A 55,265-nucleotide genomic window follows, 5' to 3' on the forward strand; every position below is an offset into this window, starting at 1 on the left:
TTCGAGCTCCTCTTCGAGCTCCTCACCAACGCGCAACCGCTGCACCTGCGCGCCCTCGCGCTCGTGCAAAACATCAAGCCGTAGACAGAAAACTCCCTCTCCAACTCAAGCAAGTGCTTGAGTCACAAGGGAATCTCGTTATTCGCTTCAGGGAACTTCAGGCTAGCGCCTGGCGCCGTCGGTCCGGATGCCCTGGCCCGCGAGCGCCTGTGCAAGCGTCGTCACGGCATCGTCGACGCTTCCGGACTCCAGCAGCGTTCGCTTCTCGTCGCCCAGGGATGACTGCAGCAGAGCGAGCACCGGGTCCTTCAGCCGCGCGAGAACCAGGACCACGCCCTTGCGCGATTGCTCGATGCCGAATTCGGTCAGTGCCTCGATCGACGTGCCGTCCAGGTCCGGTGTCTCTTCCAGGCTGAGCACCACGCCTCGTGGCATCGTCGCGGCAATGCGCCTGCGGATGTCGATCAGCATGCGTTCCACGTTCGCGAAGAAGAGGGGCGCCTCGGGGCGCAGCACGAGCAGGCCGTCGATGCGGTGCGTATTCGAGTGCGAGTCGCAGCTGAGGAAATCGTGCCCTTCTCCCAGTCGGCCCAGTTCGCTGACTCGCGGCTCCGAAAGGCCCCGCAGCGTCATCGCCAGGCTGATGGCGATGCCCGCCAGGAGACCGTCGAGCACGCCCAGCAGGATGACCGCCAGCGTGGCGGCCACGACCACCACGCGATCGCGCCGCCATTGGAAATAGGGACGAAAGGCGTCGAGCGTCAGCGTGTGCCACACGGCGTGAATGACGACCGCGGCGAGCACCGGCTCGGGCGTCAGTTCGATGAGAGGCAGGAAGATCGCCACCAGCAGCAGGACCACGGCGGCGGCGACCCATGCCGACTTCCTGCTCATCGCGCCAGCCGCTTCGTTGGCGGACGTGGCGGAATACCCCGCCCCCACGGGCGTGCCATGGAACAGTCCCGACAGCAAGTTCGCACCTCCGAACGCAAGAAGGTCGCGGTTGGGAGAGACATCGTCGCCGTGCTTGAGCGCCATGCTGCGAATGGCGCCGTAGCTCTCGGCGAAAAGCAGCAGAAGCACCGCCAACGACAGCTCGCCCACGCTCAGCCATTGGCCGCGCGACAACGCAGGCAGCGTGGGTGCGGTCAGCGACAGGGTGATGGGTCCGACCAGGTTGACGCCATGTGTCCTGATGTCGAGCCATTGGCCGATCGCGATGCCCGTACCGATCACCAGCAGTGCCCCGGGGAGCTTGTGCCAGCGCGCCGATGCCTTCAGCGCGACGAGCGCGCCGAGTCCGAATGCGATGCCGATCCAGTTCCACTGCGGGAGCGCGGAGAAGAGTTGATAGCCGAACGCGAGCAACGCGTCGGCCGATGGATGCGTACCCGTCATCTTCGGCAGTTGCTTGATGATGATGGCAATGGCCAGTCCGAAGGAGAACCCGCGCAGGACCGGCTTGGAAATGAAGCTGCAGATCGACCCCAGGCGGGCCGCGCCCGCCATCAGGAATGCGATGCCCGTGGCGATGACCAGTCCGGCGGCCAGGGCCGCCCGCAGAGCCGCGTCGGGGCCCGCGATCGACAGCGTGGTCGCTCCCAGCACCGCGGCCGAAGACGAGGTGGCGGACACAATGGCGAAACGCGACTTGCCGATCAGTCCATAGACGAGCAGCCCGGCGAACAGGCCGAGCACGCCCGCCTGCGGCGGCATGCCGGCGATCCCCGAATAGGCGACGGCCTCGGGCAGCAGCAGGCCGGCCATCGAGATGCCGGCCACCAGATCGGCCAGCCAGACCGTCGCGCCGCTCCCGGTGCTGTCGACGACACCCATCAGCGGGCAGCGGCTGGCGACACCCCGGACCAGCCGGGCAGATAGCGCGCGAGCGGGCTCTTGGCGAGACCCAGCGCCTCACGCACGGCGATGTCCATGGAATTCCTGATCTGCGCCGGGGTGATGTGCTGGCGCAGGTAGTCTGCCCACAGGAACTCCGCGAACGGCGACGTGTCCTTGGCGTACCCGCCGGCGGTGCGCAGGAAGCCCGCCAGGCTGCGATAGGGGTCGTCGACGAGTTGTGGAATCTTCTCGGGGATGGCGTCGTAGTCTCGACGCTTGCCCGATCGGTCGAACGGATGGGCCCAATTTCGCTGTTCCATGACGCGCCAGAAGATGGCGATTTCCAGGTAGGAAAGGTCGGCCAGCACCATCACCTTCACGTGCTCGACGCCTTCCTCGTGGAGCGCCAGGCCCAGGTGGTGATGGTCGACGATGTGGTATCTGCCGCGAGGCCCGAGGACGGCAGGGAACCAGTGCGAATCGAGCAGCTGGCGCCGGGCCTTCTTGGCCAGGCGCGCCCATTCGACGCGCTTGCGGGCGACTTCCGCGAAGCCCGCCGTGATCTGCGTGGGCCTCAGTTTGTCGAGGTCGACTGTGATGAGCTGGTGATGCTCGGCCGTGGTCATGCACTTCTCCTGCTGGGAAATCAACCGGATGCCCGCCAGTGGCAAGGTCTTGCGCGAGTGTAGGGTCCTCGCACTGGCGCACCTGTAGTGCCTTTACCCGCAGGGATAGTCCGGATGCCGCGGCCCGAGCGCGCCTGACATAGTGGGTCCGCCGCCCGATCCGCATCGGGTCGACGATCCAGATCAGGAAACCTGAATCCCCGGAGACACGCCATGAAGTTCGCCCGAACACTGACCTCCTTCGCCCTCGGCCTGAGCGCCATCGGCGCCTGCGCCCAGACCGTGGTGGGCGTGAGCTGGTCGAACTTCCAGGAGGAGCGCTGGAAGACGGACGAGGCCGCGATCAAGCAGCAGCTGGAAAAGCTCGGGGCCAAGTACATCAGCGCCGATGCCGGCGGCTCGCCCGAGAAGCAGCTCGGCGATATCGAAGGCTTGATGTCCAAGGGCGCCAAGGCGCTGATCGTGCTGGCCATGGACAAGGACGCCATCCTCCCGGCCGTCACCAAGGCGGCCCGGCAGAAGGTGCCCGTCGTGGCCTACGACCGCCTCATCGAGACGCCCGGCGTCTTCTACATCACCTTCGACAACACCGAGGTGGGCCGCCTGCAGGCGCGCGCCGTCTACAAGGTCCAGCCCAAGGGCAACTACGTGATGATCAAGGGCTCGCCCACCGACCCCAACGCCAACTTCCTGCGCGCCGGCCAGCAGGAGGTGATCGCCGACGCGGTGAAGAAGGGCGACATCAAGATCGTCGGCGACGAATACACCGACGGCTGGAAGCCCGAGGTCGCCCAGAAGAACATGGAGCAGATCCTCACCAAAGTCGGCAACAAGGTGGATGCGGTGGTCGCCTCCAACGACGGCACCGCCGGCGGCGCGGTGGCCGCGCTCAGCGCCAAGGGCATCCGCGGCATTCCCGTGTCGGGCCAGGACGCCGACTTCGCGGCGCTCAACCGCATCGCGCTCGGCACGCAGACCGTCTCGGTCTGGAAGGACTCGCGCGAGCTCGGCCGGGAGGCCGCCTCCGCCGCGGTCGCACTGGCGCAGGGCAAGCCCGCCGACAAGGCCGCGCCATGGAGCGGCGGCGAAAAGAAGCTGACGATCTCGTCGCGTTTCCTGACGCCTGTCGCCATCACGCGCGACAACCTCGACGTCGTGGTCAAGGCCGGCTGGATCAAGAAGGAAGAACTCTGCAAGGGCGTCTCCGGCGACAAGGCTCCGCCCGCCTGCAAGTAACTCCATGAGTTCCGCCCCCGGCATTTGGCGCCGCAGCGGCGTCGACCTCCGGCTGCTGCTGATGTGCCTGCTGCTGGTGGTCATGGCCATCGTCTTCCACCTGATGTCGGGCGGCGTGTTCCTTTCGCCCGAGAACCTCTACAACATCGCGCAGCAGACGGCGGTGGTCGGCATCGTGTCGACCGTGATGGTGCTGATCATCGTGGCGCGCCACATCGACCTGTCGGTCGGCTCGGTGATGGGCTTCGTCGGCGTGCTGATCGCCTACCTGCAGTACACGTCGGGCTGGTCGTGGCCGACAGCATGCCTGGCGGGACTGGCCGTCGCGATCCTTGTGTCGCTCTACCAGGGCGGCCTCACGGCGGTGCTGGGCGTTCCGTCCTTCGTCGTCACGCTCGGCGGCCTCATGTCTTTCCGCGGCGCGGCCTTTCTCGTCGCCGATGGAAAGACCCAGCCGGTCAACGATGAATTCTTCCAGCGCCTGGGCGGCGGCTACGACGGCGGCATCGGCACCACGGCGACATGGGTGCTCGCGGTGCTGGTGGGTATCGTGCTCTTTGCCCGCATGCTGCAGAAGCGTCGCGCGCGGCAGCGGCACGGGATGCCGGTCGAGCCGCTCTGGATGGACCTGCTCCTCACGGCCGTCCCCGCCGCGGCGGTGTTCGCCTTCGCCGCGACCATGAACAGCTACAAGATCTCGTCGAAGACCGAGGCACAGGGCATCCCGATCCCGGTGCTGATCTGGGCGGTGGTCGCGGTCGTCCTGTCCTTCATCGTGCACCGCACGCGCTTCGGCCGCTACGTGTTCGCGATGGGCGGCAACCCCGACGCCGCCGCGCTGGTCGGCATCCCGGTCAAGCGCGTGACGATGATGCTCTTCGCGTTGCTCGCCGTGCTGGTCACGGTGGCGGCCATCGTCTCCATCGCGCGGCTCAACGCCGGCACCAACTCCCTCGGCACCGGCATGGAACTCTATGTCATCGCGGCCGCGGTGATCGGCGGCACGGCGCTCGCCGGCGGCAGCGGTTCGATCTTCGGCTCGGTGCTGGGCGCGCTGATCATGCAGTCCCTCGACAGCGGCATGCTGCTGCTCGATGTGCCGATCGGCAAGCGCATGGTCATCATCGGACAGGTGTTGATCGTCGCCGTGGTGTTCGACGTTCTCTACCGGAAGTACGTCGGAGAGCAAGGATGAGCACTCCCAGGCTTGCCCACTGCGTGTGGCCGCCCACCCCCTTGCAGGGGGCTGGAATGGCTTGCGAAACGGAAAGCGATGGATGAGCAGCACCCGCAACAACGACATGTCCGTGCCGCTCGTCGAACTGCGTGACATCCACAAGGCCTTCGGCGGCGTGAAGGCCGTCGATGGCGTCAGCGTCAACCTCTATCCGGGCGAAGTGGTCGCGCTGCTGGGCCACAACGGCGCCGGCAAGTCGACATTGATGAAGATGCTCGCCGGCGCCTACCCGATCGACGCGGGCGAGACGCTGATCGCCGGCGAGAAGGTCAGCATCCGAACCCCCTCGGAGGCCCAGGCTCAAGGCATCGAGACCATCTACCAGACCCTGGCGCTGGCCGACAACCTCGACTCGGTGGCCAACCTCTTTCTCGGGCGGGAGAAGCTCACGCCCTGGCGCACGCTGGACGACCACTTCATGGAGAACCAGGCGCGCAAAGTCTTCGAGCGGCTCAACAGGAACTTCACCAATATCCGCGTGCCCGTGCGGCGCCTGTCGGGCGGACAGCGCCAGGTGGTGGCGATCTCTCGGGCGCTGTACTTCAACGCCCGCATCCTCATCATGGACGAGCCCTGCGCCGCGCTCGGCCCGGAGGAAACCGCGATGGTCGGCGCCCTCGTCAAGCAACTCAAGGCCGATGGCGTCGGCATCTTCCTCATCACGCACGACATGCCCGACGTGTTCGGCCTGAGCGACCGGCTCGCCGTGATGAAGAACGGCCGCCTGGTCGGCACCTACCGCACGGCGGACCTGACCGAAGACGAGGTGCTCGGAATGATCATCGCGGGCAAGCGGCCCGTGGACAAGGCCCAGGCCGAGCGCGCGGCTGCCGCCGAATCGCCGGCCTGGAGCCCGCTTCAGTCCGCATAGACCCCGGCGGCCCTGATGATCGGGCTCCACCTGGCGATCTCGGCGGCGACGAACTTCTTGTGGCCCTCGGGTTCGACGCGGCCATCGCTCGCCACCACGGCGCCCAGGCCTTCCTGCTTCCTGATGAAGTCCGGATCCTTCAGCGCGACCTTCAGTGCGTCGTTGAGCTTCTTCGTGACGGCCGACGGCGTGCCCTTGGGCGCATAGAGGCCGTGCCAGATCGTGACCTGGAAGTCCTTCAGCCCGGCCTCGTCGAGCGTGGGCAGGTCCTTGAGCGCCGGCGTCGTCAGCCGCTTGCCCGTGGTGACCGCGAAGGCCTTCACCTTCCTGGCCTCGATCTGCTGCGTGGTATTGGTCGTCTGGTCGCACAGCAGGTCGATCTGGCCGCCGATCAGGTCGGTGATTGCGGGGGCCGTGCCCTTGTACGGCACAGCCGTCATCTCGGTCTTCGTCGCGGACTGGAAGAGCAGGCCGCACAGGTGGGAAGCGGAGCCGACGCCGGCGTTGCCGAGATTGATCTTGCCCTTGTTGGCCGCGATCCACGCGCCCAGTTCCTTGTAGTCCTTCGCGGGCATGCTGGGCCTGGAGATCAGCGTCATCGGCACGTCGTTGACGATGCCGAGGTACTCGAAATCAGTCTCGACCTTGAAGGGTACGTTGCGCACCAGGGTCGGGATGGTCGACATCCCGATGTGATTCAGCAGCAGCGTGTAGCCGTCCGGGTTGGCGCGCGCCACCTTGGCCGCACCGATCGAACTGCCGGCGCCGGGCACGTTGTCAATCACGATGCTGCCGCCGCCCAGCGGCTTGCGCAGGGCCTCGGCGAGGTCGCGCGCCACGCGATCGGTCGGGCCGCCCGCCGTGAACGGCACCACGATGCTGATGGGCTTGCTGCCCGGGAACTCCTGGGCGTGAACGCCGGCGACAGCGGCGGCGACCGCCGTGAAAGCGAGCAGTTTCTTCATGGTCTCTCCAGCGTGAAAAGGCCGCGATCTTAAAGGCTGACTGCTGGCTGACCAATCCCGGGTTGCCCCTTAGGGGATAGCGCGATCCATCGACGCGGCGGCGCGCTCAGGCCGCTGCCGCCGGCAGCGTGCGCAGGGTGTGAAGTCGCGAACCGAAGATCACGCACGCCTGCAGGACGAAGCCCGCCAGCGCCACCCACAGGCAAGCCGGCTCGCCCCACGACGCGCCGATCAACCCGCCCAGCGCCGCGCCGATCGGGCGAGACCCTGCGTTGACGGTCAGGAACACCGCGGACACCCGGCCCAGCATCGCACTGGGCGTCACGCTCTGCCGCAGCGTGGTCGAGGTGATCGTCCAGACGATCGGCCCGGCGCCAAACAGGAAGAAGGAGAGGGCCGCCAGTGCACCGCTCGGCACGAAGAGCGTGGCCGTCATGGCGATCGCGGCCATCACCGAGACCGCCGGCCCGAGCTGAATGGCTCGGCCGAAGGCCATCGCCCCGACGACTCGCGGCGCCAGCAGCGCGCCGACCACCATGCCGGCGCCGAAGCTCGCGAGCGTGAAGCCCACGATTCCCGCGCCAAGACCGAGAACGCGGACCGCATAGGGCACGTACGCAGCCTGCAGGACGAACCAGGAGATGTTCCACGCAACGCCGGTCAGAAGGATCGGCCGCAGCATCGCATGGCGCCAGACGAAGCGCGCGCCGTCCTGGATCTCGAGCAGCGGATGGCGGGAAGCCGGTTGCGGGCGCACTGGCTCGACGAGCCGCAGCAGCAGGGCGACGGCCGAGCCCGAGAGGACGGCGGCGAGCACGAAGGCCGCCGGCGCTCCTGCCCACGAGACCAGCGCACCGGCGAGCGCCGGCCCCGCCGCGAACGCCGCGCTGCGGGCCAGTTCGAGCCGGCCGTTCGCCGCCGCGAGGGCTTCGCGCGGGACCAGGGCCGGCACCAGCGCCGGCGCGGCCACGCTGAAGCCGACAGTGCCCACGGCGCCGGCGAAGCCCAGCACGGCCAGCCATTCGATCGACAGCCGGCCCGTCAGCACCGCCGCCAGAAGCGCCAGCAAGGACAGCGCGCGCAGCCCCTCCGCCCAGACCATCAGCCGGCGCCGCGACGTCCGATCGGCCAGCAGCCCCAGCGGGATCGACATCAGCAGGAAGGGCAGCGTCTGCACCGCCGCGAGCAGCCCGATCTTGCCGGGGCCCGCACCCAGCAGCAGCACCGCCACCAGCGGCACCGCCGCAAGGCTCAGCTGCTCGGCCGATTGCGCCGCGAGATTGGCCCAGGCCAGGTGGGTGAACGAAGAGGGAAGGGTCGATCGCATGAAGGAGAACCGCCGTGCCGGTGAAAGCTCCGATCTTGAGGGCTGCGCCGAATCGGCGCTGGCCGTTTGCGGACCCGCGACGGTGAGCTTCGCCGCGCCGCCGCCGATGATTCATCGTCGGCCGTGAAATTGGTCCTTTGCGGCGGATGGGCGCGAGCGCCAAATGCAGTACTTCGTGATTACTCCACTGACCTTCAAATCGCACGCAATGATGATGAAGAACGACCTCGAACTGATCGTCGACGAGCCCATCGCCGGCCACTTCTACTGGACCATCCTCTGGCGCGGCCAGCCCGGAGAACTCCCGCGCGTGGTCGACTACGCGCGCGGCCCACTGCCCACGAACAGCACGGCCACGAGGATCGGCGCCGCCGCGCTGCGCCTGCAGCAGACGATCGATGCCGGCTCCGGCCGCGAGAGGGCGAAATCACCTTCCGCCATGCGGCTCGAATGGGCCGTGGAAACGATGCCGGCGAGCCTCGTGTGAGCATGGTGCGCAATCGATAGCACTACACCTGCCACAGAATGCGAACTAAGGAGCTTCACTCGAATGCGGCACCCCTGAAACTGCTCGCGTTTTCTGCCAACTATTTCACACCATCTGTGCCTCGTTCAGGATCACACTGGAGGCTCAGTTTCTCTTAGGGGATTGCTCAAGCGCAATCATTAAGGCCCGCTTCTCGCGGGCCTTTTTTTGTGCCGGGCTCGTCAATCGACCATGAGATCGTCGAGCAGCCGGTAGTCCGGCAGACGCGTGTCGATGGCGCGGCCGGCGCGCAGCACGCTGCGGTCGAACTGCGTGCGCGAGAGCATTTCCGAGTAGTTGCGTGCCTTGAGCACCAGCAGGTCGGCCGGTGCACCGGCCTTCAGCACGCCGCGGTCGATGCCCATGATCGCCGCCGGCGTCTCGGTGGCGGCGCGGATCCAGTCGCCCAGCGGATGGTCCAGGTGCAGGATCTTCACGGCCTGCGTGAAGGTGTCGAGCATGTCGTGATCCCCATAGGCGTAGAAGGGATCGCGGCAGTTGTCGCCCGCCACGGCCACGCGCAGGCCGCGCGCCTTCATTTCATGCAGCACTGTCACGCCGCGCCAGCGCGGGGTCCGTGCCTCCGGGCTGCGATCCTGGAGGTACATGTTGACGGTGGGCAGGCTCACGATGTCGATGCCGGCGTCCTTGCACGCGGCGATCGTCTCCTCGATGAACTCGTCGCTCTGCAGGGCCAGCGCGGTGCAATGGCCGCACAGGATGCGGCCGGAGAAATCCTGCGCCGCGGCGATGCGCGCGACATGGATCAGCGCGCGGGAGCGCGGATCGGTCGACTCGTCGACATGGAGGTCGACGTCCAGTCCGCGCTCGGCGGCGAGGGTGAAGACGCGCGAGAGCGCGGCGTCGAGGTCCGGCGGCATCGGCTCCGCGGGGTGGAGCGCCGAGCGCGTCACGCAGCCCAATTGCCCTGCGCTTTCGGCCACGATGTCGGCCAGTTGCCGGCCTTCGTCGCCCAGGAAGACATCGAGCGGCGCGATCGACGACACCTGCAGGTCGACGCGGCCAGCCCAGCGCTCGCGCAATTCGCGAAACACGGGAAAGGAGATCGCGGCCTGCGGCGCCAGCGAATCGAGGTGCGTGCGGATGGCGACCACGCCCTTGGCGTAGGCGGTGGCAAGCCCGAACTCCATGCGGCGACGCACGTCCTCGGCGCTCCAGCGCGCCCGGCGGTCGCGCTGCGTGGCCATCGATGCGCCCGCGCCGTCGCCGGTCGGATTGGCCTGGCGCGGCCAGATGTGGCCCTTGTCCAGGTGCGTGTGGCAGTCGATCATGCCGGGCAACACCATCGACGCGTCGAGGTCGGGCCCGAGTTCGGCCGGCATCGTGCCCGCGGCCTCGATGGCGCCGATGCGGCCCCCGTCCACGAGCAGGTCGATGGCGATCAATTCGTCGTCGGCTCGTGCGGCCAGCGCGGCGGGAACAAGGCTGCGGGGCGCGCGAAGGTTGCGCAGCGCGAAGCGCGGCGTGGTGGGTGGCTGAAAGAAGGAGTGGGTCATTGCAGGAAACCAGACGGGATCATCGGGAACGCAAGGAGCATGCCGAGCAGGACCCGCGCGAAGCGCCAGCCTTCACCGATAGCTGCGCGCGTCCTCGATGACCTTGCCGTCGTTCGGCAGGCTGCCCGGCGCGACGAATTCGACCGCGCCCCGCAGCTTGGTGACATCGCGGACCGCGTCGGCGATGCGTTCGGCCAGGCCTTCCATCGGTGCGGCGCATTCCAGGCGGAAGCTCATGCGGTCGTCGCCCATCTCGCCTTCGACCACCAGCCGCGCACGCCCCACTTCCGGAAAGCGCCGCGCGATCTCCGCCACCTGGCCCGGGTGCACGAACATCCCGCGCACCTTGGTGGTCTGGTCGGCGCGCCCGAGCCAGCCCCTGATGCGCGTGTTGGTGCGGCCCGTCGGGCACGGGTCGGGCAGCACGGCCGACAGGTCGCCGGTGCCGAAGCGGATCAGCGGGTAGTCGGGGTTCAAGGTGGTGACGACGATCTCGCCCACCTCGCCCTCGGGGACCGGGTCGCCGGTGCCGGGGCGCACGATTTCCACGATCACGCCTTCGTCGAGCACCAAGCCTTCGCGCGCGCGGGTCTCATACGCAATCAAGCCCAGGTCCGCCGTCGCATAGCACTGCGTGCCCGCGACCCCGCGCTCGGCAATCCAGTCGCGCAAGCTCGGCGGGAAGGCTTCGCCCGATACCAGCGCCTTGCTGAGCGAGGGCAGGGCGATGTTCCGTTCGGCGGCCTTCTCGATGATGATCTTCAGGAAGCTCGGCGTGCCCGTGTAGCCGGCGGGCTTGAGATCGACGATCGCCTCCACCTGCTGCTCCGTCTGGCCCGTGCCGCCCGCGAACACCGTGCAGCCGAGGGCGCGCGCGCCGCTTTCCATGATCGCGCCCGCCGGTGTCATGTGGTAGCTGAAGCAGTTGTGCACCAGTTCACCGCCGCGAAAGCCCGCGGCATGCAGCGCGCGCGCGGTGCGCCAGTAGTCGCGTGCCTCGCCTTCGGGCTCGTAGATGGGGCCGGGACTGGCGAACACGCGCGGCATGCGCGAGCCGAACCGAATCGCCGCAAAGCCGCCGAAGGGATCGCTCGCCCGCCGCGCGCCCTGCAGCGCCAGCAGCTCCGACTTGCGCGTGACCGGCAGCTTCGCCAGCGCTTCGCGGCTCGTGATGTCACCGGGCCTGACGCCGTCCAGGATCTTCGCGAAGGCCGGCGTCGCCGTCTGCGCCTGCGCAATCTGCCTGGGCAATGCCGCCAGCAGGTCGCGCTCGCGCTGCGCCGGCTCCCGCACTTCCAGGTCGTCGTAGAAGTCCGTCATGCCAGCCACCGTTTCCTGCGCTTGTAGCTCTTCACGTCGCGAAAGCTCTTGCGGTCCGCGCCCCCGACGCCCAGGTAGAACTCCTTGACGTCCTCGTTCTCGCGCAGGCTGCCGGCCGCCCCGTCCATCACGATGCGGCCGTTCTCCAGGATGTAGCCGTAGTCGGCGAATCGCAGCGCCATGTTGGTGTTCTGCTCGGCGAGCAGGAAGGTCACGCGCTCCTTCTCGTTCAAGTCCTTCACGATCTCGAACACCTCCTCCACGATCTGCGGCGCCAGGCCCATCGAGGGCTCGTCGAGCAGCACCATGTTCGGGTTCGCCATCAGCGCGCGGCCGATGGCGCACATCTGCTGTTCGCCGCCCGAGGTGTAGGCCGCCTGCGAGCCGCGCCGCACCTTCAGGCGCGGGAAGTAGGCATAGACCTTCTCCAGCGTGGCCGCCACCGCGGCCTTGCCGTCCGTGCGCGTGTAGGCGCCCGTCATCAGGTTGTCCTCGATCGTCAGGTGGGCGAAGCAATGGCGCCCCTCCATCACCTGGATCAGGCCGCGCTTGACCAGCTCGGAGGGCGTCAACGCCTCGATGCGCTCGCCGCGCAGCTCGATGCTGCCCTTGGTCACCGCGCCGCGCTCGCCGGCGAGCAGGTTCGAGACCGCGCGCAACGTGGTCGTCTTGCCCGCCCCGTTGCCGCCGAGCAGCGCCACGATGCCGCCCTCGGGCACCTTGAGCGACACGCCCTTGAGCACGAGGATCACGTGGTTGTAGATGACCTCGATGCCATTCACATCGAGAAGAACGGGAGCGTCGCTCATGGTGACCTGGAAGATTGGCGCGGCGTCGTGGCGCGTTCAGGACTGGCAATCGGCGCCGTCGCGGCGGTTGAGCTTCTTCTCGCTGGCGTACTTCTCCCCGGCGGCCTTGACCATCGGCTTGATGATCTGCTCGTCGGCTTCATACCAGTCGGACATGCCGCCCCACTTCGTGCCGTCCCAGGTCTGCACGCGCGCCCAGGTCGAACCCATGTGGTCCTGGCACGAGGTGCTGATGGGCCGCATGACGCCGGAGAAGCCGAGCGCGTCCAGCTTCTTCTGGTCGAGCGCCAGGTTCTCCAGGCCCCAGCGCACCTGCTCGCCCGTCATGACCTTGCCCTTGCCGAAGCGCTCCTGCGCGCGCTTGACCGCCTCGACCCCCAGCATCTGGATGATCACGCCGCGCGTGTAGAGCACCGAGCCCACTTCCTCTCGCGGTCCCGTGCCCTCGCCCTTGTCATGCACGTTCTTCAGGATGTCCTGGATCACCTTCGGCTGCGTGCCCGCGGGATTGAGCGCCAGCGCGTTGTAGCCCTTGGCGCTGGCGCCCACGTCCTTCACGTCGGGTTCGGCGCCGGCCCACCACACGCCGTACATCTTCTCGCGCGGGTAGCCCGTGGCCACGGCCTCCTTGAGCGCGGTGGAGTTCATCACGCCCCAGCCCCAGAGCAGCACGTAGTCGGGCTTCGACTGGCGCACCTGCAGCCAGGCGGATTTCTGCTCGATGCCGGGCGCGGCCACGGGGATCAGCGAGAGCTCGAAGCCGTTCATCTTCGCGCGCTCCTGCAGCAGCGGAATCGGCTCCTTGCCGAAGGGAGAGTCGTGATAGACCAGCGTGATCTTCTTGCCCTTGAGCTTGTCCATCCCGCCTTCCTTCTTGCCGATGTGCTGGATCAGGATGTCCGCCGCCGTCCAGTAGGAGCCCATCAGCGGGAAGTTCCACTTGAACACGTTGCCGTCCTGCGAGGCCGACAGGCCGTAGCCCAGGGTGATCAGCGGAATCTTGTCGGTGGGCACCTTGTCCGTGAGCGCGAAGGTGATGCCGGTGGCCTGCGGGTCGAACAGCGCGACGCCGGGCCGGCCCTTCAGGCGCTCGTAGCACTCGACGCCCTTGTCGGTCGCGTAGCCGGTCTCGCATTCCTCATAGGCGATCTTCACGCCGTTGATGCCGCCGGTGGCGTTGATGAGCTTGATGTAGTCCTGCTTGCCGTTGGCCCACGGCGTGCCGTTGGGCGCATACGGGCCGGTGCGATAGACCAGCAGCGGAAAGAACTGCTCCTTGGCCTGCGCCTGCGCGAGCGAGGGCGCGAGCGCGGCACCGAAAGTGCCGGCCAGCAGGGCGGCGGTCAAAGCCAGTGACTTCAATTTCATGCCTGTCTCCTTGTGGGGCACCGCGGTGCCGGGTTGCCGATCAAAAACCGAGTTGCGCGATCAATGGGGGAAGGGCCAGAGCCGCAGCTTTTCCTTCGCCGTCGACCACAGCCGCGCAAGACCATGCGGCTCGACGACGAGAAAGAAGACGATGAGCGCGCCGAAGATCATGAATTCGAGGTGCGAGGCCAGCGCCGTCGAGATCGAGAAGCCGAGCCACCCCGGCAGCTGGTTCAGGAACAGCGGCAGCAGGACGATGAACGCCGCGCCGAAGAAGCTGCCCATGATCGAGCCGAGCCCGCCGATGATCACCATGAAGAGCAACTGGAACGACCGGTCGATGCTGAAGGCGGCCGGCTCCCACGCGCCGAGGTGGACGAAGCCCCACAGTGCCCCCGCCACGCCCACGATGAAGCTGCTGACGGCGAAGGCGGTGAGCTTCGCGTACACCGGGCGGATGCCGATGACCGCCGCCGCCACGTCCATGTCGCGCATCGCCATCCATTCGCGCCCGATCGCGCTGCGCACCAGGTTCTTGGCCAGCAGGGAGAACACCACGAGGAAGAAGAGGCACAGCAGGTACTTCTGCACCGGGCTCTCGATCGGCAGCCCGAACACGTTCAGCCCCGCCACGCTCACCGAGCCCGAGGACGAGTTGTTCGTGAACCAGTTGATGCGAAGGAAGGCCCAGTCCATGAAGAACTGCGCGGCCAGCGTCGCCACCGCGAGGTAGAGGCCCTTGATGCGCAGGCTCGGCACGCCGAAGAGCACGCCGACCAGCGTGGCGCAGAGTCCGCCCAGCACCAGCGACAGGATGAGCGGCATGCCTTCGATGCGCACATGGAAGTTGTAGGCCGCATAGGCCCCCACCGCCATGAAGGCGCCGGTGCCCAGGGAGATCTGCCCGCAATATCCCACCAGGATGTTCAGGCCCAGCGCCGCGAGGGAGAGGATCAGGAACGGAATCAGGATCGCGCGGAACCAGTATTCGGGCGCCGTCAGAGGCACCACGACGAAGGCGAAGGCCAGCAGCGCCAGCATCACCAGGCGGTCCTGGAGGATCGGAAAGATCTGCTGGTCGGCGCGGTAGCTCGACTTGAACTGGCCGTTTTCCCTGTAGAACATGCTCAGACCCGATCGATGATCTTCTCGCCGAACAGCCCCTGGGGCCGCACGAGAAGGAAGACGAGCGCCAGTACATAGGCGAACCAGATCTCGATGCCGCCGCCCAGCATCGGGCCGAGATAGATCTCCGACAGCTTCTCGCCGACGCCGATCAGCAGGCCGCCGATGATCGCGCCCGGAATCGAGGTCAGCCCGCCGAGGATCACCACCGGCAGTGCCTTCAGGGCCACCAGCGAGAGCGAGAACTGCACGCCGAGCTTGGAGCCCCAGATGACCCCGGCCACCAGCGCCGAGAACCCCGCCACCGACCACACGATGACCCAGATGCGGTTGAGCGGAATGCCGATCGACTGGGCCGCCTGATGGTCGTCGGCCACCGCGCGCAGGGCCCGTCCCGTGGCCGTCTTCTGGAAGAAGATCGCCAGAACCAACACCAGGGCGGCCGCCACCAGCGCGGCCACCAGGTCTTCGCCGCTCAGCAGCAGCCCGCCCTCGAAGATCCCCTCCAGCACCATCGTCGGCTCCTTGGGCATGCCGACATCGATCTTGTAGATGTCGTTGCCGAACAGCGTCTGCCCCAGTCCGTCGAGAAAGTACGCAATGCCCAGCGTCGCCATCAGCAGCGTGATGCCTTCCTGGTTGACCAGCCGGCTCAGCGCCAGGCGCTCGATCAGCCAGGCCACCACCACCATCACGGCCATCGCCGCGATGAAGGCCAGGATGTTGGCGAGCACCAGGCTCTGGAAGCCGAACCACAGCGGAAACCATTCGGCGAAGCGCGCCATGGCGAGCGCGGCGAACAGCACCATCGCGCCCTGCGCGAAGTTGAAGACGCCCGAGGCCTTGTAGATCAGCACGAAGCCGATCGCGATCAGCGAATAGAGCATGCCGACCATCAGGCCGCCGAAGAGAGTTTCGAGAAAAAAGCCCATCAGTGTTCCGTCCCCAGGTAAGCGCGAATGACGTCTTCGTTGTTGCGGACCTCGTCGGGCGTGCCGTCGCCGATCTTCTTGCCGTAGTCCAGCACCACCACGCGGTCGGAGATATCCATCACCACGCCCATGTCGTGCTCGATCAGCACGATGGTGGTGCCGAACTCGTCGTTCACGTCGAGGATGAAGCGGCTCATGTCCTGCTTCTCTTCCACATTCATGCCCGCCATCGGCTCGTCCAGCAGCAGGACCTGCGGCTCCATCGCGAGCGCGCGGCCAAGGTCGACGCGTTTCTGCAGGCCGTAGGGCAGGCGCCCCACCGGTGTCTTGCGGTGCAGCTGGATCTCGAGGAAGTCGATGATGCGTTCCACGAACTCGCGATGCCGCAGCTCCTCGCGTTCCGCCGGGCCCCAGCGCAGGGCCTGGGCCAGCAGTCCGCTCTTCATCTTGAGATTGCGTCCCGTCATGATGTTGTCGAGCACGCTCATGCCCTTGAAAAGCGCGAGGTTCTGGAAGGTGCGCGCCACCCCCATCTCGGCCACCTGGCGCGAGTTCATGTGCCTGAACTGGTGGCCGCGGAAGGTGATGGAGCCGTGCTGCGGCTGGTAGACGCCGTTGATGCAGTTGAGCATCGAGCTCTTGCCCGCGCCGTTCGGGCCGATGATCGCGCGCACCTCGTGCTCGCGCACGTCGAAGCTGATGTCGGTCAACGCCCTCACGCCGCCGAAGCTCAACGAGATGTTCCGCACGTCGAGGATGAGCTCGCCGATCTCTCTGCCGCTCATGCCGCCGCCTTCACGAGCGGATAGTTCCGCGCCTCGACGATCGCCAGCGTGGCGCTCACCACGCCCGTGCGGCCGTCCTCGAACTTGACCTGGGTCTCGATGTACTGGCCGGTCTTTCCGCCGTAGAGCGCCTCCAGGAGCACCGCGTACTTCTGGGCGATGAAGCGGCGCCGCACCTTGCGCGTGCGCGTGAGCTCGTCGTCGTCCGGGTCCAGTTCCTTGTGCAGCACCAGGAAGCGGGCGATCTGCGTCTCGCCCATGCCATCCTCGGTCGCCAGGTCGGCGTTCACCTTGGCGACGCATTCGCCCACCAGCGCCAGCACTTCGGGCTTGCCGGCCAGGTCGACATAGCCGGCGTAGGCCAGTCCGCGCCGCTCGGCCCAGTTGCCCACGGCCTCGTAGTCGATGTTGATGAAGGCGCACACCTCGCCGCACCCGTCGCCGAAGCACACGGCTTCCTTGATCTGCGGAAAGAACTTGAGCTTGTTCTCGATGTAGTTGGGCGCGAAGATCGCGCCGCCGGAGAGCCGGCCCACGTCCTTGGCGCGGTCGATGATGCGCAGGTGGCCCTCGGCGTCGAGCACGCCGGCGTCGCCGGTGTGGAAGTAGCCGTCGGCGTCCAGCACCTCCGCCGTCGCGTCCGGGCGCTTGTAGTATTCCTTGAGCACCGACACGCCGCGCACCAGCACCTCGCCGTCGTCCGCGATGCGCAGCTCGATCCCGGGCGCGGCGCTGCCCACCGTCTGCAGCTTGACCTTGCCGTCCCTCTGCAGGCAGACATACGCGCAGGTCTCGGTCTGGCCGTAGAACTGCTTGAGGTTGACGCCGATCGAGCGGTAGAAGCGGAACAGGTCGGGGCCGATGGCCGCGCCGGCGGTGTAGGCGACGCGGATGCGGCTCATGCCCAGCACGTTGCGCAGCGGCCCATAGATCACGACATTGCCCAGCGAATACATCGCCCGGTCGAGCAGGCTCACCGGCGCGCCGTTGAGGATGTCGGCGCCCACCCGCCGCGCCAGCGCCATGAACTTTGCGTACAGCCAGCGCTTGGGCGCGGACGCATCTTCCATGCGAATCGACACGGAGGTCAGCAGGCCCTCGAAGGTGCGCGGTGGCCCGAAGTAGTAGCTCGGCCCGATCTCGCGCATGTCGTTCATCACCGTCTCGGCCGACTCGGGGCAGTTCAGCGTGAAGCCGCCGACCAGCCATTGCGCCACCGAGAACAGGTGGTCGCCGACCCAGGCCATCGGCAGGTAGCTCATGATGTTGTCGCCGGGCCCGAGCCGATCCGTCTCCACGCCGCCGCGCCCGGCCGCGATGAAGCTCGCATGCGTCTGGCACACGCCCTTGGGCCGCCCGGTGGTGCCGGAGGTGTAGAGGATCACCGCCACGTCGCCCGGCTCGCCGCTGGCCACGCACTGATCGAAGACGCCGGCATGCGCCTGGTCCCATGCGCGCCCGCGTTCGCGCAGTTGCTCGTAGCCCATCAGGCCCGGCTGGTCGTAGTGGCGCAGGCCGCGCGGGTCGTCGTAGACGATATGGCGAAGGCGCTGCCCCTTCGGCATCAGTTCGCGGCACTCCAGCAGCTTGTCGACCTGTTCCTGGTCTTCCGCGATCACGAAATCGATGGCGGCGTCTTCCAGCATGAAGACCATCTCGCCGGCCACTGCATCCTGGTAGAGCGGCACCGGCACGCCGCACAGGCCCTGCGCCGCCACCACCGCCATGTAGAGATGCGGCCGATTGGCGCCCACGATCGCCAGGTTGTCGCCGGCCTTGAATCCGAGGCTCGCGAGCCCGCAGGCGATCTCGCGCACCTCGTCGGCGACCTCGGCCCAGCTCCAGGTCTGCCAGATGCCGAGATCCTTCTCGCGCACGGCCGGCGCGTCGGGCTGCTGCCGCGCATGGGCCAGCAGCAGGCGGGGAAAGGTGGTGGCTTGGGTCTGCACGATGGGTCGGACTGTAGGACCGACTTTGACGCCAGCTTGTCGTTACGACGACAATCCTAGGGACACCCCTCCCCGGAGTTTCCCGATGACCATTGGCGGTGCCCCCGGCGCTTCAACCATTCGCGACCGCGTGCGGCCGGCCAGCGCCGAAGAGCTGGGCAACATCCCCTGGCTGCAAACGCTGACGCCCGCCGAGCGCCTTCGCGCCGAAGCTGCCGTGGTCGTGGGCGAGGCCGAGCCTGGCGATCTGGTCTGCCGCATCGGCCGACCGCCGACCTACTGGTTCGGTGTCGTGGAGGGCCTGCTCAAGATGAGCAACGACAACGCCGACGGCACCTCGATGACCTACAGCGGCCTGCCGCCCGGCGGCTGGTTCGGCGAGGGCACGGCCCTCAAGCGCGAGCCCTACCGCTACAACATCCAGGCGCTGCGGCGCAGCCTGGTGGCGGGGCTGCCGACCGACGATTTTCATTGGCTGCTCGACCATTCCATCGGCTTCAACCGCTTCGTGATGAACCAGCTCAATGAGCGGCTCGGCCAGTTCATCGCCGCACGCGAGGCCGATCGGCTCAACAACCCCGATGCGCGGGTGGCGCGCAACCTTGCGGCGCTGTTCAACCCCGTGCTGTTTCCGGGCGTGGGCGAGCTGCTGCGCATCACCCAGCAGGAGCTGGCCTACCTGATCGGTCTCTCGCGCCAGCGCGTCAACGAGGCGCTGCGCATGCTGGAGCGGCAGGGCGCGATCCGCGTGGAGTACGGTGGGCTGCGCGTGATCGACCTCGACGCGCTGCGCGGCAACGCGGTGGCTGGCAAGAGCGCGGGCGACTAGCCGCTCAGGCGTTGGGCTCGGCGGTGAGCAGCGGCATCGACGCATCGCGTGCCACGACCTGGCGGACCAGTCTCTCGATGGCGTAAGGACGCAGGTAAGCCGCGGTTTCCTCCACCGGGCAGTGCAGCCAGTCGTCGATCCATGCTTCCCGAAGGAAGACCGCCCGGCGCTGGGAAGGGTGGTCCTGGGCGGGCAGTGTCAGCAGGGCGAAGCTCTCGACGCATTCGCCCGTGGGCGAGCGCCATCCGTTCCACAGGCCGGCCAGCGCCAGCGGCTCGCCGTCTTCGCGCGACACGCGGACCACCGACTGGTCGTCCTCGCCCCTGCGGAACAGCGCGTCCGCCAGAATGACGCAGCGATGGCCGCGCTTCCAGGGCTGGTAGAAATTGCGCTCGCTGGCTGCCGTTTCGCCGCGCGCCGCATGGGTGAGGGGATAGTCCCGTTCCTTGGCGAAGAGCGGGATCAAACCCCAGCGGCCGGTGGCGGCCTCGCAGCGCGCCGCCAGTTCGCTGCCTTCGCGGTCCCCCCGTGGCCGGCGCACGAAGAGGCCCTGCTCGCCCGGCCGAACCATCGCCGTCTGCGGCTGGCACGCCAAGCCAAAGCGCTTGACGAAGTGGCGCGGCTCTCGGGTCGGCTGGAATTGAATCGGCATGAGGGCACTTTAAGAAGCACGGTCGAGTTTCGTCAACACGCCGTTAGCATTGGCGGGCCACGGCGCTGCACCGGCGCTGCACCATTTCACGAGATCCCGCTATGACTTCATCCCATCTGACCATCATCACCGGTGCTTCCCGCGGTCTGGGCCGCGCCATGGCCTTGCAATTGTCGCAGCCCGGCCGGCGCCTGCTGTGCATTTCGCGCCGCAGCGACGAGCAGCTCGCTGTCCACGCGCGCGAGGCCGGCGCCGAGCTGGAGCAGTGGCAGCAGGACCTGTCCGACCCGGTGGCGGCCGCCGCGCGCCTCGGGGCCTGGCTTCGAGGCCTCGACGGGCGTGCCTTCGACAGTGCGACGTTGATCAACAACGCCGGCACCATCGGGCGCGCGGCCCCTTTGTCCGAGGCCGTGGCCGTCGACCTGTCGCTGGCGCTGCGCGTGGGGCTGGAGGCGCCGCTGCTGCTGACCGCCGCCTTCCTGGGCGCGACCAAGGCCTGGCGTGCCGAGCGCAAGGTGCTCAACATCTCCTCGGGCTTGGGCCGCAGCGCGATGGGTAGCCAGGCCTCCTATTGCGCGGCCAAGGCCGGCATGGACCACTTCACGCGCGCCGTCGCGCTGGAAGAGCAGGGCTTGCCTCACGGTGCGAAGATCGTCTCGCTCGCGCCCGGCGTGATCGACACCGACATGCAGGTGGAGCTGCGCGGCAGCGAGGCGGACATGTTCCCGGATCGCGCGCGCTTCGAGCGGCTGAAGGCCGAAGGCAAGCTCGACTCGCCCGCCGCCGCCGCCGCGAAAGTCCTGAACTACCTGGCCCGCCCCGACTTCGGCGGTAACCCCGTGGCGGATGTCAGGGATTGACCCCCGGGCTTCGCGTGTTCATGGGCTCACCCCCAGGCTTCGCGCACTTCGTGTCGCTTCGCCTACCCCCTTGCAGGGGGCGCCGCCGGCGGCCCGGCGAAGCCGGTTCCGTGGCGGCTCACGAGTAAGACCGCCCCATTCCGCGCAGGCGGCCCTTGGGGGTTATTCGATTCTTGCTCCGGAGGCTTCGACGATCGTCTTCCACTTGAGGTAGTCGGTCTTCAGCAGCGTCGAGAACTGCTCGGGCGTCATGGCCTGCGGCTCGGCGCCCTGGGCAATGATGGCGGCCTTCATCTCGGGCGTGGCGAGCAGCTTGTTGACCTCGGCGTTCACCGTCGTGACGATCTCCTTGGGCGTGCCCGCCGGCATGAAGAGACCGTACCAGGTGGCGACGTCGAAATCCTTGTAGCCCAGCTCCGCCACCGTCGGCACCTCCGGCAGCGAGCTGCTGCGCTTGGCCGAGGTCACGGCCAGCGCGCGCAGCTTGCCGGACTTGATCTGGCCCATCGCCGAAGGCAGCGAGGACACCATCAGGTCCACGTTGCCCGCCAGCACGTCCATCATGGCGGGGTTCGAACCCTTGTAAGGCACATGCCGCATCTTGATGTGGGCCGCCGTGTTGAAGATCTCCCCGGCCAAGTGGATGGTCGTGCCGTTGCCGGGGGAGCCGAAGGTGATCGTGTCGGGCGCCGCGCGCGCCGCGTTCACCACATCGGCCAGCGTCTTGAACCTCGATTCGCTGCGCGTGACGATCACCACCGGCGTGTAGGCCACATGCGCCACGGCCACCAGGTCCTTGGTCGGGTCATAGCTCAGGTTCTTGTACAGCCAGGGCGCGACGACCAGGTTGTCCTTCTGCCCCATCACCATCTCGTAGCCGGAGGGCGCCGAGCGCACCGCTTCCGTGATGCCGATGGTGCCGCCCGCGCCCGCCCGGTTGTCCGCCACCACCGTCCACTTGCTGACTTCGGTGAGCTTGGTCGCCACCAGGCGCGAGAGGATGTCCGTGCCCCCGCCCGGCGGGAAGGGAACGATCAGGTGCAGCGGCTTGGCGGGATAGGGTTGGGCCTGCGCGAGCGTGAAGGCCAGCGCGAGCGCGATGAAGGAAAGCAGTTTGCGGATCATGGTTTGTCTCTTCGTTTCAGGCGCAGCCTGAATGGTGCGCGTGATGGGTCGGCGAGTATGCCGCAACGAGAGAAGCCAAGGGCTCGCGATTCGAGGTGGCCGCCGTATCGAATCGAGATTTCCCGCCGCGGTGGCCGCCGGCGGGCAAGCGGGTCAGTGAATGGTGGGCGGCCCGAGATCGTCGTTGCGGTGAATGAAGGCCGTCACCACGGGCACGCCGCGCGCGCAGGGCCCGCGCGATTCGGTGCGCCGCTGCAGCGCTGCAATGCCGGCCATCATCGCCGCGCCGTAGGTCGGCATCGGCCCTTCGGCGGCATCGACCGGCCGGCAGTCGTGGCCGTCCTGCTTCTGCAGCACCCAATAGAAATGGCCGGCGATGGGTTCGTCGACCACCAGTGCAATTGCTTCCGTGTCCATGAGCTTTCCTCTCGTCGCTTGTTGAGGGGGGTTGTACGCAGTGCATGGACGAACCGGTATCAACGAATTCACGGGAAGTCGGCCGGCGATCAGAAAGAAAAGCCTTGTGTGGAAATACGCACGCCGCGCTGGCGGCCGTGGCGTGCACGGCACGGACCCGCGGGAGCTAATCCCTTCGGCTCGGAGGCGTTTGGATGGAGTGGCCGCCCTATTGTAGAAACGCGGGCGCGGATCGAGCTGTCACGGTCCGCGACTGCATGCTCCAACGAGCATGGCAATCCTCAACATCAACACGCAAGAGATTGGTATGACCCCTGAACAAAAACTTGAACTCTGGATGGCCGAAGAAAGCGCCACCCTCGAGCGGCTCGAGCGCGGACCCGGGCCCGGCGTCGCGCATCCCCACCAGCTCGCGGGCAAGTCCGGTCTGGAAATCATGCAGGAGATGATGCGAGGTGAACTCCCCTACGCGGAGTGCGCGAAGTCCTTGAGCTTCTGCGCGATCAAGGCCGACGCCGGTTATGCGCTCTTCCAGGGGACGACGAGCCGCAGCCAGCTCAACCCGATGGGAATCGTCCATGGAGGATGGATCAGCTCGGTCCTCGACTCGGCATCGGGCTGCGCGGTCCTCTCCACCTTGCCGCCCGGCGCGATCTATTCGACGATCGGGCTGGACGTGAAGTATCGCAAGTTCCTCACGTTGAAGACCGTGCGGGTGCGCGCCGAAGCCAGGGTGACGCGGGTCGAAGGTCGTGACGCATTCGCCGAGGCCACATTGTTCGGACCCGACGACACCGTGTTCGCCGAGGCCTCTAGCAGGTGCCGTCTCGCTGAGATCCCTTCGAGGCCACAGGCTCAATGATGCGCTGGGCCGGTATCAGTACCCTGAAGAGCGTGCCCCGGCCGAGCGTCGATCGGACTTCCACCGTGTAACCCATCCGATTGGCGAATCGCTTGACAATCGCCAATCCCAGGCCGACACCCTTTCGCTTCGAAGCGTCGCCATCCGCCGCTTCGCGGTGGAAGGCGTCGAAGATGCGGTCATGGGCCTCGCGCTTGATGCCCGGCCCCTGGTCCCACACTTCCAGCGAGAGGAACGCGCCCCGGCGGCGCGCGCACACCAGGACACTCTTCCGGGTGTACTTGAGCGCATTCGAGACCAGGTTCTCCAGCACCCGCAGAAGCATCGAGGCATCGGTGGCAACGACGGCCCGGGCCCGTCGGATGCGCAAGCTGATGTCGTCATGCTCGGACACGTTCTCGAAATTGAGGGCGAGTTCCTGAAACAAGGACTGGATGTTCGTCGGCGTCAGTTGCACGCCGCCGTCCATCGATTCGATGCGCGCGAACTCGAGCACGTCGTTGACGTAGAGCTGCAACGAATCGATTTCCTGGCTGAGCCTTGCGAGCGGCCATTGGGCCGCATGGACGTGCGCCGTCTCGTGCATGACCGACGCCACCCACAGCTTCGTCGCGTGAAGTCGTTGTCGAAAGTCGTGGCTGGCTTCCGCGAAGAACTCGGACCTCGTCTCGAGCGTCTTGTATGCGGCGCGCCTCAGGGCTTCGAGCTGTTCGTTGGTCTCGATCTGCTTGTGCAGGGTCCTGTCGAGTTCGTTGGCCCTTGCGATCTGCGACCGGACCTCGAGGATCGAGACGAAGATGTTGAGCCACAGAATGACGGCGATGATCACGTTGAAGGCCAGCAGGGTGGCCAGCGTGGCGGCCTGGTGCCGCCAGAGGCTGTACGAGAACGCGGCCCACAAGGCGAGGTAGTAGATCATCGAGGTCAGCGGCGTCGCCGGCCACATTCCCGTCATCGAGATCGATATCGACAGGAATCCGATGCACATGACGAGTTCGCGCATCGTCAGCGTCGGGCCCGTGAAGAGCTCGATGGTCCAGATCCAGAAGGCACCTCCGACGACCCCGCTCAGGAAGGGCAGGCTCGTGAGCATCGGCGAGGGCGCGACCTTCGACGGCGGCAGCCTGTAGAGCGGCGCGAACATCAGCATCCGCAGCACCCACGACACCAGGAAGGTCGAGGCCCAGGCCCAGACCATCCGCGGCGGCAGAAGCGGTTCGGACGCATGCGCGACCAGCAATCCGATCACCGTGACCCATGTCGCCACCTGCTGCATGGCGAACTGCCGCATCGCCAGATGCTTGTGGGCCGGACTCACCCTGAGCATCAGATGGGCGGCGGCCTGCCTGCTGAGAAGGGCCGCCGCGCTCATGGGCCGCTCCCCACGCCGACGCTCAGGAGGCCGTGTCGGATCGCCTGCTGCACCGCATGGGCACGCGAATGGGCGCTCAGGGCATCCATCGCGAAATCGATGTGGGAGTTCACGGTGCCCGGATGCAGCGCGAGCAGCCGGGCGATCTGCTTGGTGGTCTTGCCCTCGCTCACGAGCTGGAGACATTCCCGCTGCCGCGAGGTCAGGCGCGGCGCGGGTTCCGATGCGCCCAGCGGATTGTCCGGTGGGAAGACGATTTCGCCCGCGATGGCGCGATTGAGATCCTTCACCAGATCCTCGGTCTCCACCGCCTTCAGGATGTAGCCGCGAAAGCCGCCGGCGGCGATCTGGGCGATGTAGTCGCGCCGGCGCTCCCCGGTCAGCACGCAGGTGATCGGTGCCTTGCCGAGCCGCTGGATCTCCATCGCGAGCGAAAGCCCGACGGCGCCGGGCACGTCCAGGTCTAGGAGTATCAATCCCCATCGGTCGCGTTCGCGGTGCAGTGCTTCCAGCGCCTTCTCTGCCGTATTTCGGACCTGGATCGAAGCGACCCGGGGGTTCAAGGAAATCTTGTACGAGGCCGCTTCCGACACGAGCGGCTGATCCTCCACGAGGAGAACGTCGATCATCTAAACCTCACCTTCCTTAGCTTGGGCTTCACGGATCTGTGTCCGTTGTCCAGCGGATGCTAAACAAGTTTCGAGCGGTGCCGGCGTGCACGCCGTTGCAGTCTTGCCGCAGCGGTCAACCACTGAAACTTCACGATTGATGCGTCGTGCGGCCGCAACTAGATTTCCGGAGTCATCCACACATCAGCCAGAAAACATGAATCTCCGCCTCGGAACCGAATCGATCGTCTTCTGCATCGTCATGACGGTGCTTGCCGCCATGGAGTACAAGTCCTGGCCGTATCTCAGGCCGCGCGACCTTCGAGTCGTCGAGGAGGCTGTCGAAGCGCAAGCGTTGGCGACCCGGTTCGAGGAACCTCGCGTCGAATGTGATTGAGCGCCCGCAGCGGCGCCATCTTTTTTTTACGCTTTCTTTACGCCCGTCGCGCGACTCTGTTCCCTGTTTTTACGCCCCCCTGCCGAGACTGAGGGCCTTGAAATGTCTCGAATGCAGGAGTGACAGATGGACATCGTTTGGATCGTCGTGATGGCGGTTTTCTGGATCGCGATGTGCGAAGCCGTGGTCGGCTTGCACAAGCTCGAATCCCCCAGGGAGGAGCGCTCGTGATCAGCCTTGAAGTTCTCTACGGCTTCGCCGGACTGATCGCCGTGATCCTCTTCGCCTACCTCGTGTTCGCGCTCATCTGCGCCGAGGAGTTCTGAAGTGACCAGTTCCGCCTGGGGCCTGCTGGCCCTCTATCTCGTCGTGCTGGGCGTGCTCGCCTGGCCGCTCGGACGCTTCCTTGCCGCGATCTGCGACGAGCGCCTTCCGCGCTGGATGCAGCGCGTCGAAGCGCCGCTCTACAAGCTGGCGGGCACCTCGCCCGGCAGCTCGATGCACTGGCGCGCCTATGCGCTGGCGCTGCTGGCCTTCAATGCGCTCGGCGCCCTGACGGTCTACGGCCTGCAGCGGCTGCAGGGCCTGCTGCCGCTCAATCCCGCGGGCATGGCGGCGGTCTCGCCGGATTCGTCCTTCGACACCGCCGTGTCCTTCGTCACCAACACCAACTGGCAGGGCTACACCGGCGAGGCGACGATGAGCTATCTCACGCAGATGCTCGGCCTCACGGTGCAGAACTTCTTCTCGGCCGCGACCGGCATCGCGGTCGCGTTCGCGCTGGCCCGCGGCTTCGCCGCCCGCCGCACGGACGGCAAGGGCTTCGTCGGGAACTTCTGGGCCGACGTCACGCGCATCACCCTCTGGGTGCTGCTGCCGATCGCCTTCGTGCTGGCCCTGTTCTTCGTAGGCCAGGGCGTGATCCAGAACTTCGACGCCTACAAGACCGTGACCACGCTCGAGACCACCGCCTACCAGCAGCCCAAGCTGGACGCCGGCGGCCAACCCGTGCTGGACAAGGCCGGCGCGCCGGTGATGGAAGACGCGACGACTCCTACGCAGACGATCGCGATGGGCCCGGTCGCTTCGCAGGAGGCCATCAAGATGCTCGGCACCAATGGTGGCGGCTTCTTCAACGCCAACTCGGCGCACCCCTACGAGAACCCGACCGCGCTGGCAAATTTCATCCAGATGCTCGTGATCTTCCTGATCCCCGCCGCGCTGTGCTTCACCTTCGGGCGCGTGGTGGGCGACCAGCGCCAGGGCTGGGCGATCCTGGCGGCGATGACGGTGATGTTCGTCGTGGCCGTCGTCGTCCTCACGCCGGCCGAGCAGGGCGGCAATCCGCTGCTGTCACCGCTGGGCGTCGACCAGGTGTCCACCGCGCTGCAGTCCGGCGGCAACATGGAAGGCAAGGAGGTGCGCTTCGGCATCAACGCGTCGGCGCTGTTCGCCGCCATCACGACCGCCGCCTCCTGCGGCGCGGTGAACGCGATGCACGACTCGCTCACGCCCCTGGGCGGCATGGTGCCGATGGTGCTGATGCAGCTGGGCGAGGTGGTGTTCGGCGGCGTCGGCACCGGGCTCTACAGCATGCTCATCTTCGCGATCCTGGCCGTGTTCATCGCGGGCCTGATGATCGGCCGCACGCCCGAGTACCTCGGCAAGAAGATCGAGGTGTACGAAATGAAGCTGACCTCCATCGCCATCCTGGTCACACCGATCCTGGTGCTGATGGGAACCGCCATCGCGGTGGCCACGACCGCCGGCAAGGCGGGTATCGCCAATCCCGGAGCGCACGGCTTCTCCGAGATCCTCTACGCGTTCAGTTCGGCGGGCAACAACAACGGCAGCGCCTTCGCCGGCCTCTCCGCCAACACGCCCTTCTACAACGCGCTGCTCGCCGTGGCGATGTGGTTCGGCCGCTTCGGCGTGATCGTGCCGGTGCTGGCCATCGCGGGATCGCTGGCCGCCAAGAAGCGCCTTCCCGTCACGGCCGGCACCATGCCCACGCATGGGCCGCTGTTCGTGACCCTGCTGATCGGCACCGTGCTGCTGGTGGGCTTGCTGAACTATGTGCCGGCGCTCGCCCTCGGGCCGACCGTCGAGCACCTGATGCTGTGGAAATGAGACCACCGACCATGAAAAAGAATCCCTCCCCAGTTCCCCTGGGCGAACTCGTCCAGCCCGCGGCCGTGGCCGAAGCCAAGGCCCTGGCCAAGAAGAAGAAACATCTCGCGCTCTTCGATCTCGACCTGGTCCGGCCCGCGCTGTGGGCCGCGTTCGCCAAACTGAGCCCGCGGGTGCAGTGGCGCAACCCGGTGATGTTCATCGTCTACATCGGCAGCATCCTGACGACCTTGCTGTGGGCGCATTCGCTGAGCTTCCCGGGAGATACCGGCATGCCGCCCGCCTTCGTGCTTGCGGTGTCGATCTGGCTGTGGTTCACGGTGCTGTTCGCGAACTTCGCCGAAGCCCTGGCTGAAGGCCGCAGCAAGGCGCAAGCCGCCTCGCTGCGCGGCCTGCGCAAGGACACCTGGGCCAAGAAGATGTCCGAGCCCTTCCATGGCGGCAAGTGGCTGCCGCTGCAGGCGCCTGAACTTCGCAGGGACGATGTCGTGCTGGTCGAGGCCGGCGACGTGATCCCGCTCGACGGTGAAGTGATCGAAGGCGTGGCCTCGGTCGACGAAAGCGCAATCACCGGCGAATCGGCACCCGTGGTGCGCGAGTCGGGCGGCGACTTCTCCGCCGTCACCGGCGGTACGCGCGTCCTGTCGGACTGGCTGGTCGTCCGGATCACCGTCAACCCCGGCGAATCCTTCCTGGACCGCATGATCGGCATGGTCGAGGCCGCCAAGCGCCAGAAGACGCCCAACGAGATCGCGCTGACCATCCTGCTGGTCGCGCTGACCCTGGTGTTCCTGATGGTCACGGCCACGCTGCTGCCGTACTCGGTGTTCAGCGTCGCCGCCGCGGGCGCGGGCACGGTGGTGTCGCTGACGGCGCTGGTCGCGCTGCTGGTGTGCCTGATCCCGACAACCATCGGCGGCCTGCTCTCGGCCGTCGGCGTGGCGGGCATGAGTCGCATGATGCAGGCCAACGTGATCGCCACCTCGGGCCGCGCGGTCGAGGCCGCGGGCGACGTCGACGTGCTGCTGCTCGACAAGACCGGCACCATCACGCACGGCAACCGCCAGGCCAGCGCCTTCCTCACGGCGCCGGGCGTCTCGCAGGAGAAGCTGGCGCGCGCCGCGGTGCTGGCCTCCCTGCCCGACGAAACGCCGGAAGGGCGCAGCATCGTCGAGCTGGCCCGTCGCGGCGGCACGGACGACAAGGGCGTCGAAGGCGCGCACTTCGTGCCCTTCACGGCGCAGACACGCATGAGCGGTGTCGATCTGCCGGCCGCCGCGAACAGCCTGGATGCCGACGCGATCCTGCTGCGCAAGGGAGCGGTCGACGCGGTGCGCCGCCATGTGGAAGCCCTCGGCGGCTCGATGCCGGCCGAAGTGCTGCGCGCCGCCGATGCTGTCGCCCGCCGCGGCAGCACGCCGCTGGCCGTGGCCGAAGGCAAGCGCGTGCTCGGCGTCGTCGAACTCAAGGACATCGTCAAGACCGACATCAAGGAACGCTTCGCCGAGTTGCGCCGCATGGGCATCAAGACCGTGATGATCACCGGCGACAACAAGCTGACCGCTGCCGCCATCGCGGCCGAAGCCGGGGTGGACGACTTCCTCGCCGAAGCCACGCCCGAGGACAAGCTGGCGCTGATCCGCAAGTACCAGGCCGAAGGCCGCCTGGTCGCGATGACGGGTGACGGCACCAACGACGCGCCCGCGCTGGCGCAGGCCGATGTGGCCGTGGCGATGGGCAGCGGCACGCAAGCCGCCAAGGAGGCCGCCAACATGGTCGACCTCGACTCCAACCCGACCAAGCTGCTCGAGGTGGTGGAGACCGGCAAGGCGCTGCTCATGACGCGCGGCTCGCTCACCACCTTCTCGATCGCGAACGACGTGGCGAAGTACTTCGCCATCATCCCGGCGATCTTCGTGACGACCTACCCGCAGCTGGGCGCGCTCAACATCATGCGGCTGGCGAGCCCGTCCTCGGCCATCCTGTCGGCGGTGATCTTCAATGCGCTGGTGATCGTGTTCCTGATCCCGCTCGCGCTCAAGGGCGTGCGCTATCGGCCGGTGGGCGCCGCGGCCCTGCTGCGCCGCAACCTCGCCATCTACGGCCTGGGCGGCCTCATCGTGCCCTTCATCGGGATCAAGCTCATCGACTGGCTGCTCGTCGCGGTCGGCCTGGTCTGAAAGGACAGTCATCCATGAAAAACATCATTCGCCCCGCGCTGGTGCTCTTTGTTCTGCTGAGCGCGCTCACCGGCGTCCTCTACCCCTTCGTCGTGACGGGCGCGGCGCGGGCCATCTTTCCGACGCAGGCCTCGGGCAGCCTGGTGGTGCTCGACGGCACCACGGTCGGCTCGGTGCTGATCGGCCAGAACTTCAGCGACCCCAGGCACTTCTGGGGCCGCCCGTCGGCCACCTCGCCGATGCCCTACAACGCGGGCTCGTCGGGCGGCTCCAACCAGGGCCCGCTGAACCCGGCTCTGGTCGATGCGGTCAAGGGCCGTGTCGAGGCCCTGCGCGCGGCCGATCCGGGCAACACGGCACCGGTGCCGGTGGATCTGGTCACGGCTTCGGCCAGCGGGCTCGATCCGCACATCAGCCCGGCCGCCGCGCGCTACCAGGCGGCGCGCGTGGCGCGTCTGCGCAACCTGCAGCTCGACCACGTCGAGCAGCTGATCGAGGACAACACCGAGACGCCGCTGCTGGGCTTTCTCGGCGAAGCGCGGGTCAACGTGCTCAAGCTCAACCTGGCGCTCGACGCCGCGAAGAAGTAAGGAGCACCTGTCATGGCCTATGCCGCTTACCGCGAACACCCGCTGGTGACCCGAATATCCAGCACGACGTCGTTCCAGGTGCTCGACGTCACCGTGACCTGCGCGGACGCCCTGCGCGTGCGCGAGGCGATGTCCCGCTGCCCCGACGCCGGGGTGGTGCGCTGCGAGCCGCTGCTGAACGGGCGCGGTTCGCAGGAGAGCGATGCGCCGCGCGTGCGGCTCATGATCCGCCTGCCGCTGTCGAGCTATGCCCAGGTGCTGCATCGCCTGATCGAAGCCGTGCCTGCCGGCGAGGTCGGTCGCCTCGTGTCCTGGCGCGATCACCTCGCGCGCTGTGGCCTGCGCCATGGGCGGTGAAATTCTTCGCGCCTTCTGCGCGCTGGCAGTCCTCTTCATTCCCCTGGGCTTCGCCTGGTTCGTGGTGTCGCGCACCGCGCGGCGTCATCAGCACGGAGACCGGCGCCAGGATCGGCCGATGAAGTAATCTTCGCCGCCTTGCCCTCCATGCCCGAAGACAACCGCCCCGATCCCGACGCCCTGTTGGCCCAGCTGCGCGCGGACGAAGAGCGCGCGCAGCGCGGCAAGCTGCGCATCTACCTGGGCGCGAGCGCCGGTGTCGGCAAGACGTGGGCCATGCTGAGCGCCGCGCAGCGCGAACGCGCCGCCGGCCGCGACGTGCTCATCGGCGTGGTCGAGACGCATGGCCGCAGCGAGACGGCGGCGCTGCTCGCCGGCCTGGCGGCGCTGCCCCTGCGCCAGGTCGCCTACCGCGGCAACACGCTGTCGGAGTTCGATCTCGACGCCGCGCTCGAGCGCAAGCCCGCGGTGCTGCTGGTCGACGAGCTGGCCCATTCCAACGCCCCCGGCTCGCGCCATGCCAAGCGCTGGCAGGACGTGCAGGAACTGCTGGCGGCCGGCATCGACGTCTGGTCCGCGCTCAACGTGCAGCACCTCGAAAGCCTCAACGGCACGGTCGGCGCCATCACCGGCATCCGCGTACAGGAGACCGTGCCGGACACGGTGCTCGACGAGGCGGACGAGGTGATCCTGGTGGACGTCACCGCGGACGAGCTGATGCAGCGGCTGGCGGCCGGCAAGGTCTACCTGCCGCAGCAGGCCGAGCGCGCGGCGCAGAACTTCTTCCGCAAGGGCAATCTCATCGCGCTGCGCGAGATCGCGCTGCGGCGCACGGCCGAGCACGTGGAAGACGACGTGCGCGGCTGGCGCGTCGAACAATCCGGCCCGCAGGGCAGCACCGGGCCGCCGGCCTGGAACACCTCCGGCGCGATCCTCGCCTGCGTCGGACCCCACGAAGGCGCGGGCCAGACCGTGCGCACCGCGGCCCGGCTCGCCAGCCAGCTCAACGTGCGCTGGCATGCGGCCTATGTCGAGACCCCGCGCCTGCAGCGGCTTGCCGCCGCGCAGCGCGACAGCATCCTCGCGGTGCTCAAGCTGGCGGAGGAACTGGGTGCGGAGACGGCGGTGCTGACCGGCGTCGACGTCGCCGAGGAGCTTGCCGCGCAGGCGCGGCGGCTCAATTGCGCCACGCTGGTGGTGGGCCGCGCGGAGCCGGCCCGGGGCTGGCGGCGCTGGTGGGCGTCCCCCGTGCTGACGCGAGAACTCGCGCGCCATGCGCCGGGGGTCGACATCGTCGAGGTGGCGCGCGCCGAGAGCTCGCGCCGCCTCGCGCGCGCGCGTCCGGGCGGGCGCGGCGACGCCGATGTCGAAGACACCGACCGCCCGTATGCCCGCTGGCCCGGCTACGCCTGGGCAACCGGCACCAGTGTCGCGATCACGCTGCTAGCCACGCCGCTGTCGCACGTGCTGGAGCTGTCCAACATCGTGATGCTGTTCCTGCTCGGCGTGATCGGCGTGGCGATGCGCTTCGGGCGCGGTCCGGCGGCCTTCGCCGCGCTGCTCAATGTCGCGGCTTTCGATTTCTTCTTCGTGCCGCCGAGGATGTCGTTCAGCGTGAGCGACGTGCAGTACGTCCTGACCTTCGTGATCATGCTCGGCGTCGGCCTGCTGGTCGGCCAGCTCACCGCGGGGCTGCGCTTCGCGGCCGGGGTGTCGGCCAGCCGCGAGCGGCGAGCGCAATCGCTGTTCGAGCTCACGCGCGAGTTGTCGGCCGCGTTGGAAACCACGCAGGTGGTCGCGCTCGGCGCCGCCGCCGTCCAGGGCCATTTCGGCGGCCATGCGCTGGTGCTGGTGCCCGATGCCGCCGACCGGCTGGTGATGCCCGCCGCGCCGCCGCCGGGCTTCGATGCCAGCGTCGCGGACTGGACCTTCCGCCAGGGCCAGCCCGCCGGCCTCGCGACCGCCACGCTGGCGGCGCAGCCCTGGCACTACGTGCCGCTGAAGGCGCCGATGCGCGTGCGCGGCGTGCTGGCGCTCGAGCCGGCGCAGCCGCGCTGGCTGCTGATCCCGGAGCAGGCGCAGCAGCTCGACACCCTGGCGCGGCAGATCGCGATCGCGCTGGAGCGCGTGCACTACGTCGAGGTGGCGCAGCAGGCCGTGGTCGAGATGGAGTCGGAGCGCCTGCGCAATGCGCTGCTGGGCGCGATCTCGCACGACGTGCGCACGCCGCTGACGGCGCTGATCGCGCTGGCCGAATCGCTGCAGGCGATGCCGGAACCACCCACGGCAAACGGGGCCGGCGGCTACCGCGCCGTGGCGCGGGCCATCGTCGCGCAAGCCCATCAGCTCCATGCGCTCGTGAGTAACCTGCTGGACATGGCGCGCCTCGAAAGCGGCATCGCCGGCGGCGCCGTCAACCTGCGGCGCGAGTGGCAGTCGGTCGAGGAGGTGGTCGGCTCGGCCATCCGCGCGGCCCGGCCCGCGCTCGGCGACATGGTGGTGCAGACCGCGTTGCCGGAGGATCTTCCGCTGGTCGAATTCGACGCGGTGCTGATCGAGCGGGTGCTGGTCAATCTGCTGGAGAACGCCGGCAAGTACGGCGCGACGCCGATCGTGGTCGGCGCGCGCGCGACCGAGCGCTCGCTGGTGCTGAGCGTGCGCGATCACGGCCCGGGCCTGCCGCCCGCGCTGAAGGGCCGCGAGCAGACGTTGTTCGACAAGTTCACGCGCGGCCAGGCGGAATCGGCCACGCCGGGCGTCGGGCTGGGGCTGGCGATCTGCAAGGCGGTGGTCAGCGCGCACGGCGGCGAGATCGCCGCGGCGAATGCCGACGGTGGCGGGGCAGAATTCACGGTGACACTGCCGCGCCGGGAGCCGCCTGAGTCCGCGGAGTCCACCGAACTCACCGCCTGAAGCCATGCCCAACATCCATCCCACCGCCATCGTGATCGAGGACGAGCCGCAGATCCGCCGCTTCGTGCGCGGCGCGCTCGAGGCCGAAGGCTGGCTGGTGCACGAGGCCGGCACGCTGCGCGACGGCCTGGCGGCGGCCGGCACGCGGCAGCCGGACCTGATCGTGCTCGACCTCGGGCTGCCCGACGGCGACGGCGTCTCGCTGATTCGCGACGTGCGCGGCTGGTCGGCCGTGCCCATCATCGTGCTCTCGGCGCGCACCGACGAGGCCGACAAGATCGCCGCGCTGGATGCCGGCGCCGATGACTTCCTGAGCAAGCCCTTCGGCACCGGCGAACTGCTGGCCCGCGTGCGCGCGAACCTGCGCCGCCCGCGCACGGCCAGCGGCGGCGAGGAGCCCGAGCCGGTGTTCCGCTTCGGCGAGGTCGAGGTCGACCGCACGGCGCGCGTGGTGCGGCGCGCCGGCAGCGAGGTGCATCTCACGCCCACCGAATACCGGCTGCTGTCGGTGCTGGTGAGCAACGCCGGTCGGGTGCTCACGCAGCGCCAGCTGCTGCGCGAGGTGTGGGGCCCCTCGCATGGGGAGCAGAGCCACTACCTGCGCATCTACATGGGCCATCTGCGCCAGAAGCTGGAGGCGGACCCGGCGCAGCCGCGGCATCTGCTGACCGAGACCGCGGTGGGCTACCGGCTGGTGCCCTGACTTCCTGCTCCGGCACCCCTCTTCATGGGGGTGACAGGCACCTCGGCGGCTGGCCTAATCGCCCCCACGTGGTCGTCGAAAGGAGTGCTTATGACCTACTTTCGAACAGCTGCATTTCTCGCCGGCTGTGCGCTGATCGTCGCCTGCGAATCCCAGCCCGGCGTGATCTTCGTGGCGGACGGAAGCGACTTCGATGTGATGGGCCTGACCGACGCGCAGGACACATGCAACACGCCCGGCCGGCTCGCCTACCTCAGCTGGTGGGACGGCGAAACCCTGCGAGGGTGCTGGTTTCGGGAGCGCGGCGAGATCCGGGTGTGTTTCCCTGGTCTGGACGACAGGCTGATCCCGGCCGGGGAATTCCGCCCGACCGAGTTCGCTTCGTATCGGGGCCTTGACCAGGACTGAGCCGCGCGACAATCGCCGGATGACCGAAGCGACCGCACCTTCACGCCTCAACAAACGCATGGCCGAGCTCGGCCTGTGCTCGCGCCGCGAGGCCGACGACTGGATCGCGCAGGGCTGGGTCAAGGTCAACGGCCAGGTGGCCGAGATGGGCGTCAAGGTGACGCCGGCCGACCGCATCGAGGTCGACAGGAAGGCCCAGAACCAGCAGCAGCAACAGGTCACGATCCTGCTTCACAAGCCCATGGGTTATGTGAGCGGCCAGGCCGAGGACGGCCACGAGCCGGCGGTGGTGCTGATCAATCCGCGCACGCACTGGCGCGAGGACCCGAGCCGCAACCGCTTCTCGCCGCCACAGCTGCGCGGCCTCGCGCCGGCGGGCCGGCTGGACATCGATTCGGTGGGGCTGCTGGTGTTCACGCAGGACGGGCGCGTCGCGCGGCAGCTCATCGGCGAGGACTCGGGCATGGAGAAGGAGTACCTGGTGCGCGTCTCCTACGGCCCCGTCGCGCAGAACTCCCAGGCGGCCTTCCCGCGTGAAGAGCTCGCGCGCCTGCGCCATGGCCTGAGCCTCGACGGCCAGCCGCTGAAGCCGGCCCGGGTCGAGTGGCAGAACCCGGAGCAATTGCGCTTCGTGCTCACGGAAGGCAAGAAGCGCCAGATCCGGCGCATGTGCGAGCAGGTCGGACTCAAGGTCGTGGGCCTGAAGCGCATCCGCATCGGCAACGTGGTGCTGGGCAACCTGCCGGCGGGGCAGTGGCGCTACCTGGGTCCGCACGAGCGCTTCTAACTCAGCTGGGTCTAAGAATCGAGGCGTAGCTTCACTGGAGCCGGCGCTGCCGCCGGCGCTGCAACAAGGAGAGGCCGGTGCGCGCACTGCTGGTGGAAGACGATGAAATGATCGGGCGCAGCCTGATGCAGGGCCTCGAGGGCGCGGGCTGGTCGGTCGACTGGGTCCGCGACGGCGCGCTGGCGCAGAGCGCCTTCGACGACGGCGGCTATACCTGCGTGCTGCTGGACCTGGGCCTGCCCAGGCAGGATGGCACGGAAGTGCTGCGCCGCGCGCGCGAGCGCGGCGATGCGACGCCGGTCGTGGTGCTCACCGCGCGCGACGGGCTGGAAGATCGCATTCACGTCCTCGACCTCGGTGCCGACGACTACCTGATGAAGCCCTTCGCCTTTCGCGAACTGCTCGCCCGCATGCGCGCCGTGGTGCGCCGCCGCGACGGTGCCGCGCATTCGGTCGTCGGCACCGCGTCGATGCAGCTCGACCTGACCACGCGCGAGGTGCAGATCAACGGTGCGCGCGAATCGCTCACGGCGCGCGAGTTCGCCCTGCTGCATGCCTTGCTCGAGCGGCCGGGTGCCATCCTGTCGCGCGAGCAGCTCGAGAACCGGATCTACGGTTGGGGCGAAGAGGTGACCAGCAACGCGGTCGACGTGCTGATCCATGGCATGCGGCGCAAGCTCGGGGCGGAGGCGATACGCAACGTTCGGGGCCTCGGCTGGCGAGTGGCGCCGGCATGACGGGGCGCCGCCCGCTGCTGCGCTCGCTGCGCAGCCAGCTCCTGGTGTGGCTGGTCGCGCTCCATCTGGTGGCGATCGCGGCGACGGCATGGTTCTCGTACCTGGCCTACGGGACGCTGGTCAACAACTTCATGGATGACCAGATGCGGCTGGTGGCGGAATCGCACGCCACCCATCGCCGCGCCCCGCCGCTGCAGCGGGTGACCCGGGAGGAGGCGTTGCGGCGCGGCGCCTTTGTCGTGCAGGTATGGACGTCCGACGGCAGCGCGCTGCTGGCCACCACGGGGCCGGAGCTCGCCGTTCCCCTGCAGCAGGCGGCGGGCTTCAGCGAGGTCCGCACCGGCAGCACCGAAGACGACAGGTGGCGCGTCTACACCGCGCCCGCCGGCGCCGATGCGCAGCAGCCGCGTGTGCAGGTCGTGCAGAACAATGGCTTCCGCGTCAACCGCATCGTTCGCCGCGCGCTGCTGGAGGGATTGCCGATCCTGCTGCTGCTGCCGGTCGCGCTGCTGATCCTGTGGATCATCGTGACGGCCGCGTCGCGCTCGCTGCGCGCCGTGGCGCGCGACGTGGCGGCGCAGGACGAAGGCAGCCTCTCGGAGCTGTCGGTCACGCGCGTGCCGGAGGAGATCGCGCCACTGGTCAGCGCCTTCAACAGCCTGCTGGCCCGGCTGCGCGAAGCCTTCGCGGCGCAGCGCCGCTTCATGCAGGATGCCGCGCACGAACTGCGCACGCCGATGACCGCGATCGGCCTGCAGATCGACAACCTTCGCGCGCACGTGCCGCCCGGCGACGCGGCGGAGCGCTTCGCGCAGCTCGAAGCGGGCGTCGAGCGCGCGAAGCACCTGATCGAGCAGCTGCTGCGCCTTTCGCGCCCCGGCGCGTCGACGGCCGGCGGGCGCGGCGTGGTCGACGTTGCCGCGCTGCTGCGCGACAGCGTGGGCCAGCTCATGGTGCTGGCCGACCGGCGCCATGTCGATGTGGGTTTCGAGGGCAGCGTGATGCCGCTGCTCGCGGCACCGCCGGCCGACCTGCGCAGCGTGTTCGACAACCTGATCGACAACGCCGTGCGCTATGCGCCCGAGCACGGCGTCGTCGACGTGCGCCTGCACGAGATCGACGGCCACCCGGTGGTCGATGTGGTGGACAACGGCCCGGGAATTCCGCGCGAGCTGCTGGGACGGGTCTTCGACCGCTTCTTCCGCGTGTCGGGGTCGCCCGTGGGCGGCAGCGGGCTGGGGCTGGCGATCGCCCAGGCGGCCGCGTTGCGGCATGGCCTGCGCATCGAGCTGTCCAATCGCAAGGACGGCCCGGGACTGGTGGCGCGGGTGTACCTGCCGCGCCTGTCGCCGGGCTCGCCCGCCTCGGTCATTTCGGCCTAAGTCTTCACTCACCGCGGACTAAGTCTTCGCTCAGTCCCGGCTCAATGTGCCTGCCTAGAGTGGCGCCAGGTCCGCCGGACCGCGCATTCGCGCACTCGGCGCGAGACCTTGCTTCCGTCCGCCCCCACTCCTGGAGACCCCTTCATGCAAGCTTCGCTCAAGTTCCTCGCCATCGGCAGCTTCGCCGCCATCGCCGCATTCGCCTCGGTCAGCGCCAGCGCAGAGAAGATGGATGGTTCCGACTTCCATCCGCTGCAGATGAATTCGCCGGCCAACCCCGAGGTGGATGCCGGCGCCATCGCCGCCGCGCACGCGGCGGGCACCGAGGCGGTCGGATCGTCGACCATGATGCCGGTCACGTCGACGCTGTCGAGCGACGAAGTCTATGCGGGCGCGGTTGCCGCGATGCATCCGACCTCCAACTCCGAGCCGATCGGCCAGTCGACCTCGCTGCCGATGGTGCGCCCGGGACCGTGAGTTCGCCGCTCACTCGTCCGACAGCAGCAGCCGATAGAGCAGTGCGCCGACGATCGCGCCGATGATCGGCGCCACCCAGAACAACCACAGTTCGGAGATCGCGTAGGACGGGCCGAACAGCGCCGGTCCGGTGCTGCGTGCCGGATTCACCGAGGTGTTGGTGACCGGGATGGAGATGAGGTGGATCAGCGTGAGGCACAGGCCGATCGCGAGGCCGCCGAAGCCCGCCGCCGCGTTGGCGGCGGTCGCCCCGAGGATGACGATCAGGAACATCGCCGTCATCGCGATCTCGCAGAGCAGCGCGGCGGTCAGCCCGTACTTGCCTGGCGAGTGTTCCCCGTAGCCGTTGGTCGCGAAGCCGCCGATGTCGGCGCCGGGCTTGCCGGTGGCGATCAGGTAGAGCACGCCCGCCGCCGCGATCCCGCCGAGGACCTGCGCGACGATGTAGCCGGGGAGCTGCGATGCCTTGAAGCGGCCGGCGACCGCGAGGCCGACCGAGACCGCGGGATTGAAGTGCCCCCCGAAATGGGCCCGAGCGCATACGCACCCGTCAGGACGGTGAGGCCGAAGGCAAGCGCCACGCCCGCGAAGCCGATCCCCAGGCCGGGAAATGTCGCGGCCAGGATGGCGCTGCCGCAGCCGCCCAGAACGAGCCAGAAAGTGCCGATGAACTCGGCGGCCAGCTTCTTCGAAATACTGTGTTCCATATCTTTTTTGATCCCTGAAAGTTGCGAGAAAAAGCGAGAAAGTTTCCCGTGCCGGCGACGCCGGCGGCGGGATTATGCGGCGCGCGCGTTATGCTGCGGTGACCGCCCCGAGGGCGTCTTCCGGAGCACGCCGCATGCCTTCGAATCCCGCGCGTTCATGGCTTCACGCCCTGATGGCAGCCGCGGCGGCCCTGGCTTTCTTCCCGGCCCACGCGCAGGGCACGCTCAACGCGCTGTGCAGCACCGACGCCGGCTGGTGCGAGGCGGCCGCCGCCGAGTTCACCCGCACGACCGGCATCCGCGTGCTGCAGGCGCACAAGGGCACGGGCGAGATCGGCGCCCAGTTGCGCGCCGAGGCGGCCAATCCCAAGACCGACATCTGGTGGGGCGGCACGGGCGACCCCTTTCTCCAGGCGGCCGAGCAAGGCCTGCTCGACCCCTACCGGCCGGCCTACATCAACGACCTCTACGACTGGTCGGTGCGGCAGTACGCGATGTCGCAGAACATGGTCGGCGGCTTCTACACGAGCGCTATGGGCTTCGGCTTCAATACCGAGGTGCTCAGGAAGAAGAAGCTGCCCGAACCCCGCTGCTGGGCCGACCTCATCAAGCCCGAGTACAAGGGCGAAATCGAGATGTCGCATCCGGCGACCAGCGGCACCGGCTACACGATCGTCGCCGGCCTGGTGCAGCTCATGGGGGAAGAGCAGGCCTTCGACTACCTGAAGAAGCTGCACCTCAACACGACGACCTACACGCGCAGCGGCCAGGCCCAGGCGCCGAACGTGGCCAAGGGCGAGGTGGCCATCGGCGTGAGCTTCATCTTCGGCTTCGAGAAGTGGCGCCAGGACAAGTACCCCGTGAAGAGCGCCGCGCCCTGCGAAGGCACGGGTTACGAGATCGGCGGCATCGCGCTCGTCAAGGGTGCGCGCAACAAGGCCAATGCCCAGCGCTACTACGACTGGCTCATGAGCCCGGCGGGGCAGTCCATCGGCGCCAGGGTGGGCAGCCTGCAGTCGCCGGCCAACAAGACCTTCAGGCCGGACCCGCGCATTCCGCCGATGACGGGCGTCAAGCTCATCAGGTACGACTTCGAGAAGTACGGCAGCGCGGCCGAGCGCAAGCGGCTGATCGACCGCTGGACAAGGGAAGTGGAGTCGCTGCCGCGCTGAGCCGGGCGCTCAGGGTTCCTTGCGAACCGGAAGATTCGCGGTGACGGTGTCGCGCACATACACCTCCACGCGCCGCGAGGGCGCGCCCGACCCGCGCCAGGGCAGGGGCACGTTGTCCTCGATCAGTTCGAGCTCGTGGCTGCCCGCGGCGACCGAGGGGAAGCTGTAGAAGCCCTGGCCATCCGTGCGCGCGAGATAGCGGCGGTTCAGCAGCACCGTCACGCCGGGAACGCCGGCCTCGTTCGCTTCGCGCCGCTCGTTGTTGTCCTGGTCGAAGAACACATAGCCCTCCAGCCGGCCCGCGCCGCTGCCCGGCGCGCCGCCGATCGGCGCGCTGGCCAGGCCGGCACGCCCTTCGTGGCGCAAGGCCACCATGAGCGAGTGGGTCGGCGGTCCCACGAGCAGAGGCTGCAGCATCGCCGCCGTCAGGGCCGACACCACGGCGGGGTTGAGCGACTCCCGGCCGCGCGAGGCGGCGTATTGCGCGATGAAGGACCATCCCGGGCCGAGAGGCCAGCTCAGGCGCGCATTGGCGCTGAGGAAGCGCGAGCTGCTGTCGCCCATGCCATGGCTGCCGCGCACGCCGAGGTCGAGCCGCGCGCCGCCGGCCAACTGCGTGGTGCCGAGCACGCCCCAGTGCAGCTTGCGCTCGCTGAAAGACGAGTGGCGCGACTGCTCGACGGCCAGAGATGTCGAGAACGACTGCGTTTCAGCCACGTTCCAGGCATGGTCGACGCCACTGCGCAGCACGCGCAGGCCGATGCCTCGCGCCGCATCGGTTCGCCATTGTGTGTAGCCCCAGCGGGACTGGTGCTCCCAGGTCCACTGGGCCGATTGCGCCGCGAAGATGCCGCTGCGTGCGGCCAGCGTGGCGGAGAGGGCGTCGCGCGAGTCGAGGCGATGGCGGCCGAAGAGATTGCCGAACAGCGAGCGGCGCGGAAGGCCGCTGACGCTGTCGCTCAGTTCGATGCTTCCGCCGAGCTGCCATTGGCGCGTCGACACGTCGCCGCGCCACGAAGCGCCGCGCAGGTCGCCGGGGAGCGCTTCGCTTCCCCAGCGCAAGGAGGGCTCGAAGCGGAACAGCGAGGCGGCCTGCTGCACGAGCCCGGTGCGCCAGGCGGCGTCGAGCCAGGCGCCGGTGCCCGCATCCGGCGGCGCGAGCGAATAGGGACCGGAGGGCTGGCTCGCACTGTGCGCGAGATGGCCCTGCAGGCGCAGGCCGCCCACCCTGTCGCCGACGCCGCCAAGGCCGGCGCCGAGCCCATCGGCCCAGGGCGCGACCCCTGCCAGGCGGCGGTGGTCCAGATCGAGCGCGTGTTGCGCGCATGGCCGCGCATGCCGTTGCCATTGACGCCGCGCGTCTCGATCGCCTGGACGGCGGCATCGGCGCGCCCGGGGGCGAAGGGATCGTCGCTGTCGCGCAGGCGTGTCTGCGCGACAGCGCCCACGGCCTGGCCCGGGTGGGTCGGGAAGTCCTGGAACGAGATGCCGTCGAAATAGCCGAGCCGGCCGGCCGAGGCATTGAAGCTGGTGCGGCCCGGCTGCTCGAAGCTGGCCGAGACGCCCTCGATCGGCGGACTGGGCAGGAGGAGCCGGCCGAAGGCGCGCGCGAGGGGCGTGCTCGCCATGTGGATGTCGCCGGCGCTGGCGTTGCCGAACCAGCCGCGGTCGAAGGGCATCGCGCGCTGGTCGACGCGCCAGGTGCCGCCGCTGCGGTCGCCGTAGGGCCTCAGGCTGTAGGGCGTGCCGGTCGCGCCGTGCGGGCCATGGCGGGCGGCCGGGCTGGTGTCGCGCTCGAGGCTCAGGTGGGCGGAGAGCGTGCCGTGGTCAGGCGTATCGAGGTGGCCCGAGAGCAGCAGGGACTGGCCGTGCGCGCGGACAGGTCCGCCCTGCCGCGTCGACTGCGCCTCGACGCTCCAGCCGCGCGGCCAGCCTGTGGCGCGGCTCTCGGGCTCGTCGGCGGGCTCGGCCTGCGGGCTGTCGTCGAGCACCCGGTCTACGTAATCGGCGTTCTCGGCCGCTGTGCCCACGGGTGCGGCGGCCAGCACCGTCCCCGCCCAGCACATGCACAGGGCGCAGCTTGCGAGCCGGCGCCTCATGGCGCGAGACGTTGATCGACGGGCAGCGAGCCCTCGCGGCCCCACTCCAGCTTGCCCTGGACGGTGATCGGGAAGCGCGGCGCGACGGCGGTCTCCGGGGCGCCGGGCCGGGTGGCCAGCAACGGGATGTCGCGCGTCTCGCCGGGCAGGATCGGTGTGTTGCCGGCTTGCAGTTCCAGCGCCTCGCCGTCGGCATCCGTGCCGTTGAGGAAGCCGGCGAGCCGGCCGTGCGCGCTGCCGCGGTTGCGGATGCGCAGCACGGCCGAGGCCCGGCCGTCGATCGACCGCACGGCGCTGCCCGCGTGCTCCAGCACCGGCGCCACGTCGCCGACGGCCACGTAGACGATGACGCCGATGCGCGCCCCCAGGGCGATCGGGACGCCCGGCGTGGTGACCGGCTGCGCGCCTTCGATCAGGAGGGCGAAGCGGCATTCCGTCGGCGGCGTGTCGGCCGGCGGCGCCACTTCGAATCGGAAACGGTAGGGGCGGCCCGAGGCGATGCGCAGTTCGCGGCGCTCGATCGCGACCCAGGGCCGGCAGCTGCCCGGACGCAGGTCGTCGCTGAAATCGACGGCGCCATCGGGGCGCAGCGTCCAGTCGGCGGTCTTGAGCTTGTACGCGCCGGCGCGCACGTCGGTGTGCGTGAGTTCGAGCACGGCGCGCAGGCGCTCTCCGGGCTTGGCGGACAACTCGAAGCGCGGCGGCGAAGCCGCCAGGGCAAACTGCGCCGACGCCGGCGCGCTGAAGGCGGATGCCGCGAGGCCGACAGCCAGAAAGGCCGCACGGCACAGGCGGCGAGGGGAGCAGGCAGGGCGCATCAAGGCGATAGCTCGATCTCGAAGAAGAACTGAAGCGATTTCGCGCGGTCGATGGCGCGTCCATCCGCGCTGAGTTCGAGCGCGAGCTCTTCCTGCAGGAAGGCATCGCGCACCTGGCCCTCGTACACCAGCGCGCGCTCGCCGCCGCGAAGGGTGCCGGCCAGCAGCCGCCCGTGGGTGCGCCATCGGGCCGTGAGTCGATCCCCGTCGGTGGGGGCGAGCGACATGTAGAGGCGCGCGCCGCGGTCGAGCCACGGCGAGAGGTTCAGGCGCAGCGCCACGGTGAGGCGCCCTTCGACCGTGTGCTCGGCACCGCGGCCGGGCACCGGCTGCCGCCAGCGCATCGGCGTGACCGGCTGGTGCACGAGAGTGCCGGTGTCATCCACGCGAAAGACAGCGGCCGTCGCGGGTGTGCTGGCCGCGAAGAAGAGCGAAAGCAGGCCGGCCCCGAGCCCGGCGAGCGGCCTTCATGGGTTCGCCAGCGTCTAGGTGGCTCGGCCGGTGAAAGTGCCGGCGGGCACCACGGCCGTATTGAGGTAGCGGAAGGCCAGGCAGCTTTCGATCCAGGTGTTGACCGATACCGACACCAGGGTTTGCACGCCGCCGATGAAGCTGCCGCTGGGAATGACCTCGATGCTGGTGTCGCCGCGGCCCGAGGATGTCCAGGCGATCCGGCCGAACGGGATGGCGTCGCCCGTGGCATTGATCAGCTGGGCCGGCGTGCTGACGCTGAGCGTCGCGGAGGAGCCGTTCAGCCCCGGTGTCCGGTAGAACCCGGCCACATAGACCTGCCCGGTCGTGGCCGGTGAACTGCAGAAGCTGTAGCCGTCCCACGGGCTGACGGTCACCGTGCTGTTGGTCGTCATGGGCTGGGCCGCGCCCGAGCCCACCTGTGCCGCGGGCACGGTGACCGATGCGGTGTTGACCGTCGCGTTGTTGCCCGGCACGCCGCCATGATCGAAGGTGGTGCCGGACATCGTGCCCGCGCCCACCTGCAGGAAGAGCGCACGCGGGCCGGGCGTGATGCCGACCGTGAAGCCCTGGGCCGCCGGCAACCCGGCACCGCATAGCAGGGCCGCGCAGAGCGCGCGGCGCCCGGGCCGTTCAGCACTGGCGAGTCGCGCCTTCACACCCACGCTCGGTCCGTGGCTTCCGCGATCAGGGCGCCGTCGCCGTGTAGGTCACCGTGCCGTTGTTGGCCACAGTGCCGTAGGTGCCGCCCGGCAGCGTCCTGGTGTTGGCGTAGGCGAAGGTCCAGCTGCCCTCGCGCCGCACCAGACCGGCCGTGCCGGTCAGCGAGGTGGGCGTGGCCGAAGGACCGCCCGCGGCGGCAGTGTTGAACGGCGGGTGCGCGATGGCGGCGTTGGTGAAGCCGGTGGTGGTGGTCGCCAGCGTGCCGGGCGTGACGACGATGTCGCTCCATGCCACGCTGGGATTGCCGGCGACGCCGCTGCTGAGCGGGCCGGTTGTCGCACTGGTGAGGCTGACAGTGCCGCTGTTGCCCAGCACGCGTACCGTCACGCCGCCGCCGGCCAGGTCGCCGCCCGTGCCTGCCACGGCGGTACCGTTGCCGACGCTGGCCGCGGGCACGGCGAAGGTGATGTCGTTCACCGTCGCGTTGGTGGCGTAGCTGGTGCCCGCCCCGACTTGCAGGAACAGAACCTTGGGGATGATGATGATGAAGTCGAGTCTGGCGCTGGCGCTCAGCGCGCCCGTGCCGGTCACGAAATTCGACTCGGCCCGGACGGCAAGCGGGGCGACGCAGGCGGCGGCTGCGATCAGAAGAACTGGCTTTTTCATGAGGCCTCCCTGGTGAATGTGAAGTGCACTTGGCGTGCACGACAGAACTTTAGGGAGGGCTTCGCGTGGAAGCCGGGCCTGCCGCGGGGTGGGCGCGCCCGATTGAATGCTTTGGTTGAAGCTTGACGAAGGAAACATTTTGTAGCCGTCGCGCAGCTGCCACGCGGCCCGCCTGGCGAATTGCGCCGCATGCTTGGTGCCGGCGTGTGCGAACCGGTGTCTTGTAAAGTCGCCGGCTCGCCCCGAACTGGCGTTTTTTCCCTTGATCGTTTCCCTGCCATGACCATTCCAAAGACAAAACTCCCTTTCCAGGCCGAGGTCGCGCAGCTGCTTCACCTCGTCACGCATTCGCTCTACTCGAACAAGGAGATCTTCCTGCGGGAGCTGATCTCCAATGCGTCCGACGCCTGCGACAAGCTCCGCTTCGAAGCCATCGACCAGCCCGCGCTGTACGAGGACCAGCCCACGCTCGACGTGCGGGTCTCCTTCGACAAGGAAGCCAAGACCCTCACCATCGCCGACAGCGGCATCGGCCTGAGCCAGCAGGAAGCCATCGACAACCTCGGCACCATCGCCAAGAGCGGCACCAAGGAGTTCATGAGCCGGCTCTCGGGCGACCAGAAGGCCGACGCGCAGCTGATCGGGCAGTTCGGCGTGGGTTTCTATTCGGGCTTCATCGTGGCCGACAAGATCACGGTCGAGTCGCGCCGCGCGGGCCTGCCGGCGGAAGAGGGCGTGCGCTGGGTCAGCGCGGGCGCCGGCGACTTCGAGGTCGACTCCATCACGCGGGCGCAGCGCGGGACCAGCGTCACGCTGCATCTGCGAGACGATGCCGACGAGTACCTCAACGCCTGGAAGCTGAAGTCGATCATCAGCAAGTACTCCGACCACATCTCCCTGCCCATCCTGATGGAAAAGGAAGAGTGGAAGGAAGGCGAGGACAACAAGGGCGGCGCAATGGTCAAGACCGGCGAGTGGGAGCCGGTCAACCAGGCCAACGCGCTGTGGAGCCGGCCCAAGAAGGACATCACCGAAGAACAGTACGTCGAGTTCTACAAGAACATCAGCCACGACTTCGAGGCGCCCCTCGCCTGGAGCCACAACCGGGTCGAAGGCAACACCGAGTACACGCAGCTCCTCTACATCCCGTCGAAGGCACCGATGGACCTGTGGAACCGTGACAAGAGCGCGGGCATCAAGCTCTACGTCAAGCGCGTCTTCATCATGGACGACGCCGAGGCGCTGATGCCGAGCTACCTGCGCTTCGTCAAGGGCGTGATCGACTCGGCCGACCTGCCGCTCAACGTGAGCCGCGAACTGCTGCAGGAAAGCCGCGACGTGAAGGCAATCCGCGAAGGCAGCACCAAGCGCGTGCTGGGCATGCTGGAGGACCTGGCGAAGAAGCAGAAGACCGCGGGCGACAGCGGCGAGGGCAAGATCGACGTGGGTTCGGGGGAGTCCGTCCCGGCGCCCGAGCCCACCGAAGGCGTGACGGACGTGGTCGACAAGAAGACCGCCGAGACCACGCCCGCGGCCGAAGCCGCCGCCGGCTACACCGACGAATCGGGCAAGTACGCGAAGTTCTACGCCGAGTTCGGCGCTGTGCTCAAGGAAGGCCTGGGCGAGGACTTCGCCAACCGCGACCGCATCGCCAAGCTGCTGCGCTTTGCGTCGAGCACGAGCGACACCGTGAGCGTGAGCTTCGCCGACTACAAGTCGCGCATGAAGGAAGGCCAGGACGCGATCTACTACATCACGGCCGACACGCTGGCCGGCGCGAGGAACAGTCCCCAGCTCGAGATCTTCAAGAAGAAGGGCATCGAGGTGCTGCTGATGACCGACCGCGTCGACGAGTGGGCGCTCAACTACCTCACCGAATTCGACGGCACGCCCTTGCAGAGCGTGGCCAAGGGCGCGGTCGATCTCGGCAAGCTGCAGGACGAGGCTGAAAAGAAGGCCGCCGAGGAGGCCGCGGAGTCCTTCAAGCCCATGCTGGAGCGGCTCAAGGAGGCGTTGAAGGACAAGGCCGAGGACGTGCGGGTGACCACGCGCCTGGTCGATTCACCCGCTTGCCTGGTGGTGCAGGACGGTGGCATGAGCACCCAGCTCGCGCGCATGCTCAAGCAGGCCGGCCAGCCCGCGCCGGACCTGAAGCCCGTGCTGGAGGTGAATGCCGAGCATCCGCTGGTGCGCAAGCTGGAGACCTCGGAGCATTTCGACGACCTGGCGAACATCCTCTTCGACCAGGCCCTGCTCGCCGAAGGCGGCCTCCCGGCCGACCCCGCCGCCTACGTCCGCCGCGTCAACGCCCTCCTGATCTGAGTCTGGCTCGCCCCCAGGCTGCGCGCACTTCGTGTCGCTTCGCCCACCCCCTACCGGGGGCGGCCGGGCGCGGCGACCCCCTGGACAAGGAATGTCTTGCCGGGCGTCAGGGGCGCGTGCCGGTAGCTCGCCGGCGTGCGGCCCAGCTTGATCGGCGAGGCGATGCCGCGATAGCCGCCTTCGAGCTCGACCACCATGCCGCGGTGCGCGGTGTGCGGATGCGACAGCGCCGCATCCACCGGCAGCACCGGCGCGGCGGGAACGCCGGCCGCCATCAGCTTCTCGACCAGCAGGCGGCCGTCGAAATCCGCGAGCGCCGCTTCGAGCTGCTGCTTGAGGCCTTCGCGGTGCACCGAGCGCGAGCGTGCGTCGCGGTAGAGCGGGTCCTCGGCCAGCCCCGGCAATCCGATGCAGGCGCAGAAGCTGGCGAACTGCCGGTCGTTGCCGACCGCGACGAAGATCGGATCGGTGCCGGTCGCGAGCGCGTCGTAGGGGTAGATGTTGGGGTGCGCGTTGCCGGTGCGCCGGGGCGTGACGCCGTCCAGGAACCAGTTCGCGGCATGCGGATGCAGCAGCGACAGTCCGCTGTCGTACAGCGCCGCCTCGATGAGCTGGCCACGGCCGCTGCGCGTGCGCTCCTGCAGCGCGAGCAGCACGCCGATGGTCGCGTTCAGCCCCGTCACCATGTCCACCACCGGCAACCCCACGCGCAGCGGACCCCCATCGGCTTCGCCGTTGATGCTCATGATCCCGGTCATCGCCTGCACGGCGGCGTCGTAGCCCGGCAGCGCCCCGAGCGGGCCGTCGGCGCCGAAGCCCGAGACCCGGCACCACACCAGGCGCGGGAAGCGCTGCGAAAGCGTCTCGTAGCCGATGCCCCAGCGCTCCATGGTGCCGGTCTTGAAGTTCTCGATCAGCACGTCGGCCTCGGGCAGCAGCGCCATCAACGCCGCGCGGCCTTCCTCCGATCCCAGGTCCAGGTGCTGCACGCGCTTGTTGCGGTTCAGGCCGTGGTAGTAGGAAGCCACGCCATCCTTGAAGGGCGGGCCCCAGGTGCGCGTGTCGTCGCCTTGCGGCGGCTCGATCTTCAGCACGTCCGCGCCATGGTCGCCCAGCACCTGGCCGCAGTAAGGCCCGCCGAGCACGCGTGATAGGTCGAGGACGCGGATGCCCGCGAGGGCGCCGGCGGGAGTGGCGGTGGTCATGGCGGCGGCGTCCATCAATCGAGCTGGGCGCCGGCCTGCTTCACGACCGCGGCCCACATGCTCATCTGCGCCGGGATGAACTTGCCCAGTTGCTCGGGCGCCGTCGACGGCGCGGGCTCGAGGCCCTGCGCGGCGAACTGCTGCTTGACCCTGGGCGAGGCCAGCACCTTGGCGAAGGCCTGATTGAGCTTCCTGACCCGGTCCTCCGGCGTGCCGGCGGGTGCCACGATGCCGAAGAACACGCTGACGTCGTAGCCGGCGAGCCCCTGTTCGGCGACGGTGGGGAGGTCCGGCAGCGCCTGCGAGCGCGTGGCCGTCGTGACGCCCAGCGCGCGCAGCTTGCCGGCCTTGACGTAGGGCAGGGCGGTGAGGACGTCGGTGAAGCTCATGCTCACCTGGCCGCCCAGCAGATCGTTGAGCGCGGGGCCGGTGCCCTTGTAGGGGATGTGCTGCAGGTCGATGCCGGCGATCGAATTGAAGAGCACGCCCGCGAGGTGCGACGAGGCGCCGTTGCCGGAGGACGCGTAGCTCAGCTTGCCCGGGTTGGCCTTGGCGTAGGCCACGAGTTCCTTCACGTTCTTCGCGGGCACGGACGGATGGACGACCAGGATGTTCGGCAGGTGGCCGACCTGGATCACGGGCGCGAAGCTCTTCACCGGGTCGTAGTTGATCTTGCGGTACAGGCTGGCGTTGATGGCGAGCGGGCCCGAGGTGCCGAAGAGCAGGGTCTGGCCGTCGGCCGGCGCGCGCGCCACGAACTCGGCGCCGATGTTGCCGCCGGCGCCCGCGCGGTTCTCCACGATCATGGGCTGGCCGAGCAGGTCCTTCATCTCCGCCGCCAGCGTGCGCGCCATCGCGTCGGTCGGGCCCCCCGGTGGGAAGGGCACGACCAGCGTGACTGGCTTGTCGGGGAAGGCGTCGGCGTGGGCCGCGGGCAGCAGGGGCAGGGCCGCGGCGCAGGCCAGGACGAGGGCGGATAGAAATCGCATGCTTGTGTCTCCGGATTCTTCGTGGGTCAGTTGATCGAGGTCGAGGTGTTCCAGTCGGCGGGCACGGCGCCGGGCGCCAGCGGATCGCGCGGCAGCACGCGGTGCAGCAGCACCCCCTGGGCCCACGCGATGCGCTGTGCCGAGCCGGCGCACGCGCCTTCCCAGGCCATCGCGATGGCGCTGCAGGTGTGATAGAGCGCCGAGGCGGCCTGCCGCGCGATCACGTCGCCGCCTTCTTGCGCGGCGAGCGTGGCCAGGGCGCCGGCGCGGGCGAGCGCATCGCGCAGGGCCGTGGCGAAGGCGGGCGCGATGGCGGCTTCTGCGAGCAGCGCGCCGAAATGCGCCTGCAACGCGGGCAGCGAGCCCTCGCGCTTGATGGCGCGGATCACGTCCAGCGCGACGATGTTGCTCGTGCCTTCCCAGATCGAGCCCAGGTGCGCGTCGCGCAGCAGGCGCGGGTCGGCCCATTCCTCGATGTAGCCGCAGCCGCCGCGCACTTCCATCGCATCGCCCGTCACCTTGCGCGCGTCGCGGCAGGCGCGGAACTTGATGAGCGGCGTGAGGATGCGCAGCAGCGGGTAGGCCGCGGCTTCGCCGCCGTCGGAACGGGCCAGCGCCAGCGCGGTCTGGAACACCATGGTGCGCGCCTGCTCGGCCGGCAGGCGCAGCTTTTCCAGCTGTCGCCGCATCAGCGGCATGTCGGCCAGGCGGCGTCCGAAGGCGCGGCGCTCGCTCGCCACGAACTCGGCTTCCGCCACCGCGCGGCGCATCAGCCCCGCGGCGCGCACGCCGTTGGACAGGCGCGAGTTGTTGACCATGTCGGCCATCTGCACGAAGCCGCGGCCCGGCTCGCCCACCAGGTGGGCCACGGCGCCTTCGAGGCGGATCTCGCCACTGGCCATCGAGCGCGTGCCCAGCTTGTCCTTGAGCCGGATGATGCGGTAGTGGTTGGCGCTGCCGTCGTCGAGGCGGCGCGGCAGCAGGAAGAGCGAGACGCCCTTCATGCCCGCCGGCGCGTTGTCGGCCCGCGCCAGCACCATCGCGAAATCAGCATCGGGGTTGGAGCAGAACCACTTGTCGCCTTCCAGCCGCCACTGGCCCGCCTCGTCCCGCCAGGCGCGCGTGAGCGTGGAGGCGATGTCGGAGCCGGCGGCCTGCTCGGTCATGAACATCGCGCCCTGGGCCAGGGTATCGAAGTCCAGCGAACTCAGGCGCGGGAGAAAGCGCTCGACCAAGGCCGGGTCGCCGAACTTCTTGAGCGTGCGGGTCAGCGAATCGGTCATCGAGACCGGGCAGCACAGCCCGAACTCGGCCTGCACGAACAGATAGGTCAGCACGTACTTGACCAGCGGCGGCATCTTGCCCTTCCAGCCCAGTGTCTCCTCGCGGTGCGACATCGCGGCCAGGCCGAATTCGGTCAGCGCCAGGCGCTCCATCTCGATGTAGGCGGGATGCTTGATGACCTGCTGGTCGTCGATGCCGGTGCGCGTGCGCAGCTTCAGCGTCGGCGGGTTGCGGTCGGCGGTGTGGGCGAGCTCGTCGAGCGGACCGCCGGCCAGCGCGCCGAGGCGCTCGAAGTGCGGCCGCATGTGCTGGAGCAACGCTGGCGGGAGGTAGAGCGCGAGCAGCCTGTGAAGCTCGGTGTCGGTGGTGAAGAGGTTCTGCCCGTGGCGGTCGGGCACGGGATGGGCGGCGGTCTCCATGTCTTGTCTCCTTGTGGGCTGGCATTCTTGGAGGCTCGACGATTCTTGTCCAATATCGAATAGCTCTTGTCTGAACCGATCTGCCTATCGTCGGCTTTTCTGTGGAAGACTGGGCGCATGGAACTGCGTCATCTGCGCTACTTCGTCGTGCTGGCCGAGGAACTGCATTTCGGCCGCGCGGCGCGGCGCCTCGCCATCTCCCAGCCGCCGCTGAGCGTGGCCATCCGCCAGCTGGAGGAATCCGTGGGCGCGCGCATGTTCGAGCGCAACAGCAAGGAGGTGCGGCTGACACCGGCCGGCGATGCGCTGCAGGTCTCGGCCCGCCGGCTGCTGCGCCAGGCCGAGGAGGCGGCGCTGGAGGCGCGGGACGTGTCGCAGGGCTCGGCCGGGCGGCTGCGCATCGGCTTCGTCGGGGCCATGCTCTACCGGGGCCTGCCGCAGGCGCTGCGCAAGTTTCAGGCGCAGCACCCGGCGGTGCGCATCACCCTGGCTGAGCTCAACTCGGGCGAGCAGATCGCCGAGCTGCTGCACGACCGGCTGGACGTCGGCTTCGTCCACACCAGCCGGATGCCGGCCGAATTGCGCCACGCGCTTCTGGTCTCCGAGCCCTTCGTGGCCTGCGTGCCGGTCGGGCACCGGCTGGCGCGGCGGCGTTCGGTCCCCATTGCCGGCCTGCGCGACGAGCCCTTCGTGCTGTTCTCGCGCAGCGCGTCGCCGGACTACCACGAGCGCATCCTCGCGATCTGCGCGGACGCCGGCTTCCGGCCCGAGGTGCGCCATGAAGTGCGCCATTGGTTGTCGGTGGTGTCGCTGGTGTCGCAGGGCATGGGCGTCGCCCTGGTCCCGAGCGCCCTGCACCATGCGGCGCTGCGCGGCGCCGTGTTCCGTCCGCTGGAGGAGGAGGTCGCGCACTCGGACGCCTACTGCGTGTGGCGCGAAGGCCCGGAGAACGCGGTGGTGCAGGGCTTCCTGCGCGCGATCGTTCAATAGCCGTGGGGCGCCGGCTCGCGCCGAAGGCGGTCAGGCGTACAGCGGCTCCTCGGCCATCGATTCGCACTGGTCCTGCAGCATCTGGATCTGCCCCTTCCAGTAATCGCTCGACCCGAACCAGGGAAAGTTGATCGGGAAGATCGGGTCCTCCCAGCGCCGCGCCAGCCACGCGCTGTAGTGGATGAGGCGCAGCGTGCGCAGCGGTTCGATCAGCGCCAGCTCGCGCCGGTCGAAGCTGCGGAACTGCTCGTAGCCGTCGAGCAGGCCGCTCAGTTGCGAGGTGCGCTGCGCGCGGTCGCCCGACAGCAGCATCCACAGGTCCTGCACCGCGAAGCCGGTGCGCGCATCGTCGAGGTCGACGAAGTGCGGCCCGCCCTCGGGTCGGTCGGTCGGGGTCCAGAGGATGTTGCCGGGGTGCACGTCGCCGTGCAGGCGCAGCTTCCTGAGCACGGCGTCTTCCTTGTGGCCCGTGCCGAGCGCGGTGGCCGAGATCATGTCGAAGGCGGCGTTGCAGGCCGTTTCCCATTCGCGCTGGACGTCGAGCGGCACCATCTCGTGGCCCAGCAGCCAGTCGCGCGAGTCGACGCCGAAGGTCTGCAGGTCGAGCGTGGGCCGGGCCACGAAGGGCTTCGTCGCGCCGACGACGTGGATGCGCGCCAGGAAGCGCCCGACCCATTCGAGCACCTCGAAGTCGTCGAGCTCCGGCGCGCGGCCGCCGCGGTAGGGGCTGACGCAGAAAGCGAAGCCGGCGTGGCGGTGCAGCGTCCGGCCCTCGAAGGCGAGCGGCGGCACGGCGGGGATCTCGGCGGCGGCGAGTTCCAGCGCGAAGCCATGCTCTTCCAGGATCTCGGCCTCGCTCCAGCGCCCGGGCCGGTAGAACTTGACCACTACCGCGCTGCGGTCCTCCAGGTAGACCTGATAGACGCGGTTCTCGTAGGAATTCAGGGCCATGAGCCGCCCGTCGCCGTGCAGCCCCAGCGTGGCCAGCGCGTCGAGCACCACATCGGGTGTGAGGCTCTCGTAGGGATGGGCGTTGGCTTTGGCTGCGGGCTCGGTCATGCGGCCATTGTCGCTATCCGGCGGCGGATATGCCGGAAAGCGACAAGATATGCCCGATACGCGGGTCGCCGCGGCCGGCGAGCACCTCGGCATACGCCGCCTGTACCGCGGCGGCGCCATCGTGATGCACCGGGCGGACCCAGGCCGGCTGTGTTTGCGTGACGCGTGCGATGAACGCGCGCCAGGCGTGCACCATGCGTTGGCCGAATTCGCCGGGTCCCCATTCGGCCGTCCGCTTCTTGATCTGCGCCGGCGCGAAGAAGAGCACGACGCGCGGCCCGGGAAGATCCTTGCCGGCTCCCTTGGCCGCGAGCTGGTCGACGTGCGTGCCGCCGATCGAGAGGCCGTGCTTCAGCTGGGTGAAGCGCGAGTGGATCGCCCGCCGGAGCGTGCCGTTGCCGGCGAAGTCGACGTACAGGATGGGCGTGTCGGCCGCGATCGCATCGAGTTCCTCGTAGGCCAGCACGCGGTGGTAGCAGCCCAGGCTGTCGCAGAAGGCCTTGTTGGCGGCCGAGGTGAGCCCCACCACTTCGATGTCTGGCCGCTGCGCGAGCTGGAAGGCGGTCCCGAACGCGGTCTTGCTCGACGCGCTCGACAGCAGGATGGTGCCGGGCCGCGCGCCGAAGAAGTCGTTGTCGTCCAGGAAGTCGTCGATCAGCCAGGAGGTGATGAAGAGCGGCCGAAGCAGGGCCTGGATGTCTTCCGTCTCCGCTGTGTAGAGCGGGTCGGACTTGCAGCGGAAGTACTGGTTGTAGACCGCGGGCAGGGCGGCGCGGTGCGGTGCGGCGTCGGCGAAGCGTTCGGGCGAGAGATGCGTGGGCGAGAGCACGGTGGCGGAGGCCATCGGGAAGTAGCCGTAGAGCCGTTCGCCCACCGCGACGCCCGGGTGCAGTGACTGCACCACCGTCGCGAACCCCCACACAGGGATGCTCCCCCAGTCTTCTTCGCCCGTCGGGAAGAACTGCCAGTAGCTCATTGCCTCGCCGAAGGCGGCGTAGGTGATGTTGTTGGCGGTGAGGGCGAAGCGGTCGATGCGCGCCCGGACCTGCCCCTCGTCCAGGCGTGTGTCCTCGGCGCTGCGCAGGCGGGTGGCGGAGAGATCGTCCTTGCGGACCAGCAGGTCGGTGGTGCTCATCGAAACCACCTTAGCGCAGACCCGCTGCGATTGCATGAACAACAACCGCAACGCCGTCACCTGGGCGACGCGCCCCTTCAAGGGAGGGCCGCCGCGCCCCCGGCAGGGGAAGGGGCGAGCCCCATCCAGAGGGCCGCCGCGCCCGGCCGCCCGAAGCGGCCGGCCCGCCCCCGGCAGGGGGAAGGCGAAGCGACACGCAGTGCGCGCAGCCTGGGGGCGAGCAATTATTGAATCACGAGATCCACGTCGATATTGCCGCGCGTGGCGTTCGAGTACGGGCACACCTGGTGCGCCGTGTCGACCAGCAGCTTCTTCTGCGCTTCATCCAGGCCGGGCAGCGTGATCGCCAGCTTGACGGAGATGCCGTAGGCCGCGCCGCCGTCCGTCGGGCCCAGGGAAACGCTGGCGTCGATCGCCACGTCGTCCGGCACCTTGACGTTGATCTTGGGGGCGACGGCCCTCATCGCGCCGATGAAGCAGGCCGAGTAGCCGATCGCGAACAGCTGCTCGGGATTGGTGCCGGGCTTGCCGGAGCCGGGCGGGCTGAGCTTGACGTCGAGCGCGCCGTCGCTGGTCTTGCCTGCGCCGTCGCGGCCGCCGATGGTGTGGGCCTGTGCGGTGTACAGGACTTTGTCGAGCTTCTTGACCATGGTGATTCCTTCAAAAGGTGGGTTGGGAGAAAGAGATGCTTCGTCGGATGAAGCGAGGGGGAAAAGAACTAGGCGGCCTTGATGCGGTCTCTCAGCGTCTGGATCTGCTTCGTGAGCGCGATGAGTTCGGGGATCGAGCACTGCGTGGCCGCCAGCAGGCAGCCCGGCACGCTGGCGGCGCGCGTCTTGAGCTTGCGGCCCGCGGCGGTGAGGCTCACGTGGACGCGCCGCTCGTCGGCCACGTCGCGGATGCGCGCCACGAGCCCGGTGCTTTCGAGCCGCTTCAACAGCGGCGTCAAGGTCCCGGAGTCGAGCGACAGGCGCTGGCCGAGCTCCGACACCATCAGCCCATCGCTTTCCCACAGCACCAGCATCACGAGGTATTGCGGGTAGGTGAG

The 55,265-nt window shown here is 68.5% G+C and carries 54 protein-coding genes and 1 pseudogene (1 of these 55 running past the window's edge); 24 read left to right on the top strand and 31 right to left on the bottom strand.

Annotated features, from left to right (window positions below; all coding sequences use genetic code 11):
- Positions 1-162: 162 nt before the first annotated feature.
- Both AC1DNF_RS20635 and AC1DNF_RS20640 read right to left on the bottom strand, forming a co-directional pair.
- Complete coding sequence (locus AC1DNF_RS20635; protein ID WP_478150482.1) at positions 163-1,836, bottom strand: SulP family inorganic anion transporter; 1,674 nt, start codon at positions 1,834-1,836, stop codon at positions 163-165.
- Positions 1,836-2,465: a ParB-like protein gene (locus AC1DNF_RS20640; RefSeq protein ID WP_478150483.1), complete on the bottom strand. Its 630-nt coding sequence runs from the start codon at positions 2,463-2,465 to the stop codon at positions 1,836-1,838. Before AC1DNF_RS20640 ends, AC1DNF_RS20635 begins: the two co-directional genes overlap by 1 nt.
- Before the next feature lie 213 nt (positions 2,466-2,678).
- On the opposite strand from AC1DNF_RS20640, the gene xylF reads away from it, so the two are divergent.
- The 3 genes from xylF (at position 2,679) to AC1DNF_RS20655 (ending at position 5,809) form a co-directional block, all read left to right on the top strand.
- Positions 2,679-3,701 (top strand): D-xylose ABC transporter substrate-binding protein, encoded by a 1,023-nt coding sequence (xylF, locus tag AC1DNF_RS20645; RefSeq protein ID WP_478150484.1) that lies wholly within the window; start codon positions 2,679-2,681, stop codon positions 3,699-3,701.
- Between the two features lie 4 nt (positions 3,702-3,705).
- Complete coding sequence (locus AC1DNF_RS20650; protein WP_478150485.1) at positions 3,706-4,896, top strand: sugar ABC transporter permease; 1,191 nt, start codon at positions 3,706-3,708, stop codon at positions 4,894-4,896.
- A gap of 82 nt (positions 4,897-4,978) precedes the next feature.
- The gene (locus AC1DNF_RS20655; RefSeq protein ID WP_478150486.1) at positions 4,979-5,809 is read left to right on the top strand and encodes an ATP-binding cassette domain-containing protein; all 831 of its coding nucleotides are present in this window, start codon (positions 4,979-4,981) and stop codon (positions 5,807-5,809) included.
- Here the strand turns inward: AC1DNF_RS20655 and AC1DNF_RS20660 are convergent.
- Together AC1DNF_RS20660 and AC1DNF_RS20665 are read right to left on the bottom strand one after the other, a co-directional pair.
- The gene (locus tag AC1DNF_RS20660; RefSeq protein ID WP_478150487.1) at positions 5,797-6,774 is read right to left on the bottom strand and encodes a tripartite tricarboxylate transporter substrate-binding protein; all 978 of its coding nucleotides are present in this window, start codon (positions 6,772-6,774) and stop codon (positions 5,797-5,799) included. The two genes, AC1DNF_RS20655 and AC1DNF_RS20660, sit on opposite strands and share 13 nt — an antisense overlap.
- Before the next feature lie 106 nt (positions 6,775-6,880).
- Positions 6,881-8,101 (bottom strand): MFS transporter, encoded by a 1,221-nt coding sequence (locus AC1DNF_RS20665; protein ID WP_478150488.1) that lies wholly within the window; start codon positions 8,099-8,101, stop codon positions 6,881-6,883.
- Here AC1DNF_RS20665 and AC1DNF_RS20670 point away from each other — a divergent pair.
- Positions 8,100-8,228, top strand: a complete 129-nt coding sequence (locus AC1DNF_RS20670) for a hypothetical protein (protein ID WP_478150489.1) — start codon at positions 8,100-8,102, stop codon at positions 8,226-8,228. The genes AC1DNF_RS20665 and AC1DNF_RS20670 overlap by 2 nt on opposite strands.
- 81 nt (positions 8,229-8,309) lie before the next feature.
- Entirely contained in the window at positions 8,310-8,588 is a 279-nt protein-coding gene (locus AC1DNF_RS20675; protein ID WP_478150490.1) for a hypothetical protein, read from the top strand.
- A gap of 221 nt (positions 8,589-8,809) precedes the next feature.
- Here the strand turns inward: AC1DNF_RS20675 and AC1DNF_RS20680 are convergent, their stop codons facing one another.
- The 8 genes from AC1DNF_RS20680 to AC1DNF_RS20715 form a co-directional block, all read right to left on the bottom strand.
- Positions 8,810-10,144 (bottom strand): cytosine deaminase, encoded by a 1,335-nt coding sequence (locus AC1DNF_RS20680; RefSeq protein ID WP_478150491.1) that lies wholly within the window; start codon positions 10,142-10,144, stop codon positions 8,810-8,812.
- Between the two features lie 72 nt (positions 10,145-10,216).
- A complete protein-coding gene (locus tag AC1DNF_RS20685; RefSeq protein WP_478150492.1) occupies positions 10,217-11,464 on the bottom strand; it encodes a phenylacetate--CoA ligase family protein in 1,248 nt (415 codons plus the stop codon).
- Complete coding sequence (locus AC1DNF_RS20690; RefSeq protein ID WP_478150493.1) at positions 11,461-12,273, bottom strand: ABC transporter ATP-binding protein; 813 nt, start codon at positions 12,271-12,273, stop codon at positions 11,461-11,463. Before AC1DNF_RS20690 ends, AC1DNF_RS20685 begins: the two co-directional genes overlap by 4 nt.
- Positions 12,274-12,309: 36 nt before the next feature.
- The gene (locus AC1DNF_RS20695) at positions 12,310-13,641 is read right to left on the bottom strand and encodes an ABC transporter substrate-binding protein (protein ID WP_478150494.1); all 1,332 of its coding nucleotides are present in this window, start codon (positions 13,639-13,641) and stop codon (positions 12,310-12,312) included.
- A 60-nt stretch (positions 13,642-13,701) separates the two neighbouring features.
- On the bottom strand, positions 13,702-14,766 hold the full coding sequence (locus AC1DNF_RS20700) for a branched-chain amino acid ABC transporter permease (protein ID WP_478150495.1): 1,065 nt from the start codon (positions 14,764-14,766) through the stop codon (positions 13,702-13,704).
- 2 nt (positions 14,767-14,768) lie between these two features.
- Positions 14,769-15,698: a branched-chain amino acid ABC transporter permease gene (locus AC1DNF_RS20705; RefSeq protein WP_478150496.1), complete on the bottom strand. Its 930-nt coding sequence runs from the start codon at positions 15,696-15,698 to the stop codon at positions 14,769-14,771.
- Entirely contained in the window at positions 15,698-16,483 is a 786-nt protein-coding gene (locus AC1DNF_RS20710) for an ABC transporter ATP-binding protein (RefSeq protein WP_478150497.1), read from the bottom strand. The genes AC1DNF_RS20705 and AC1DNF_RS20710 overlap by 1 nt, the downstream gene beginning before the upstream one ends.
- The gene (locus AC1DNF_RS20715; protein ID WP_478150498.1) at positions 16,480-18,432 is read right to left on the bottom strand and encodes an AMP-dependent synthetase/ligase; all 1,953 of its coding nucleotides are present in this window, start codon (positions 18,430-18,432) and stop codon (positions 16,480-16,482) included. The genes AC1DNF_RS20710 and AC1DNF_RS20715 overlap by 4 nt, the downstream gene beginning before the upstream one ends.
- 85 nt (positions 18,433-18,517) lie before the next feature.
- Here AC1DNF_RS20715 and AC1DNF_RS20720 point away from each other — a divergent pair, with 85 nt between their 5' ends.
- A complete protein-coding gene (locus AC1DNF_RS20720) occupies positions 18,518-19,261 on the top strand; it encodes a Crp/Fnr family transcriptional regulator (RefSeq protein WP_478150499.1) in 744 nt (247 codons plus the stop codon).
- A gap of 4 nt (positions 19,262-19,265) precedes the next feature.
- On the opposite strand, the gene AC1DNF_RS20725 is transcribed toward AC1DNF_RS20720, so the two are convergent.
- Entirely contained in the window at positions 19,266-19,913 is a 648-nt protein-coding gene (locus AC1DNF_RS20725) for an SOS response-associated peptidase family protein (protein WP_478150500.1), read from the bottom strand.
- A 101-nt stretch (positions 19,914-20,014) separates the two neighbouring features.
- On the opposite strand from AC1DNF_RS20725, the gene AC1DNF_RS20730 reads away from it, so the two are divergent.
- Positions 20,015-20,773 (top strand): SDR family NAD(P)-dependent oxidoreductase, encoded by a 759-nt coding sequence (locus AC1DNF_RS20730; protein WP_478150501.1) that lies wholly within the window; start codon positions 20,015-20,017, stop codon positions 20,771-20,773.
- Between the two features lie 162 nt (positions 20,774-20,935).
- Here the strand turns inward: AC1DNF_RS20730 and AC1DNF_RS20735 are convergent, their stop codons facing one another.
- Both AC1DNF_RS20735 and AC1DNF_RS20740 read right to left on the bottom strand, forming a co-directional pair.
- Entirely contained in the window at positions 20,936-21,898 is a 963-nt protein-coding gene (locus AC1DNF_RS20735) for a Bug family tripartite tricarboxylate transporter substrate binding protein (protein ID WP_478150502.1), read from the bottom strand.
- A 153-nt stretch (positions 21,899-22,051) separates the two neighbouring features.
- A complete protein-coding gene (locus AC1DNF_RS20740; RefSeq protein WP_478150503.1) occupies positions 22,052-22,315 on the bottom strand; it encodes a hypothetical protein in 264 nt (87 codons plus the stop codon).
- 307 nt (positions 22,316-22,622) lie between these two features.
- On the opposite strand from AC1DNF_RS20740, the gene AC1DNF_RS20745 reads away from it, so the two are divergent.
- Complete coding sequence (locus tag AC1DNF_RS20745) at positions 22,623-23,177, top strand: PaaI family thioesterase (protein ID WP_478150504.1); 555 nt, start codon at positions 22,623-22,625, stop codon at positions 23,175-23,177.
- Here the strand turns inward: AC1DNF_RS20745 and AC1DNF_RS20750 are convergent.
- Both AC1DNF_RS20750 and AC1DNF_RS20755 read right to left on the bottom strand, forming a co-directional pair.
- Positions 23,128-24,549, bottom strand: a complete 1,422-nt coding sequence (locus AC1DNF_RS20750; protein ID WP_478150505.1) for a sensor histidine kinase — start codon at positions 24,547-24,549, stop codon at positions 23,128-23,130. The two genes, AC1DNF_RS20745 and AC1DNF_RS20750, sit on opposite strands and share 50 nt — an antisense overlap.
- Complete coding sequence (locus AC1DNF_RS20755; protein WP_478150506.1) at positions 24,546-25,178, bottom strand: response regulator transcription factor; 633 nt, start codon at positions 25,176-25,178, stop codon at positions 24,546-24,548. The genes AC1DNF_RS20750 and AC1DNF_RS20755 overlap by 4 nt, the downstream gene beginning before the upstream one ends.
- Positions 25,179-25,374: 196 nt before the next feature.
- Here AC1DNF_RS20755 and AC1DNF_RS20760 point away from each other — a divergent pair, with 196 nt between their 5' ends.
- The 13 genes from AC1DNF_RS20760 (at position 25,375) to AC1DNF_RS20820 (ending at position 38,218) form a co-directional block, all read left to right on the top strand.
- Positions 25,375-25,554 carry a hypothetical protein gene (locus tag AC1DNF_RS20760; protein WP_478150507.1) on the top strand — a complete coding sequence of 60 codons (180 nt, stop codon included), beginning with the start codon at positions 25,375-25,377 and terminating at the stop codon, positions 25,552-25,554.
- Between the two features lie 227 nt (positions 25,555-25,781).
- A complete protein-coding gene (gene kdpF / locus AC1DNF_RS20765; RefSeq protein WP_478150508.1) occupies positions 25,782-25,880 on the top strand; it encodes a K(+)-transporting ATPase subunit F in 99 nt (32 codons plus the stop codon).
- A gap of 1 nt (position 25,881) precedes the next feature.
- Entirely contained in the window at positions 25,882-27,684 is a 1,803-nt protein-coding gene (kdpA, locus tag AC1DNF_RS20770) for a potassium-transporting ATPase subunit KdpA (protein ID WP_478150509.1), read from the top strand.
- A gap of 11 nt (positions 27,685-27,695) precedes the next feature.
- Entirely contained in the window at positions 27,696-29,864 is a 2,169-nt protein-coding gene (gene kdpB / locus AC1DNF_RS20775; protein WP_478150510.1) for a potassium-transporting ATPase subunit KdpB, read from the top strand.
- Between the two features lie 14 nt (positions 29,865-29,878).
- A complete protein-coding gene (kdpC, locus tag AC1DNF_RS20780; RefSeq protein WP_478150511.1) occupies positions 29,879-30,454 on the top strand; it encodes a potassium-transporting ATPase subunit KdpC in 576 nt (191 codons plus the stop codon).
- Between the two features lie 12 nt (positions 30,455-30,466).
- Positions 30,467-30,811: a hypothetical protein gene (locus AC1DNF_RS20785; protein WP_478150512.1), complete on the top strand. Its 345-nt coding sequence runs from the start codon at positions 30,467-30,469 to the stop codon at positions 30,809-30,811.
- A gap of 147 nt (positions 30,812-30,958) precedes the next feature.
- Positions 30,959-33,724: a DUF4118 domain-containing protein gene (locus AC1DNF_RS20790; protein WP_478150513.1), complete on the top strand. Its 2,766-nt coding sequence runs from the start codon at positions 30,959-30,961 to the stop codon at positions 33,722-33,724.
- 4 nt (positions 33,725-33,728) lie between these two features.
- The gene (kdpE, locus tag AC1DNF_RS20795; protein WP_478150514.1) at positions 33,729-34,427 is read left to right on the top strand and encodes a two-component system response regulator KdpE; all 699 of its coding nucleotides are present in this window, start codon (positions 33,729-33,731) and stop codon (positions 34,425-34,427) included.
- Between the two features lie 90 nt (positions 34,428-34,517).
- Positions 34,518-34,835 carry a hypothetical protein gene (locus AC1DNF_RS20800; protein WP_478150515.1) on the top strand — a complete coding sequence of 106 codons (318 nt, stop codon included), beginning with the start codon at positions 34,518-34,520 and terminating at the stop codon, positions 34,833-34,835.
- A gap of 19 nt (positions 34,836-34,854) precedes the next feature.
- Entirely contained in the window at positions 34,855-35,622 is a 768-nt protein-coding gene (locus AC1DNF_RS20805; protein ID WP_478150516.1) for a pseudouridine synthase, read from the top strand.
- Positions 35,623-35,699: 77 nt separating this feature from the next.
- A complete protein-coding gene (locus AC1DNF_RS20810; RefSeq protein WP_478150517.1) occupies positions 35,700-36,359 on the top strand; it encodes a response regulator transcription factor in 660 nt (219 codons plus the stop codon).
- On the top strand, positions 36,356-37,741 hold the full coding sequence (locus AC1DNF_RS20815) for a sensor histidine kinase (RefSeq protein WP_478150518.1): 1,386 nt from the start codon (positions 36,356-36,358) through the stop codon (positions 37,739-37,741). Before AC1DNF_RS20810 ends, AC1DNF_RS20815 begins: the two co-directional genes overlap by 4 nt.
- Before the next feature lie 144 nt (positions 37,742-37,885).
- A complete protein-coding gene (locus AC1DNF_RS20820) occupies positions 37,886-38,218 on the top strand; it encodes a hypothetical protein (protein ID WP_478150519.1) in 333 nt (110 codons plus the stop codon).
- Between the two features lie 9 nt (positions 38,219-38,227).
- Here the strand turns inward: AC1DNF_RS20820 and aqpZ are convergent.
- Positions 38,228-38,925, bottom strand: a pseudogene (gene aqpZ / locus AC1DNF_RS20825) (aquaporin Z).
- A gap of 134 nt (positions 38,926-39,059) precedes the next feature.
- Between aqpZ and AC1DNF_RS20830 the strand changes: the two are divergent.
- Positions 39,060-40,097: an ABC transporter substrate-binding protein gene (locus AC1DNF_RS20830; RefSeq protein ID WP_478150520.1), complete on the top strand. Its 1,038-nt coding sequence runs from the start codon at positions 39,060-39,062 to the stop codon at positions 40,095-40,097.
- Between the two features lie 9 nt (positions 40,098-40,106).
- Here AC1DNF_RS20830 and AC1DNF_RS20835 read toward each other — a convergent pair whose 3' ends face one another.
- The 6 genes from AC1DNF_RS20835 to AC1DNF_RS20860 form a co-directional block, all read right to left on the bottom strand.
- Positions 40,107-41,099 (bottom strand): hypothetical protein, encoded by a 993-nt coding sequence (locus AC1DNF_RS20835; protein ID WP_478150521.1) that lies wholly within the window; start codon positions 41,097-41,099, stop codon positions 40,107-40,109.
- The gene (locus AC1DNF_RS20840) at positions 41,057-42,196 is read right to left on the bottom strand and encodes a hypothetical protein (protein WP_478150522.1); all 1,140 of its coding nucleotides are present in this window, start codon (positions 42,194-42,196) and stop codon (positions 41,057-41,059) included. The genes AC1DNF_RS20835 and AC1DNF_RS20840 overlap by 43 nt, the downstream gene beginning before the upstream one ends.
- Complete coding sequence (locus AC1DNF_RS20845; protein ID WP_478150523.1) at positions 42,193-43,017, bottom strand: hypothetical protein; 825 nt, start codon at positions 43,015-43,017, stop codon at positions 42,193-42,195. Before AC1DNF_RS20845 ends, AC1DNF_RS20840 begins: the two co-directional genes overlap by 4 nt.
- Positions 43,014-43,400 (bottom strand): hypothetical protein, encoded by a 387-nt coding sequence (locus tag AC1DNF_RS20850; protein WP_478150524.1) that lies wholly within the window; start codon positions 43,398-43,400, stop codon positions 43,014-43,016. Before AC1DNF_RS20850 ends, AC1DNF_RS20845 begins: the two co-directional genes overlap by 4 nt.
- Positions 43,401-43,499: 99 nt before the next feature.
- Positions 43,500-44,144 carry a hypothetical protein gene (locus AC1DNF_RS20855; protein ID WP_478150525.1) on the bottom strand — a complete coding sequence of 215 codons (645 nt, stop codon included), beginning with the start codon at positions 44,142-44,144 and terminating at the stop codon, positions 43,500-43,502.
- A gap of 28 nt (positions 44,145-44,172) precedes the next feature.
- Positions 44,173-44,814 carry a hypothetical protein gene (locus tag AC1DNF_RS20860; RefSeq protein WP_478150526.1) on the bottom strand — a complete coding sequence of 214 codons (642 nt, stop codon included), beginning with the start codon at positions 44,812-44,814 and terminating at the stop codon, positions 44,173-44,175.
- 279 nt (positions 44,815-45,093) lie between these two features.
- Here AC1DNF_RS20860 and htpG point away from each other — a divergent pair, with 279 nt between their 5' ends.
- Positions 45,094-47,136, top strand: a complete 2,043-nt coding sequence (htpG, locus tag AC1DNF_RS20865) for a molecular chaperone HtpG (RefSeq protein WP_478150527.1) — start codon at positions 45,094-45,096, stop codon at positions 47,134-47,136.
- 50 nt (positions 47,137-47,186) lie between these two features.
- Here htpG and AC1DNF_RS20870 read toward each other — a convergent pair whose 3' ends face one another.
- Genes AC1DNF_RS20870 through AC1DNF_RS20880 form a run of 3 tightly spaced genes read right to left on the bottom strand, consistent with a single transcriptional unit; the run spans position 47,187 to position 51,033 of the window.
- Positions 47,187-48,341, bottom strand: coding sequence for a CaiB/BaiF CoA transferase family protein (locus AC1DNF_RS20870; protein ID WP_478150528.1), 1,155 nt, complete (start codon positions 48,339-48,341; stop codon positions 47,187-47,189).
- A 14-nt stretch (positions 48,342-48,355) separates the two neighbouring features.
- Positions 48,356-49,330 (bottom strand): Bug family tripartite tricarboxylate transporter substrate binding protein, encoded by a 975-nt coding sequence (locus AC1DNF_RS20875; RefSeq protein WP_478150529.1) that lies wholly within the window; start codon positions 49,328-49,330, stop codon positions 48,356-48,358.
- 26 nt (positions 49,331-49,356) lie between these two features.
- Positions 49,357-51,033: an acyl-CoA dehydrogenase family protein gene (locus AC1DNF_RS20880; RefSeq protein ID WP_478150530.1), complete on the bottom strand. Its 1,677-nt coding sequence runs from the start codon at positions 51,031-51,033 to the stop codon at positions 49,357-49,359.
- Between the two features lie 117 nt (positions 51,034-51,150).
- Between AC1DNF_RS20880 and AC1DNF_RS20885 the strand changes: the two genes are divergently transcribed.
- Positions 51,151-52,023 (top strand): LysR family transcriptional regulator, encoded by an 873-nt coding sequence (locus tag AC1DNF_RS20885; protein ID WP_478150531.1) that lies wholly within the window; start codon positions 51,151-51,153, stop codon positions 52,021-52,023.
- A 30-nt stretch (positions 52,024-52,053) separates the two neighbouring features.
- Here the strand turns inward: AC1DNF_RS20885 and AC1DNF_RS20890 are convergent, their stop codons facing one another.
- From AC1DNF_RS20890 to AC1DNF_RS20905, 4 genes are all read right to left on the bottom strand, one after another.
- Positions 52,054-53,082: a serine/threonine protein kinase gene (locus tag AC1DNF_RS20890; protein ID WP_478150532.1), complete on the bottom strand. Its 1,029-nt coding sequence runs from the start codon at positions 53,080-53,082 to the stop codon at positions 52,054-52,056.
- 13 nt (positions 53,083-53,095) lie between these two features.
- On the bottom strand, positions 53,096-54,217 hold the full coding sequence (locus tag AC1DNF_RS20895) for a DUF2855 family protein (protein WP_478150533.1): 1,122 nt from the start codon (positions 54,215-54,217) through the stop codon (positions 53,096-53,098).
- 224 nt (positions 54,218-54,441) lie between these two features.
- Entirely contained in the window at positions 54,442-54,867 is a 426-nt protein-coding gene (locus AC1DNF_RS20900; protein WP_478150534.1) for an organic hydroperoxide resistance protein, read from the bottom strand.
- A 68-nt stretch (positions 54,868-54,935) separates the two neighbouring features.
- On the bottom strand, positions 54,936-55,265 hold the 3' portion of the coding sequence (locus AC1DNF_RS20905; protein ID WP_478150535.1) for a MarR family winged helix-turn-helix transcriptional regulator. Its footprint extends 132 nt past the window's final position; 330 of the gene's 462 nt are visible here — the last part of the coding sequence; its start codon lies off the right edge, out of view; it ends in the stop codon at positions 54,936-54,938.

Source organism: Variovorax sp. 01T432 (assembly GCF_056398605.1).

Coding starts and splice junctions, on each gene's coding strand:
- AC1DNF_RS20875 (WP_478150529.1), bottom strand. CDS start 49,330: ATGCGATTTCTATCCGCCCTCGTCCTGGCCTGCGCCGCGGCCCTGCCC.
- AC1DNF_RS20670 (WP_478150489.1), top strand. CDS start 8,100: ATGAAGGAGAACCGCCGTGCCGGTGAAAGCTCCGATCTTGAGGGCTGC.
- AC1DNF_RS20665 (WP_478150488.1), bottom strand. CDS start 8,101: ATGCGATCGACCCTTCCCTCTTCGTTCACCCACCTGGCCTGGGCCAAT.
- kdpC (WP_478150511.1), top strand. CDS start 29,879: ATGAAAAACATCATTCGCCCCGCGCTGGTGCTCTTTGTTCTGCTGAGC.
- AC1DNF_RS20745 (WP_478150504.1), top strand. CDS start 22,623: ATGACCCCTGAACAAAAACTTGAACTCTGGATGGCCGAAGAAAGCGCC.
- AC1DNF_RS20730 (WP_478150501.1), top strand. CDS start 20,015: ATGACTTCATCCCATCTGACCATCATCACCGGTGCTTCCCGCGGTCTG.
- AC1DNF_RS20755 (WP_478150506.1), bottom strand. CDS start 25,178: ATGATCGACGTTCTCCTCGTGGAGGATCAGCCGCTCGTGTCGGAAGCG.
- AC1DNF_RS20870 (WP_478150528.1), bottom strand. CDS start 48,341: ATGACCACCGCCACTCCCGCCGGCGCCCTCGCGGGCATCCGCGTCCTC.
- AC1DNF_RS20635 (WP_478150482.1), bottom strand. CDS start 1,836: ATGGGTGTCGTCGACAGCACCGGGAGCGGCGCGACGGTCTGGCTGGCC.
- AC1DNF_RS20805 (WP_478150516.1), top strand. CDS start 34,855: ATGACCGAAGCGACCGCACCTTCACGCCTCAACAAACGCATGGCCGAG.
- AC1DNF_RS20740 (WP_478150503.1), bottom strand. CDS start 22,315: ATGGACACGGAAGCAATTGCACTGGTGGTCGACGAACCCATCGCCGGC.
- AC1DNF_RS20840 (WP_478150522.1), bottom strand. CDS start 42,196: ATGAGGCGCCGGCTCGCAAGCTGCGCCCTGTGCATGTGCTGGGCGGGG.
- AC1DNF_RS20760 (WP_478150507.1), top strand. CDS start 25,375: ATGAATCTCCGCCTCGGAACCGAATCGATCGTCTTCTGCATCGTCATG.
- AC1DNF_RS20675 (WP_478150490.1), top strand. CDS start 8,310: ATGATGATGAAGAACGACCTCGAACTGATCGTCGACGAGCCCATCGCC.
- AC1DNF_RS20750 (WP_478150505.1), bottom strand. CDS start 24,549: ATGAGCGCGGCGGCCCTTCTCAGCAGGCAGGCCGCCGCCCATCTGATG.
- AC1DNF_RS20830 (WP_478150520.1), top strand. CDS start 39,060: ATGCCTTCGAATCCCGCGCGTTCATGGCTTCACGCCCTGATGGCAGCC.
- AC1DNF_RS20815 (WP_478150518.1), top strand. CDS start 36,356: ATGACGGGGCGCCGCCCGCTGCTGCGCTCGCTGCGCAGCCAGCTCCTG.
- AC1DNF_RS20685 (WP_478150492.1), bottom strand. CDS start 11,464: ATGACGGACTTCTACGACGACCTGGAAGTGCGGGAGCCGGCGCAGCGC.
- AC1DNF_RS20900 (WP_478150534.1), bottom strand. CDS start 54,867: ATGGTCAAGAAGCTCGACAAAGTCCTGTACACCGCACAGGCCCACACC.
- htpG (WP_478150527.1), top strand. CDS start 45,094: ATGACCATTCCAAAGACAAAACTCCCTTTCCAGGCCGAGGTCGCGCAG.
- AC1DNF_RS20880 (WP_478150530.1), bottom strand. CDS start 51,033: ATGGAGACCGCCGCCCATCCCGTGCCCGACCGCCACGGGCAGAACCTC.
- AC1DNF_RS20700 (WP_478150495.1), bottom strand. CDS start 14,766: ATGTTCTACAGGGAAAACGGCCAGTTCAAGTCGAGCTACCGCGCCGAC.
- AC1DNF_RS20820 (WP_478150519.1), top strand. CDS start 37,886: ATGCAAGCTTCGCTCAAGTTCCTCGCCATCGGCAGCTTCGCCGCCATC.
- AC1DNF_RS20720 (WP_478150499.1), top strand. CDS start 18,518: ATGACCATTGGCGGTGCCCCCGGCGCTTCAACCATTCGCGACCGCGTG.
- AC1DNF_RS20735 (WP_478150502.1), bottom strand. CDS start 21,898: ATGATCCGCAAACTGCTTTCCTTCATCGCGCTCGCGCTGGCCTTCACG.
- AC1DNF_RS20640 (WP_478150483.1), bottom strand. CDS start 2,465: ATGACCACGGCCGAGCATCACCAGCTCATCACAGTCGACCTCGACAAA.
- AC1DNF_RS20680 (WP_478150491.1), bottom strand. CDS start 10,144: ATGACCCACTCCTTCTTTCAGCCACCCACCACGCCGCGCTTCGCGCTG.
- kdpB (WP_478150510.1), top strand. CDS start 27,696: ATGAAAAAGAATCCCTCCCCAGTTCCCCTGGGCGAACTCGTCCAGCCC.
- AC1DNF_RS20895 (WP_478150533.1), bottom strand. CDS start 54,217: ATGAGCACCACCGACCTGCTGGTCCGCAAGGACGATCTCTCCGCCACC.
- kdpE (WP_478150514.1), top strand. CDS start 33,729: ATGCCCAACATCCATCCCACCGCCATCGTGATCGAGGACGAGCCGCAG.
- AC1DNF_RS20690 (WP_478150493.1), bottom strand. CDS start 12,273: ATGAGCGACGCTCCCGTTCTTCTCGATGTGAATGGCATCGAGGTCATC.
- AC1DNF_RS20800 (WP_478150515.1), top strand. CDS start 34,518: ATGACCTACTTTCGAACAGCTGCATTTCTCGCCGGCTGTGCGCTGATC.
- AC1DNF_RS20660 (WP_478150487.1), bottom strand. CDS start 6,774: ATGAAGAAACTGCTCGCTTTCACGGCGGTCGCCGCCGCTGTCGCCGGC.
- AC1DNF_RS20705 (WP_478150496.1), bottom strand. CDS start 15,698: ATGGGCTTTTTTCTCGAAACTCTCTTCGGCGGCCTGATGGTCGGCATG.
- AC1DNF_RS20890 (WP_478150532.1), bottom strand. CDS start 53,082: ATGACCGAGCCCGCAGCCAAAGCCAACGCCCATCCCTACGAGAGCCTC.
- xylF (WP_478150484.1), top strand. CDS start 2,679: ATGAAGTTCGCCCGAACACTGACCTCCTTCGCCCTCGGCCTGAGCGCC.
- AC1DNF_RS20725 (WP_478150500.1), bottom strand. CDS start 19,913: ATGCCGATTCAATTCCAGCCGACCCGAGAGCCGCGCCACTTCGTCAAG.
- AC1DNF_RS20790 (WP_478150513.1), top strand. CDS start 30,959: ATGCCCGAAGACAACCGCCCCGATCCCGACGCCCTGTTGGCCCAGCTG.
- AC1DNF_RS20860 (WP_478150526.1), bottom strand. CDS start 44,814: ATGAAAAAGCCAGTTCTTCTGATCGCAGCCGCCGCCTGCGTCGCCCCG.
- AC1DNF_RS20785 (WP_478150512.1), top strand. CDS start 30,467: ATGGCCTATGCCGCTTACCGCGAACACCCGCTGGTGACCCGAATATCC.
- AC1DNF_RS20885 (WP_478150531.1), top strand. CDS start 51,151: ATGGAACTGCGTCATCTGCGCTACTTCGTCGTGCTGGCCGAGGAACTG.
- AC1DNF_RS20710 (WP_478150497.1), bottom strand. CDS start 16,483: ATGAGCGGCAGAGAGATCGGCGAGCTCATCCTCGACGTGCGGAACATC.
- AC1DNF_RS20655 (WP_478150486.1), top strand. CDS start 4,979: ATGAGCAGCACCCGCAACAACGACATGTCCGTGCCGCTCGTCGAACTG.
- AC1DNF_RS20650 (WP_478150485.1), top strand. CDS start 3,706: ATGAGTTCCGCCCCCGGCATTTGGCGCCGCAGCGGCGTCGACCTCCGG.
- AC1DNF_RS20695 (WP_478150494.1), bottom strand. CDS start 13,641: ATGAAATTGAAGTCACTGGCTTTGACCGCCGCCCTGCTGGCCGGCACT.